Source organism: Microbacterium sp. 22179, assembly GCF_052045715.1.
Classification (GTDB): Bacteria; Actinomycetota; Actinomycetes; order Actinomycetales; family Microbacteriaceae; genus Microbacterium; species Microbacterium galbinum.
Window position 1 is genome coordinate 112176 of record NZ_JBQEPJ010000002.1, and the last position, 57128, is coordinate 169303.

The following is a 57128-nucleotide window of genomic DNA, read 5'->3' on the forward strand; positions in this document are numbered from 1 at the left end:
CTCATCCGTCGCGGCACGGGCAAGAGCCCCTCCGAGATCGCCGACATCTTCGCCGAGTGGAACAAGGGCGAGCTCGAGTCGTACCTGATCGAGATCACCGCCGAGGTGCTCCGCCAGGTCGACGCCGAGACCGGTAAGCCGCTCGTCGACGTCATCCTCGACCAGGCAGGCGCCAAGGGCACCGGAGCATGGACCGTGCAGACGGCCCTCTCGCTCGGCGTTCCCGTCTCGGGCATCGCCGAGGCGACCTTCGCCCGTTCGCTCTCGTCGCACCCCGAGCAGCGCGCGGTCGCCGGCGCCCTCCCGGGCCCCGACGAGGAGTTCACCGTCGCGGCCGAGAACACCGAGCAGTTCATCGAGGACGTGCGCCTCGCGCTGTACGCGTCGAAGATCGTCGCGTACTCGCAGGGCTTCGACGAGATCCGTGCCGGCGCCGCCGAGTACGACTGGAACATCGACCTCGGGGCGATCTCGAAGATCTGGCGCGGCGGCTGCATCATCCGCGCACAGTTCCTGAACCGCATCGCCGACGCCTACGCCGAGACCCCCGAGCTGCCGGTGCTCATGACCGCTCCGTACTTCGCCGAGGCGCTCACGCGCGGCCAGTCCGCCTGGCGCCGCGTCGTCGTGACCGCCGCGCAGGCCGGCATCCCGGCTCCGGCGTTCTCGTCGTCGCTGTCGTACTACGACGGCATCCGCGCCGACCGCCTGCCCGCCGCCCTCGTGCAGGGTCAGCGCGACTTCTTCGGCGCCCACACCTACAAGCGCATCGACAAGGAAGGCACCTTCCACACGCAGTGGTCGGGCGACCGCACCGAGATCGAGGCCGAGGACACCCACTGACCTCGCGCTGACGCACACGAAGGGCCCCGGCATCACGCCGGGGCCCTTCGTGCGTCCGCCTACTTCGTGATGTCCTGCACGCTCCCCTTCGAGAGCCGCAACCGGCGGGTGGCGCGGCGGGCGACGGCCGAGTCGTGCGTCACGACGATCATCGTGATGCCCTCGGCGCAGAGCCCTTCGAGAAGCGCGAGGATCTCATCGCGCATGCTCTCGTCGAGGTTTCCCGTCGGCTCATCGGCCAGCAGCACGCGCGGGCGCTTGACGATCGCCCGCGCGATCGCGACCCTCTGCTGCTGACCCCCCGAGAGCTCGGTGGGCAGGTGATCACCGCGGTCGGCGAGGCCCACGTGTTCGAGCGCCTCGGTCACGCGACGGCGTCGCTCGGCCCGGTCGAGAGAGGTCGGTTCGAGCGCCATATCGACGTTCTCGGCGGCCGTGAGCGTGGGAATCAGGTTGAAGCCCTGGAACACGAACCCGATCTCCTCGGCCCGGATGCGGCTGAGCTCCTTCGGCGAGGCCGAGGCGAGCTCGGTGCCTCCGAGGGTCAGGGAGCCGGAGGACGGGCGGTCGAGCGCGCCGAGCAGCTGGAGCAGCGTGGACTTCCCTCCGCCGGTCGGCCCCTGGATCGTGACGAACTCGCCGGTGCCGATCTCGAGATCGACGCCGGTCAGCGCCTTGACCGTCCGCCCCTTCTGGGCGTAGGTGCGCGTGACGCCGGTGGCGCGGTACAGCGGCGCCGCGGCATCCGTCTCCGAGGCGGTGGCGGTGGTGTCGGTGATGGTCATCTTCTTCTCCTGGTCTGTCGTGATTGTCGTGGGCTGCGCGATCACGCGACCGACCGCAGAGCCTCGGCCGGGCTGAGGCGGGCGGCGCGCCAGCCGCCGAAGGCACCGGCGACGAGGCCGCCGAGCACCGCGAGACCGACCGCGGCGACGAGCACCCACGGGGTGAAGGGGGCCTGCAGCACGATGTCGGCCGCCTGCGTGGTCTGGAACATCCCTCCCCCGCCCGTCGGCCCGCCCATACCGCCGGGGCCGCCCTGCGCACCCTCGGTGGCCGCGGCGCCCGCCGCGACGGTCGGCCGGATGACGTTGATCACGATGATCCCGGCGATGCCGATCACGAGGCCGACCGCTCCCCCGATGAGGCCCTGCACCATGGATTCCCCGGCCACCTGGCGCACGACGCGCCCGTTCGACCATCCGATCGCCTTCAGGGTGCCGAACTCCCGGGTGCGGCGCCCGACGCCCGAGAGGGTCAGCAGGACCGACAGCAGTACGGCGACCGCCAGCACGATGATCGAGAGCCACGTGCCGAGGTTGGTGATGAGCGACGTCGCGCTCGACAACGAGCCCGAGACGCTCGACGCGAGCTCGGCCTGCGAGGTGACGGTCGCATCGGGCAGCTCGTCGGTGAGCGCCGCCTGGACGGCGTCGATCGACGACGCCGAGTCGGCCTGCACGTAGACGGTGGAGATCACGTCGCCGGCGCCCGAGAGCTCCTGCGCGGTGTCGAGGGGCAGGTAGACGTTCGCCGCGGTGTCGGCCGCATCCGAGGTGGAGGTGAGGATGCCGACCACCTCGACGTCGGACCCCGCGACGTCGATCGTGTCGCCGACGGCGATGTCATTCGTGGTCGCGTACGTGCTGTCGACGAGGGCGACGAGCGCGCCGCTGTCGTCGGCGTCGAGCGCGCGTCCGTCGCCGACCTCGACCGAGGCGAGCGGTCCGATCGCCGTCGCCGCCGGGTCGATGCCGAGGACGGTGAAGGAATCGACGCCGAACGCGCCGCCGCCCGCCCCATCGGATCCACCCTGCGGAGGAGCCTGGCCCTCTGCGGGCATCTGCCCCTGCTCACCCTGCGTCGCGCCGTCCTGCTGCCCGAACCCGCCGCTCGGGAGTTCGCCCGAGAAGGTGGAGTTGGTGAGGCTCAGTGCACCCGTCGCGGCCGAGACGCCCTCGGTCGAGGCGACAGTGTCGAGCACCGAGGCCTCCAGCGTGCCGCGCATGAAATCGGTGCTCAGCGTGGACTGGTTGAGGGTGGTCGTATCGCCCTCGGTCTCGCCGGAGTCGGCGTCGAACTCGAAGCGCGGGCCACCGCCCTCCCCGGGTTCCGCCGCAGCTCCGGTGACGGTCAGATCGGTGCCGACGCCGTACACGGACTCGAGGGCCTGCGCCTGCGCGTCGCGCACGCCCGCCGTGAGGGCGTTCACGATGATCACGAGGCCGATCGCGATCGCGAGGCCGATCGCGACGATCGTCGTCTGCTTCTTGCGGCCCGCGAGTTCGCGCCGCAGATATGTTCCGTACATCTCTCTCCTTCTGCCGCGGAGGTCGCGGTGCCAGAGACGACGTTAGGAATGCGCTCTATGCGGATTCGAGGGCGAGGTGATGAAGAGGCTATGGATGACCGGACGGGGGGTGACGGCATCCGATCTTCACAGGCTATGCATAGCGCGCTCCATAGAAACCCCATAGGAGGTTCCGCAGAATGAGTGCATGACCAGTGATCTCCCCGACCTGCGCCGCCCCGACGGCACCCCGCTGCGCATCCTCGCGGTGGATGACGAGCAGATGCTCACCGACCTGCTCGCGATGGCCCTGCGCATGGAGGGCTGGGAGGTGCGCACCGCGTCATCCGGCATGGAGGCGCTCCAGGTCGCTCGCGAGTTCGAGCCGGACGCCCTCGTGCTCGACATCATGATGCCCGACCTCGACGGGATGGCCGTGCTGCGGCGCCTGCGCGAATCCGGGAGCCTGGTACCCGTGCTCTTCCTCACCGCGAAGGATGCGGTCGGCGACCGCGTCGCGGGCCTCACCGCCGGTGGTGACGACTACGTGACGAAGCCCTTCAGCCTCGAAGAGGTGATCGCCCGCCTGCGTGCGATCATCCGCCGCACCGGCCACGCGATGGCCGACGACGGACAGTCGATCCTGCGGGTCGCCGATCTCACCCTCAACGAGGACAGCCACGAGGTCGTGCGCGACGGCACCGAGATCGAGCTCACCGCGACCGAGTTCGAGCTGCTGCGGTACCTCATGCGGAACGAGCGTCGCGTGCTCTCGAAGGCGCAGATCCTCGACCGCGTGTGGAGCTACGACTTCGGCGGCAAGTCGTCGGTGGTCGAGCTCTACATCTCGTACCTGCGTAAGAAGATCGACGCCGGACGCACTCCCCTGCTGCACACCGTGCGCGGCGTCGGCTACATGATCAAGGCCCCGCAGTGACCCAGACGAGGATGACGCGTCGGCCGATGAGCCTGCAGACGCGGCTGATGACCGCCGTCATCGGGTTCGTCTCGCTCATCCTCGTGATCGTGGCCGTGATCACCAGCGCGACGCTGGGGAAGACGCTTGAAGACCAGCTGAGCGAGCGGATCTACGGCTACGCGGATTCGGTGTCGCGGATCATCAAGCAGGTCTCTCCCGACCTCGTCACCGCCCAGAACATCATCGGACGCGGTGGCGGCGAACCCGGGCTCCTGGTGGCGATCCAGAACCCGGCGACCGGAATCGACGGTGTCGTGGTGCCGAGTTCGACGGACGATTTCGAGGGTGGGACGGATGCCCTCACCTCGGCGCAGCTCGTGCAGATCGCCGATGCGCTCAACGGCCAGCACGTCGCGAACGTCACGATCGAGGGCCTCGGTTCGTACCGGGTGACGGCGTCGACGGCACCCTCCGGCGTCGTGGTCGTGACCGGCCTCCCGCGCGAGGCCATCCAGAATCAGCTCACCGCGCTGCTCACGGTGATCGCGCTCGCGACCATCGGCGGGCTCATCCTGCTCGCCCTCACGACCGCGATCACGATCCGGGTGGGACTGCGACCGCTCCGGGCGGTCGCCGCGACCGCCACCCGCGTGGCCAACCAGCCCCTCGATCGCGGGGAGGTGTCGATCACCGAACGGATCCCCGCGTCTCAGGCCGATCCGCGCACCGAGGCGGGGCTCGTCGGCGCATCGCTGAACAAGCTGCTCGATCATGTCGACACCTCGCTCGCCGCTCGCCAGAAGAACGAGGAGCGGATGCGGCGCTTCGTCGCCGACGCCAGCCACGAGTTGCGGACTCCCCTCGCCTCGATCCGCGGATACTCCGAGCTGTCGCTGCGCGCTCTCGGGCAGGCGCACGGACCGGAGGCGATCGAGGGCACGACCACGTCTCTGGAGCGCATCCAGGCCCAGTCGCTGCGTATGACGCGTCTGGTCGAGGACCTGCTGCTGCTGGCACGTCTCGACGAGGGGCGCGAGTTGGTCTACGGCACCGTGGACCTCACGCAGCTCGCACTCGAGAGTCTGGCCGATGCCCGGCCGACGGCCGTCGATCACCACTGGAACATCGAGGTGCCCGACGAGCCCGTCGTCGTAGTGGGCGACAGCGGGCGCATGCACCAGGTCGTCGCGAATCTGCTCGCCAACGCGCGGACGCACACCCCCGCCGGCACGACGATCACCCTGTCGGTCGCGCAGGAGGACGATGAGGCCGTGCTGCGCGTGCACGACGACGGTCCTGGCATCGATCCGGTCGTGCGAGACGAGCTCTTCGCCCGCTTCGCGCGGGGCGACAGCTCGCGGGCCCGCCAGACGGGAGGCACGGGTCTGGGGCTCGCGATCGCCAAGGCCATCGTCGAGGGGCACGGTGGCGTCATCTCCGTCGCCAGCGAGCCCGGAGACACGACGTTCACGGTGCGCCTGCCCCGGAACCCCGCGAGCGCGGGGACCGAGGCGACGTCGGAGGCGAACGAGGCGTAGGGCCGGGTGGCGGCACCGCTCGTCACCGAGGCCGCCCGTCACCGAGGCCGCTCGTCGAGGGGGCCGCTCGTGCCCTGCCACGTGCAGGGACGGATGACACGTGCAGGGAGAAACGGGGGTTTTCGCCCTGCACGTGTGAAAACTCCCTGCACGTGACGTCGAACGACTGGTTCTGCACAACCGGTGGTCTGTGGCAATCGATGCACAACGCGGTGGAAACGCGCAGGCGAGGTGCGCCCGCCAGGTCAAGATCGTCGGATGCTTCCACCCGCGCACCTGATCGAACGTCTCGGCGGGGTCGCCCGCGGCTCGCTCCTGCAACGCTACGGCGTGCCCCGGCACGCACTGGCCGACGCGGTGAGTACCCGGCGAATCCTGCGTGTTCGTCAGGGCGTCTTCGCGACGCCGCAGACGTCGGCCGCCATCGTGACCGCGGCCGCGCACGGCGGCGCCGTGACCTGCACCGCAGCACTACGGATGCACGGTGTGTGGTGCCTCGAGGACGATCCCGAGCTCCACGTCTGGCTCGGCGCGAAAGGCCGAGTCCATCACGTCGCATGCGATTGCGTGAGCCACTGGCACGCTGGAGCGACCGTCTTCGGCGTCGCTCCGCTCGACGAAGTACTGCTGCACCTCTACCGTTGCCGCGGCGATGAGGCTTTCTTCAGTGCACTCGAGTCCGCTCTTCGTCAGCGCAAGGTCACCTCGCTCGCCCGCCTGCGGTCGAAGCTCCCCGCATCCGCGCGATGGCTGGTCGACCTGGCTCGGACCGACGCCGACAGCGGCCTGGAGTCCCTCCTGCGCCTTCGTCTCCACATCCTCGGCATCCGATTGGAGTGCCAGATATCCATCACCGGCGTCGGCAGGGTCGATTTCGTGATCGGGGGCCGGCTGATCCTCGAAGCGGACGGCGCCGAGCATCACGATGGCCGTGCCGCGCGGCACCGCGACCTGCGCCGTGATGCTGCGGCATCTGCGCTCGGCTACGAGTCCCTGCGCTTCGACTACGCCCTGATCGTGCGCGACTGGCCTGTCGTGTCCGCCGCGATCGTGAGCGCACTCGTGCGCATGGGCGGCACGCGATGAGCCGCGAAGAGCCACGGACGCCCGAGACCCCGCCACGGGCAGGGAGAAAACACGCGTGCAGGGAGAAAACCGGTCATTCTCCCTGCACGTGTCATTACTCCCTGCAGATACACGCCGCTCCCCGCAGTCGCCCCAGCCGGGCACGGCGCACCGCGCGCGGGTCAGTACCCGGCGAAGGCGTCGGTCGTCAGGGCGCGGGCGCGCTGGAGGGCGGGCGCGAGGTCGGCGATCAGGCGAGGCGGACCCGAGATGAACGCATGACGATCGGCGATGTCGGGCACGAAGCGGTCGAGACCGTCGGCGTCGAGGCGGATGCCCTGCGCCCAGGTCCAGTGCGGCGGGAGGTCGTGCGGCTGGTCTCGGGTGAACACGACCACGCGCGCTCCGGTCGCGGCGAGCTCGTCGCGGAACGCGATCTCGGCGGCCTCCGCCGCGACGTAGACGAGCACGACGTCGCGCTCGACGCCCTGCGCCTGCAGCTGCCGGAGCTGCGAGACGAACGGCGTGACGCCGATGCCGGCGGCCACCATCAGCACGGGGCTCTCGCCGCGCGGGAGCAGGAAGTCGCCCCAGGTGCCGGTGACCGCGAGCGTCGTGCCCGGTTCTGCGGCGGCGAGGGCGCGCTTGTACGACGACGGATGCTGCTGGTCGCCGTTCTTGTACGCGATGCGCAGTGTCGGAAGGTCGGCCGGAGCGGAGACGATGCTGAACTCGCGGCGGGTTCCCCGTGCGTCCGGGCGGTGATGCGGCACGTCGAGTTCGAGGTACTGCCCGGGGAGGAACGACACCTTCCCCTTCGCGCGGAACGTCAGCTCCTGCGCGGTGGGTGTGACGAACCGGCGCTTCTCGAGCACCAGGCGCACCGAGCCGCGCACCGCGAACGCGAAGGCCACCAGGTTGCCGATGAGGAGCGCCCGTTCCTGGCCGAGCGTGAACAGCCCGGCGATCGAGATCGGCCAGCCGGCCAGCACGCCCACGACCGCGGCGACCGAGAACTGCTGCCAACGCCGCGGCGGCAGGGTCAGCGGCTCGGAGAGCATGAATGCCCCGAGGAAGAGGAATGGCGACTGCAGCAGCGCGAACGAGAACGCGGTGCCGAGATCGGCGTCGAGGCCGGCCTGCTGGGCCTGCACGAACTGGCGCAGCACCGACGTGGCGAGAGCGATCACGAGGAACAGCAGCACGATCCGCACCTTCTCGGTGCGCCACAGCACGGCGAGACCGAGCAGCACGACCGGGATCGTGAGCGACGGGGTGCCGACCCACCACGATGCCGAGGTGCCGAGCCACGAGAACGCCCCGAACGACCCGACGATCGAGACGACGGCGGCGCCGAACGCGGCGGGGTTGAGGATGTGGCGTCCGCGCCAGGCGATCAGGTACTTCGACAGGCTCGCCACGGCGCCCGCGATCGCGAGACCGAGGATCGCCTGCACCTCGACGCCCGGGCGCAGGACGAAGAGCAGGATCAGCGCGGTCACGAGCGACGACTCGATACGCCACGGCAGGCGGAGCAGACGCTGCACCATCGCATCCACGCCCGAGATCACGACGGTGAGCACCAGGAACGAGACCACGATCTCGACCGGTGTGGGCGAGACGATGACGCCGAGCGCCGACAGGCCGAGGGCGATGACGGCGAGGGCGATGAGCGCGAACAGCACCAGCCGGTACATCGACAGGGCCCCCAGGAGGGCGAGCACGCGCTGCCGGGCGGCGGTGAAGGAACGGTTCATGAGCTCGACTCTTCCCTATCGGGGCGAACGGGTGGGGGTGAAGATCTCGACGGGGCACCCGGGTGAGCGCTGCGCTCGGCCGTCGGTGCTCATGCGCACCCACTCGACGCCCCAGCGGGCGGCGAGTTCGGGGCCGCCGTCGAAGAAGAGCGCGGTGGCGACGGCATCCGCGGTCATGGCGTCGGGTGCGATCGCCCAGGTCGCCGCCCAGGTGCGCACCGGCAGTCCGGTGCGGGCGTCGAGCACGTGGTGCAGTCCGTCGCCCCAGGCCCGGCGGTTGATGGCCGAGGCGCACAGGGCCTGGTCGCGGATCGTGGCGACGCCGATCGCCCGCGACGGATCGAACGGATGCTCCAGGCCGATGCGCACACCGGCGCCGTCGGCACCGGCGCCGCGCACGGCGAGGTCGCCGCCGGCGTCGACGATCAGGTCACCCGCGACTCCGCTCAGCGCATCGCGCACGAGGTCGACGAGACGCCCCTTGCCGAGCGCCCCGACGTCGATCAGTGCGGGATGCGCGACCGCAGCCGTGCCCGTCGTCCACCGCAGCCGCTCGGTCCAATCGGCCGGCGCGATCACCGGATCTGCGGCGGTGAGCGAGTAGTCGGCGTCGTAACCGAGGGCTTCGAGGCTCTCCCCCACGAGCGGATTGACCGCCCCGGCGGTCGCCTCCGACAGCTCGCGGTACGCGTCGAGCATCGCCCCTGCGTCGGGAGAGGCGAGCATGCCGCCCTCGCGCGCGAGGCGCGTGACATCGGAGTCGGGGCGGAACCGCGACCACTCCCGGTCGAAGCGCTCGATCACGGCATCGACGGCGCCGCGGGAATCCGCCGACAGCTCGTCGACCGACTCGATCTCCCAGCGCGTGCCGATCGCCTCGAATCGCCAGATCACCATCGCCGGATCACCACGACCACGTCATCATCGCCAGATCACCCGTCGGGGATCAGGCTGCTGCCTGCTCCTTGATGTCGTCGACGGCGGCGTTGAACCCACCGCTGGTCAGCGAGGATCCGGCCACGCGGCTGACGTTCAGGTCGTCGAGTGCCTTGCCCTCGACCTCTTCGGAGATGCCGTCGATGAAAGCGCCCTGGTACTGCTCGGTCTCGCGCGCCTGCGGGTCGCCGGTCACCGCGACGTCGGTGACGACGCCGTCGGCGAGGGTGAGGGTCACCGAGATCGTCTCGACCGATTCAGGGGTCTGGTACGAGCCCTCCGCCGTGTAGGTGCCGTCGGCGTACGACGACGCGTCGGCGCCCGAGGAGGACCCCGAGCCGGTCGTGCTGTCGGTGCCGGAGGTGCTGTCGGTCGTCCCGCCGGCGTCGGTCGGCGTGGTCGCGCATCCGGCCAGGACGAGGAGTCCGGCGATGCCCACGAGGGCGGATCCCTTGCGGACGGAAGTCGGTACGGTCGTGCGGATCATGGTGGTCCTCCCGGCTCGGTGTCGTCGACGCGGTGTCGATGATCCGAGCGTAGGAAGGGTGGCTATGTACCCGCTGTGCCGTGTCGAGGCGAAGGCTATGGGCCTACGCGTCGCCGCCGAACATGCTCGTGACCGAGCCGTCCTCGAAGACCTCGTGGATCGCGCGGGCGAGCAGCGGAGCGATCGGGAGGATCGTGAGCTTGTCCCAGCGACGCGACTCGGTGAGCGGGATCGTGTCGGTGATGACGACCTCGTCGATCGAGGAGTCCTGCAGACGATCGGATGCCGGGTCGCTGAAGATCGCGTGCGTCGCCGCGACGATGACGCGGTGCGCGCCGGCCGCCTTCAGCGCCTGCGCGGCCTTGACGATCGTGCCGCCGGTGTCGATCATGTCGTCGACGAGGAGGCAGGTGCGGCCCTCGACCGTCCCGACGATCTCGTGCACGGAGACCTGGTTCGCGACCTTCGGATCGCGGCGCTTGTGGATGATCGCGAGCGGAGCGCCGAGGCTGTCGGACCACGTGTCGGCGACCCGCACGCGCCCCATGTCGGGCGAGACGACCGTGAGGATCTCGCGGTCCGCGGACGAGAGCGTGCGCTCGAAGTAATCGAGCAGCACGGGCTTGGCGAAGAGGTGGTCGACGGGACCGTCGAAGAAGCCCTGGATCTGGGCGGCGTGCAGGTCGACGCTCATCACGCGGTCGGCGCCGGCGGTCTTGAGCAGGTCGGCGACGAGACGGGCGCTGATCGGCTCGCGACCGCGGCCCTTCTTGTCCTGACGCGAGTACGGATAGTACGGGGCGACGACCGTGATGCGCTTGGCCGAGGCGCGCTTGGCGGCGTCGATCATGATGAGCGTCTCCATGAGCCACTCGTTGACCGGCTCGCCGAAGGTCTGCACGAGGAAGAGATCGACGCCGCGGATCGACACCTCGAAACGCGCGTAGATCTCGCCGGAGGCGAAGGTGCGGTGCTCGACCGGAGCGATCTCCGTGCCGAGGGCCTCGGCGACGGCCGCCGTGAGCTCGGGGTGCGAGCGCCCACCCGCGACGACGAGCCGCTTCTTGGTCTTCGCGATGATGCCGGGGGCTACCCCGTTGTCGCGATCCAGATCGACCGTCTTCTTCTTCCGGGCCATGGCCTGCCTATTCCGCCGCTCGCTCTCGGGCCACGGCATCCGCCGCGCCCGTCCCTGCTCTGTTCTTCTCGACCCAGCCCTCGATGTTGCGCTGGGGTGCGACGGTCATGGCCAGTGCACCGGCCGGAACATCCTTGCGGACGACCGCGCCGGCGCCGGTCTTCGCGCCTGCACCAAGCCTAACGGGCGCGACGAGCACCGTGTGCGACCCGGTGTGCACCTCGTCGCCGATCTCCGTTCGGTGCTTGTTCACGTCGTCGTAGTTCGCCGTGATCGTGCTCGCGCCGAGGTTCACGCCGCGGCCGATCGTGGCGTCTCCCACGTACGACAGATGCGGCACCTTGCTGCCCTCGCCGATCTCGGCGTTCTTGGTCTCGACGTACGCGCCGATCTTTCCCTTCGCGCCCAGGATCGTCCCGGGACGCAGGAACGAGAACGGCCCGACGGTCGCCTCGGCTCCGATCACCGCGAGGGTGGCATCGGTGCGGCGGACGATCGCGGCCTCGCCGACCTCGCAGTCCACGAGAGTCGTGTCCGGGCCGATGATCGCGCCCTCGGCGATCGTCGTGGCGCGCAGGATGTGCGTGTTCGGGAGGATCGTGACGTCGGGGGCGAGCACGGCGTCGTCGTCGATCCACGTGGTGGCCGGGTCGACGATCGTGACGCCCTCGCGCTGCCAGCGGCGAACGATGCGGTCGTTGAGCACGCGTCCCGCCTCGGCGAGCTGGATGCGGTCGTTGATGCCGAACGTCGATGCGGTGTCGACCGCGATCTCCGCCGCGACACGGTGCTGCGCACCTCGCAGCAGTTCGATCACTGTGGTCAGGTACATCTCGCCCTGTGCGTTGTCCTGACCGACCTGTGCGAGGAAGCTGCGCAGTTCGGGGGCGCGGAAGACGTAGACGCCGGCGTTGATCTCGGTGACGGCGGCCTCGGCGTCGGTGGCGTCCTTCTGCTCGACGATGCGCTGCACGGTGCCGTCCGCGTCGCGGATGACACGGCCGTATCCGGTGGGATCGTCGAGGCGCGCACTCAGCAGCGTCGCGGCGGCGGCGGCCGCTCGGTGGCCCTCGATGAGGGCGCTGAGCGTGTCCGCCTCCAGGAGGGGAACATCACCCGACAGCACGAGCACGTCGCCCGTGAAGTCGTCGGGGAGGGCGTCGATCGCGACCTGCACGGCGCGACCGGTGCCCGGCACGTCGTCCTGATCGATGAACACGGCGTCCGGGTAGTCCTCGGCGAGGGCCGCGACGACCTGGTCGCGCTCGTGCCGCACGACGACCTCGACGTGCGCGGCGCCGAGCCGGGCGGCGGTCGTGAGCACGTGGCCGACGAGCGGGCGACCGCCGATCGGGTGCAGCACCTTCGGCAGCCGGGACTTCATGCGCGTGCCCTGCCCTGCGGCGAGGACGACGATCGCGAGGTTGTTCTCCGTCATGCTCCGCCGCCAGGACTCGAACCTAGACCTCACAGCTCCAAAGGCTGTCGTGCTGCCATTACACCACGGCGGACCGCGGCCTTCGCGAGGAAAGCCGCCCGCTCATTCTGCCACGCCGACATCGGCGCGAAACACGGCTCTGGGATGCTTCGACCATGAGCATCCTGATCGACCGCGTCGCGGGCCCGACCCCCGGCCTCGCCGCGTTCCTCCTCGCGCACCACGACGACATGGCCGGCACCGCGCCGCCCGAGAGCCAGCACGCGCTGTCGCTCGATCGGCTCCTCGCCCCGGGCGTGCGGCTGTTCGTGGCGCGCGACGGCGACGATCTCGTCGCCACGGGAGCACTCGCCCCTCTCGCCGAGGGTCACGAGGAGCTCAAGTCGATGCGCACCGAGCCCGCCCGCCGGGGACAGGGTCTGGGGCGGGCGATGCTCGATGCCCTGCTCGCCGACGCCCGCAGCCGCGGCATCCGCCGAATCTCGCTCGAGACCGGCAGCGCGGAGTTCTTCCGCCCGGCGCACGCGCTGTATGCGCGAGCCGGGTTCGTGGAGTGCGCCCCGTTCGGCTCCTACCTGCCCGACCCGCACAGCACGTTCATGACCGTCGAGCTCGGCGACGAAGCGCAGTCGGGGCCCTCGGGCGCGATAATGGAGGGATGAGCGCAACGGACGAGGTCGATCGGATCGTCGGCGCCTGGAACACCCAGCGCCCCGACCTCGACTTCTCGCCCCTCGAGGTGCTCTCCCGCATGGACCGGCTCTCGCGCCACCTCGACCGCGCGCGACGCGACGTGTTCCGCCGCAGCGACCTCGAGCCCTGGGAGTGGGACGTGCTCTCGGCGCTGCGCCGCGCGGGAGCGCCGTTCCAGCTCTCCCCCAAGCAGCTGCTGCAGCAGACGCTCGTCTCGAGCGGCACGATGACCAATCGCATCGACCGCCTCGTCGGGCGTCGTCTGGTGCGACGCGAGGCCGATCCCGGCGACGGCCGGAGCATCCTGGTCACGCTGACCGACGACGGTCGCACGCGAGTGGATGCCGCGATCACCCGCCTCGTCGACGTCGAGGCCGACCTGCTGCAGGCGCTGTCGCGGGGCGATCGCGATCGGCTGGCCGGGTTGTTGCGCAAGCTCAGCCTGAGCTTCGACGCGTGAGCGGGGTGCGCTGATGGGCATGCCCTCGCCGCTCCCCGTGCGCGACGGCGTCGGCGCGACGCGCCTGCACGTGCCGCTCACCGGCCCGTGGCCGACGATTGCCGACTACATGGTGGAGCGCTTCTTCCACCTCGAGCCGGAACTGCTGCGGGTGCGCTTCGACCGCGGTGAGATCGTCGACATCGACGCCCGCGCAGTACCGCGCGATGCGCCCCTGGGGAGCGTGGAGTTCGTCTGGTACTACCGCGAGCCCCCGGTCGAGAGCGTCATCCCCTTCGAGATCGAGCTCCTCCACCGCGACGACGACCTTGTCGTGGTCGACAAGCCGCACTTCCTCCCGACCACGCCGGGAGGCAAGTTCCTGCAGAACTCCGCCCTGGTGCGGCTGCGCAACCTCCTCGACAACCCCGACCTCGCCCCGATCCACCGCCTCGATCGAGCGACGGCCGGCCTGCTGATGTTCTCCGCGCGCCCCGCGACGCGCGGCGCCTACCAGCTTCTCTTCGAGACCCGCCGGGTGCAGAAGACCTACGAGGCGGTGTCGGCCCGCCCCGAGGGCTGGGATCCCGAGCGTCCGGCCCTGGCGGGGCATCCGCTCCCCCTCGTCTACCGCACCCACATCGACAAGCATCGCGGCGAGCTGCGCGTGCGGGTCGACGACGAGCGCGAGCCGAACTCGGAGACGCTGATCGAGCTCATCCGTGCCGATGACCGGGTCGTGCACACGCTGCTGCGCCCGCACAGCGGCAAGATGCACCAGTTGCGCGTGCACCTCTCGGCTCTGGGCGCCGGCATCCTGAACGATCCGTTCTATCCCGAGCTGCGTCCGGAGGCGCCCGACGACTTCGCCCGGCCCATGCAGCTGCTCGCGCGCGAGCTGAGCTTCACCGACCCGCTGTCGGGCGAGGATCGCGTGTTCACGACGCGTCGTCGCCTGCAGGACGCTCCCGCCGACGACGCGGCGGAATCCCCCGCAGGCGGCTGACGGGCGCGCTCAGCGGCGCATGATCTTGCGGGCCAGGCGCGTGCCCAGCATCTGCACGAGATGCACGAACACGACGATGAGGGCGATCGCCGCCCACATCACGACCGGTTCGAACTGACGGAAACCGTAGATCTGCGCGAACGCTCCGAGGCCGCCGCCACCGATCAGACCGGCCATCGCGGTCATGTCGATGAGCGCGACCACGATGAACGTGTAGCCGAGGATGAGCGGGCCCAACGACTCGGGGATCGCGACGGTGAAGAGGATGCGGAGAGGGCCTGCGCCCATCGCGCGCGCCGCCTCGATGACACCGGGCGACACCGAGACGAGATGCTGCTCGACGATGCGTCCGATCGCGAAGGAGGCGGCGAGGGCGATGATGAAGGCTCCGGCCGTGGTGCCGATACCGACGCCCACCACGACGCGGGCGAACGGTTGCGCGACGGCCATGAAGATGACGAACGGGATCGGACGGAAGATGTTCACCGCGAGGTTCGCGAGCATCGACACGGCGCGGTTCGGCAGCAGACCACCGGGGCGGGTCACGTAGAGGATGACGCCGATGAGGAGTCCGAGCACGCCGCCGAGGACGAGCGCGAACGACGTCATGTACAGCGTCTCGAGCGCGGCGGCCCAGAACTCCGGCATCAGTTCCTGCAGACGATCCATCAGCGGGCCTCCTCTCGTGCGATCTCGGTGACTTCGACGCGTTCGGCGATGGCCGCGAGGGTGCGGTCGATGGCGGCGCTCTCGCCGCGGATCGCCAGGGTCAGGTGGCCGAAGGCGCGCCCGCGGATGTCGTTGATGCCGCCGTAGACGAGTTCGAAGTCGAGGCCGGCCGCAGCGAGATCGAGGAAGACCTGCGCCTGTGAGGAATCGCCGTCGCGGAACGAGAAGGTGACCAGGCGTCCGCGGTGGCGCTCACGCAGCACCGACAGCTCGGCCGGCGACGGAACGCCCTTGACGACCGTGCCGACGAAGCGCTGCGATGCCGGATTCTGCGGGGCGGAGAAGACGTCGAACACGTCGCCCTGCTCGATCACGCGGCCGTTCTCCATCACGGCGACCTTCGTGGCGATCGTCTGGATCACGTCCATCTCGTGGGTGATGACGACGATGGTGACGCCCTGCTCCTGGTTGACCCGCTTGAGAAGATCGAGCACCTCATGGGTCGTCTGCGGGTCGAGCGCGCTGGTCGCCTCGTCGGCGAGCAGGATCGCGGGGCCCGTGGCGAGGGCGCGGGCGATGCCCACGCGCTGCTTCTGACCTCCGGAGAGCTGCTCGGGGTAGGCCTTGGCCTTGTCGGACAGACCGACGAACGAGAGCAGCTCGGTCACGCGGGCTTCGATGTCGGCCTTCGACCAGCCCGCGAGCTTGAGCGGATAGGCGACGTTCGCGCGCACCGTGCGCGAGGAGAACAGGTTGAACTGCTGGAAGATCATGCCGATGCCGCCGCGCACCTTGCGCAGCGCACTCTCGGAGAGCGAGGTGATGTCGACGCCGTCCACCAGGATCGTGCCGCCGGTGGCGGGCTCGAGGGCGTTGATCAGGCGCACCAAGGTTGACTTGCCGGCCCCCGAGTATCCGATGATGCCGAACACGTCGCCCTTCTCGATCGACAGGGTGACGTCGTCGACGGCGATGATCTCGGCGTCTCCCGGTACGCGGGAGGGATAGGCCTTCGACACGTTGGTCAGGCTCACGATCGGCATGGAAGCTCCGGTGGGTGGGATGTCGGGAAACGACGAATCGGGTGACGCACGAGGCGCCACCCGATTCTCTCGCATCAGGCGGGGTGTGCCCGCCGTGATCACTTGTTCGCTGCGGTGTCCTTCTGGACCTTCTCGAGCGAGGCGACGAGGTCGGCGACCGGCGTCTGCAGCGGCACCGCGGTGTCACCCGACGACTCGAGGAGTCCGGCCTGGACGGCCTCGTCGGTCTGGAAGATCTCGACGAGCTTGAGGTAGGTCTCGTTGTCGGCGTCTTCGGCGCGAGCGGCGAAGATGTTCACGTACGGCAGCGCGTTGGGGTCTTCCGGGTCGTCCTGGGCGATCGCGTCGCTGAAGGTGAGACCGGCATCCTCGACGAAGTCGTTGTTGATGATCGCGGCTGCGACATCGGGCAGCGAGGTCGGGATGAGGGCGGCCTCGAGCGCGGTGACCTTGACCTTGCTCTTGTCGGTGTCGACGTCGGCGAGGTCGGAGAAGATCGTTCCGCCACTCTTGAGCTCGACGAGGCCGGCCGACTGGAGCACGAGCAGGGCGCGTGCCTGGTTCGAGGCGTCGTCCGGAACGGCGACGGTCTCGCCCTCGGGGATGCTGTCGACGTCGTCGTACTTCTTCGAGTACAGGCCCAGCGGGTAGATCGCGGTGGAACCGATCGGCGTGAGGTCGGAGCCCGAGTCCTCGTTGTAGCCGGCGAGGTACACGATGTGCTGGAACTGGTTGAGGTCGATCTCGCCCTCGGTCAGCGCGGGGTTCGGCTGCTCGTAGGAACCGAAGTCGACGAGCTCGACCGTGATGCCCTCTTCCGCAGCGGCCTCGACGAAGGCGGGCCACTGCGGGTCACCCTTGCCGACGACGCCGACCTTGACGACCTCGTTCTCGGACGAACCCGAGTCGGAGCCGGCATCGGTGGACGTGGCGCACCCGGCGAGCGCGACGAAGAGCGGGACCGCGGCGAGCGCGGCGATGATGGACGTGGTACGACGGGACATGATGTGTGCGAGTTCCTCTCTCAGGGACTCCCATACGTTAGGCAGGTGCGGCCCCGGGCACGGAATCGACTGTCACACAGCGTCACCGGGCCCGACGGCCGCGCGTGTCGGGTCCGTACGGAGCGCGTCCTCTCCTTCGACGTCGGTCAGTCGAACTCCTCGATCCCCTGCAGGCGCACCTGCTCGAGGTCGAGGCGGGCGGCGATGCGCCGCACCACGATGTCATCGACGGTGCCGGAGCGGCGCAGGCCGATCAGCACCTCGCGCTTGCGGTCGAGGAGGGCGAGTTTGAGCCGAGTGTGCTCCTCGTGGCGCACGAGGGGCGAGCGCTGCAGCACGTCGACGTCGGTGGAGGTCGCGATCATCTGCAGGGTGGTGCCGTCGACGGCATCCGTCACTCCTCCGACGCCCAGTGCATCGTCGAGGGCATCGGATGCCGGGGCGTCGGGCACCGTCGTGTCGGGGGCGTCGAGCAGGGCGTCGAGTTCGCGCGCCTCGGCGTCGACGAGCGCCTGCTCGCGGGCGAGCGCCTTCGCGTTGGCGAGCTCGAGCATCTGGTATCCCTCGGAGCGCACGCGATCGCGCACCTCCTGACCGATGCCGTGCTCGGCGGCGAGGTCGTCGAGCGCCGAGAGCGCGGCCCCCGAGATCGCCCGTTCGGCGAGCTCGTACTCCTCCTGCTCGGCGTGGTCGACCGGCATCCGCGCCCAGCGCACGACCGCCGGCAGCAGCGGACCCTGCACGAGCAGGCTGAGGAGGATGACGCCGGCGGTCACGAACACGACCTCGTCACGACCCGACGACCCCTCGGCGAGACTCGTCGGCACCGACAGCGCGATCGCCAGCGAGACCGCGCCGCGCATACCGGCGACGGTCGAGACCACGCGCGACCGGGCGCGCAGACCGCGCGGCGGCCGGGTGGCGGGCCGTTGGAAGAACCCGGTGAAGAACTGGAAGAGGTAGCGCACGACCACGAGCGTCGCCCACACGGCGATCGAGGTGAGCACGAGCCAGCCGATCATCGCGGCCGAGATCTCGTGCACGACGTACTGCACCTCGAGACCGATGAGGATGAACAGCGCGCCGTTGAGCAGGAACACCCCGAACGGCCAGACCGCGTCGGACTGGCGGCGGGAGGATGCCGTCGTGACGCGCGGCGAGACGTACGAGGCGATGAGTCCCGCGACGACCACGGCGAGCACGCCCGAGGCGTGGATCAGCTCGGCGACGAGGAACGCGGAGAACGGGATGAGCAGCATCGTGACGTTGATGACCGCCGTGCGGTTCGAGCGCTGCAGGAGCAGCACGCCCAGCAGGGCGATCACGACTCCGGCGGCGATGCCGCCCACGTAGGAGACGAGCACCGTCCAGGTGACCGACCACGGGGTGACCTGGCCGCCGACGGCGAGCGAGACGGCGATGGCGTAGAGCACCAGCGCGGTGCCGTCGTTGGTGAGGCTCTCGGCCTTCAGCTTCATGAACATGCGCCGCGGCAGCAGGCGTCCGAGGGCCGCGACCGCGGTGGCGTCCGGCGGGGCGACCGCGGCACCGAGGATGAGGGCGATCTCCCACGGCATCCCGAACAGCACGCCGACGCCGGCGACCGCGAAGGCCGAGGCGACGACCAGGAGCGTGCTCATCGGGAGGATGTACCGGAAGTCGCGGCGGATCGACCGCAGCGACGTCGTCAGGCTCTCCCAGAACAGCATCACCGGCAGGAACAGCAGCAGCACGGTCTCGGGCGGCAGCTGCACCTCGCGCAACGCCGGCACGAAGCCGAGCAGAAGCCCGAAGACGACGAGCACCAGTGGGAGCGCCAGCCGCACCCGCGGTGCGATCAGAGTGCCGACGAGAATCGTGAGTCCGAGCAGGACCGTGACCTCGAGTCCTTCCATGTGTACCTCCCGGTGCCGCAGAATCGTGCTGTGCGACACCGGCCGGCGTCAGACCCCGCCCAGAGCACAGCGCGTCGCAAGGCAAAGGTATTCCCGCAACACCGAGATCACCAGGTACTGACGGTCCCTGGTTCGCGCGCCCGGGTCGGATGCGGGTCGGGCGGGCGTCAGCCGATCTGCTCGGTGAGCTCGAACCAGCGAAGCTCGAGCTCTTCGATCTCGGCCTCCTGCGCGCTGATCTTCGACATCTTCTCGCCGAGACCCGCGTAGTCGGCCTGGTCGTGCTCCGCGAGTGCGTGCTTGGCGGCATCCACCTGCTGCGTCAGCTTCTGGATGCGGCGCTCGAGGGCGGAGACCTCCTTCTGCGCGGTGCGCAGGGCGGCACCGTCGAGAGCGGATGCCGTCGACGCGGCCGTGCTCGTCGCGGCTTTCACCGCCTGCCCCTTCTCGGCATTCGAGGTCTGGAGGTGGCGCAGACGCAGGTACTCGTCGACGCCGCCGGGCAAATGACGCAGGTGCCCGTCGAGGATCGCGAACTGCTGGTCGGTGACGCGCTCGAGGAAGTAGCGGTCGTGGCTGACCACGAGGAGGGTGCCCGACCAGGAATCGAGGAGGTCTTCGATCGCGGCGAGCATGTCGGTGTCGAGGTCGTTGGTGGGCTCGTCGAGGATCAGCACGTTGGGCTGGTCGAGGAGCACGAGCAGGAGCTGCAGGCGGCGCTGCTGACCACCCGAGAGGTCCTTGACCGGCGTCGAGAGCTGGGCGGACGAGAAGCCGAGGCGCTCGAGGAGCTGCCCCGGCGTGAGGTCCTGCGCCTTCGAGCCGGCACCCAGCGTGTACGAGGTGCGCAGGCCCGAGATGATCACGCGCACCGGGTCGTTCCAGTACTGGTCGAGTTCGTCGAGGCGCTGCGTCAGCGTCTGCACCTTCACGGTCGTGCCGCGCTTGACGCGGCCGACCGTCGGCTCGACGGTTCCCGAGATGAGGCCCAGCAGCGTGGACTTGCCCGCGCCGTTCACGCCCAGGATGCCGGTGCGCTCGCCCGGAGCGATGCGCCATTCGACATCGCGCAGCACTGTCTTCTCACCGCCGTCGACGGTCGGGTACGTCACGCCCACGTCGAGGAGGTCGACGACGTCCTTGCCGAGCCGTGACACGGCGAGCGACTGCAGCGACACCTTGTCGCGGATCTCCGGCACGTCGGCGATGAGCTCGTTGGCCGCGTCGATGCGGAACTTGGGCTTGCTCGTGCGCGCGGGGGCTCCGCGGCGGAGCCACGCGAGCTCCTTGCGGGCGAGGTTCTGGCGCTTCGCCTCGGTGGCGGCGGCCATGCGGTCGCGCTCGACGCGCTGCAGGATGTACGCCGCGTACCCGCCCTCGAACGGCTCGACGATGCGGTCGTGCACCTCCCAGGTCTCGGTGCAGATCTCATCGAGGAACCACCGGTCGTGGGTGACGACCATCAGGGCGCCCGAGTTGGTGGCCCAGCGCTTCTTGAGGTGCCCGGCGAGCCACGTGATCGCCTCGACGTCGAGGTGGTTGGTCGGCTCGTCGAGGGCGATGACGTCCCAGTCACCGGCGAGGAGGCGGGCGAGCGAGACGCGACGGCGCTGACCACCGCTGAGGGAGCCGATCTCGGCATCCCACGGGAGGTCGGTCAGCAGCCCCTCGATCACGTCGCGGGTGCGAGCGTCGCCCGCCCACTCGTACTCGGGGGTGTCGCCCACGACGGCCTGACTGATCGTGAGGTCGTCGGGGAGCGTGTCCGCCTGATCGAGCACACCGATCGTCGTTCCGCCGCGCACCGTGACGCGACCCGAGTTCGGTTCCTTGATGCCCGCGAGCATGCCGAGCAGGCTCGACTTGCCGTCGCCGTTGCGGCCGACGATGCCGATGCGATCCCCCTCCTCGATGCCGAGCGTCACGGAGTCGAAGACGACCCTCGTCGGATATTCGAGGTGCAGGGCCTCGGCCCCCAGAAGATGTGCCATGTCACTGTCCAGGGTAACCGGGTGCGCGGGGGTCAGCGCACGCTGCTGCGTCGCCGTCGGGCGAGTAGCGCGGCCCCTCCCCCGAGGAGCATTGCGGCGCTCGCGGCGAGGGCGATCGGGGCGATGGCCCCGGCGTCCGCTCCCGTGTCGGCCAGGCGGTCGTCCGGAGCGGTCGCCCCGCCGGACGGGGCCGCGACGACCTCGACCGGCGCCCAACCGATGAGGGCGCCGTCGGTGGCGTAGACGGCGACGCGGTGCGCCCCGAGCGCGGCATCCGTCGGAACGATCGCCTGCACGATGCCGGCAGACGAAGCCGTGAGCGTGCCGAGGTGGGCGGGATCGGAGAAGAGGTAGACGTCGACGGTCGCGTCGGCGAGGTCGGTCCCGAGCGAGAGATCGAAGGGCGCTCCCTGCGCGACGGTGGCCGGTGCGGCGACGGGGCCGCGGTTGTCGTCGGTGAGGTCGTCGGCGGACGGCGAGGCGGGCGCCTCCGGAGCGACCGTCACGGTGAGCGTGGCGGGCTCGGTCGCGGACTCGCCCACGGGGTTGGTGAAGACCGCGCGATAGCGGGTGCCGGAGGCGGATGCCGGGACGGCGTCGATCGTGAGGGTGGGGGCGGCGGCATCCGGGATCGTCACCCAGTCACCGGCATCCGGCAGCTGCGTCTGCCAGATCACCGTGGGTTCGGGGGTTCCCGTCGCCAGGGCGGTGAAGGTCGCGGTCGCGCCCTCGGGAATCTCGGCATCCGACGGCTGCGTGACGATCTGCGGGGCGACGTCCTGCTGCTCCGGCAGGGAGGTTCCCGGAATGTCGGTGCCCGGCGCTGCGTAGATGAATCGCAGGCCGCGGCTGAACGCCGCTCCGATCACCGAGAGGTGGGTCTCGTCGTCGAAGACCGTGGCACCCAGTTCGAGTCCGTCGTAGGCGCGGGCGGCGAGGGTGTGCGCGAAGCTCGTCATGTCGCTGGTCATCGGGAACCCGGAGGTCGTCTCCTCGAGCTCTCCGACCGAGAGGAAGACGCGCGCGTCGAGCGCGTCGTGCGTCTCGGCGTAGTCGGCCTCCATGTCGAGGATCGTGCGGTCGTCCCACCAGATCGAGGGGCTCGCGATGACGAACCGGTGGAAGAGTCCGTCGTTGTGGAGCAGTGCATAGGTGGCGAAGAGACCGCCGAAGGAATGGCCCATGAGTGCGCGGTCGCCGGGGTCGGCGCGGAACTCGCTCTCGATCTGCGGGACGAGTTCGGATCTCAGGAAGTCGAGGAATTCGGGAGCACCGCCGGTGGGCACGTCGGCCGTGATCTCGGTCGGGGTGAGATCGAGCGTGCGGCGCACTCCGGAGGCCGCGAAGCCCTGGCCGGGGTCGTCGTACCCGATGCCGACGACCATCGTGCCGGGAGCGTTCAGCCGTGCGGCTTCGACGGCTGTTCCGAACTCGGCGTTCGCGTCCGTGACGTAGAGGACCCGATACGGATCGCCGTTCTCGTCGTAGTTCGCCGGGAGGGCGACCGAGATCTTGTAGTCGCGGCCGGCGGCGGAGGTGGTCGTCCACGTCTGGACGTCGCGGATGAAGTCGTCGGGGCTTTCGGCCGAGGCGGCGGCGGTGTGGGTGATGGGTGGGGAGGACGACGCGGGCGTGTCGGTCGCAGCGGCGAGCGCCAGGGTCGCGCCCGCCGTGAGTGCGATCGCGGTCGGGATGCCGAGCAGTCGGCGGAGGTCGAATCTCATGTCGTTTTCCCCTTCATCGGATGCCGCTGGATACCGCTGGATACCGCTGGTGGGAAGCCACGGTAGAGGTGGCTGCGCTCGTCGGACATGTGAGGTCGGCCCAGAGCTGCGGTGCGGCGCTGTGGGGAACCTCCGGTCCGATTGGCGACGACTCTTCGTCGATATGTTCGAACGTCGGTGGCCTGTGGTGGGCTGTTCACATGGCGGAACTGCTCGACGCAACGGACTCCCAGACGGCGATGATCGCCGATCTGGTGGGCTCGGTGCGGGCGGTCGAGGAGACGATCGCTCGGCTGTCAGCCGTGCGCGACGGGATGCTCGCCGTCGCCGCTCGCGTCGCGGTCGACATCGCGCGGCAGGCGGCGCATCCCGATCACGGCGACATGGCCCTGCGGGCGGTGGCGGCGGAGATCGGGGCGGCAGTGCGGGCGAGCGACCGCACGATCGAGCGGCGGATGGACGAGGCATCGTGGGCGGTCGAGCGATTCGCCGAGGTGTGGGCGGCGCAGGGCGCGGGGCGGATCAGCGCCGCCCACGCCCGGGTCATCGTCGACGCGGGCGCACATCTGGACGACCCGGCCGATCGAGCGCGGTATGCGGCGCGTGCAGTGGAGGCGGCGGTGGTCGAGTCGCCGAACAGGCTGCGGCGGGTGGCACGGCGGATCGCGGAGCAGTACCAGGCCCGCACGGTCACCGAGCGTCACCGCGACGCGCGGGAGTTGCGGCGGGTGTGGGTGAAGGACCTCGACGACGGGATGGCCGAACTCGGGATGCTCGGGCCCGCCGTCCTCGTCCACGGAATCCACGACCGGTTGACGCGCATGGCGCGGACGATCACCGTGGAGAACGGGCGGGCCGGGAAGGCGGCGAAGCGGACCGCCCCGGACAGCCACTCCCCCGCCGACACGGACCTCGATTCCGACACCCGCACGACCGATCAGTTGCGCGCCGACCTGCTCGCCGACATCGCGCTCACCGGCGCGCCGACCGGGCACGACACGGAGGCGGGACTGCTCGGCGAGATCCGCGCACGGGTCGAGGTCACCGTCCCCGTCTTCACCCTCATGGACGACGACAACGGCGGCCACAACGGCGGCAGCGCCTCCGGCGCACCCCCGGCAGAGCTCGACGGCCGCTCCCCCATCGACACCCGCACCGCACGCCTCCTCGCAGGCGACGCGACGGGATGGGAACGGGTGCTCACACACCCGATCACCGGCGCACTCCTCGCCGTCGACCGCTACCGCCCGTCGGATCAGCTCACCCGACACCTCCGGGCTCGCGATCAACGCTGCCGCTTCCCCGGCTGCAACATCGCCGCGCGACGATGCGACATCGACCACACCCACGCCGCGTCCGACGGCGGTGAGACCTGCGCCACCAACCTCGCGCACCTCTGCCGACGACACCACACCCTCAAACACCACTCGCGATGGCAGGTCGAACACCGACGCCCCGGGGAGGACGACGTCGGGCTTCATCGCGAAGGCGGAGGAGCAGATCAGACCATCAGAACCACCGGCGATCTCGTCTGGACCAGCCCGACCGGAACGACCTACATCGACCGCCCGCCTGAACAGAACACGGTCAGGTTCACCGACAGCCGGTGAATCGCTCTCCGGCGCGATGCCGTCAGATGCGTTATCCTCAGGCGCGCTGCGCGATCTCGACGACGGTGTCGATTCCGCGAGTGGCGAGAGCGGCGGCATCCTGAGCGGTGCGCGAGGTGACCACGGTCACGGGCTCGCCCTGCTCCCGCAGCTCGTGCCAGCGCTCGAACACCCGCCCGCCGGGGGCGAGGTCGGTGCGCGAGAGCGGAAGGTCATCGGCATCCACGTCGATCACGACGCCCACGGTGCGCGGCATGACCGGAGAGTCATCGGCACCCGCAGCATCCGCCCGCGCCTGAGCGACCAGCTCCGCGAACCGCCGACCCAGCGGCTTGACGACGTTCTCGGTGTCGAGCAGTCCGAGCGAGTACTCGAGATCCTTGTAGTCCCCGAGCGAGCGCGACACGTCATGCGAGCACCACCAGGTGATGCCGTAGAGACCCTCGGTGGTCAGCGCCGCCTCGACCGTGCGCGTGGCGAACTCGGGCATCTCGTCGTCGGCGAGATTCATCGACGGCGCACCCACCTCCTGCAGCCACACCTTCCGCTGCGGATCGGTCGCGAACGCCTTCGAGAGCTCGATCATCCACTCGGCGTGGCGAACCGACGGAGACGAGAGGCCGCCGTAGCGCGCCGCGGTGCCGTTGAAGATCCACGAATGCACCGTCGTGACATCACCGAGACGGGACGCGTGCTCGGGCAGGAACGGATGCCCGTCGCGATACCAGAGGTGATCGTTCTCGCTGTGCGCGAGGAGGTGGCGCGGATCACGATCGCGCGGCGCCCCCAGCAGGCTCTCGAGCCAGTGCGTGATCTGCGCGCTCTCGGCGGGCATCGCCGCGGGGTTGGGGAGCTGGAACTGGTTGAGCTCGTTGCCGAGCGTCAGACCGATGAGGTTCGGTTTGTCGCGCACTGCCTCGTAGACCGCGGCGACGAGCGCCGCCTGTGCCTGGATCGCCTTCTCGTCGGTGAACATGTTGCCGTCGTGCCAGTTGACCAGCCACGCCGGCACGAAGTCGAAGCCCGACATGTGGCCCTGGATGACGTCGACAGCGATGTCGAGCTCGAACTCGGCCGCGATGTCGGCCACGAGAGCGATGTCGTCGAGCGCCTTGCGGCGGATGAGCGTCCGGTTCGGCTGCAGCACGGGCCACAGCGGGAACACCCGCACATGATCGAGCCCCAGCCCGGCGAGCGCCTCGAAGTCCGCGCGCACGACATCGGCGTCGATCCCCATCCACTGGAACATCCAGTCCTGGGAGGGGGTGTAGTTCGCCCCGAAACGCGGTGCTTCGAAACGCGGTGCATCGAAACGCGGTGCATCGAAGCGTGGAGTGTTGTCAGTCACTGATCTGTGGTCCTTCTCGATCGTGGGCAGGAAGTCTCGGGGATCGGGGATCATGCATCCGTCGGCGCGGGGCCGCTCGATTCGCGCACGATCAGGCGCCGCGCCGACACGCTCTGCGACCCGACGTCCTCGCCGCTCACGAGCTGTGCGAGCAGCGCCACGGCGGTGCGAGCGCTCTCCTCGACCGGGGCGTCGAGCGCGGTGAGCCGCGGGCGCACCAGGCTCGAGACCCAGGAGTCCTCCCACGCGATCACCGACAGCTGCTCGGGCACGCGCACGCCGATCTCGGGCGCATGCGCGACGATCTCGGCCGCGAGGGCCTCACTGTCGACGAGCAGGGCCGTCGTCGCTTCGGCGCGCGCCAGCAGATCGGCCACCGGATCGGATGCCGCGCGATCCCAGCGCAGCACGAGCGAGGTCATGCCGCGCTTCTCTGCGGCATCCACGAATCGACGATCACGATCGCGGGCGTGCACGAGACCGGGCGAATCGCTCACGCGCGCGACGGCGCGGTGGCCGAGACCGTGAAGGTGCTCGAGCACCTCCTCGTACGCGGCATCATCGTGCACGGTCACGGCCGGCACGGCGTCGTCGACCGGCGCTCCGAGCAGCACGGCGGGTGCGCCGAGCTCGCGAACGAAGCCGATGCGGGGGTCGTCGTCGCGCAGGTCGACGAGCAGGAACGCATCCACGCGCTGCTCGCTCCACCACTCGCGGTACACGCGCTCCTCGTCGTCGGCGCGCACGAGGGTGAGCGAGAGCGACCATCCGATCTCGGCGAGCGGTTCGGTCAGGCCCGCGATCAGCCGCATGAAGAAGGGATCGCGCTCGAACGTGTCACCCGAGCGGGCGATCACGAGGCCGAGGCTGCGTCCGCCCTGACCGCTCACCTTGCGGCTCGCGTAGTTCGGACGCCAGTGCAACTCGTCGGCCGCCTGACGGATGCGCGCGGCCGTCGCCGCAGACACGTTGGGCCGCCCGTTGAACACGTGCGACACGGCGGAGGGCGACACCCCGGCGCGCGCGGCGACCGCTGCGATCGTCGCGCGGGCGGGCTTCTTCTCGTTCGTCACCTTCTCGCTCACACCACCGAGATTAGGGTGTTGACCCTCCGTTGTAAAGCGGTATACATTAATCGCACGTTGACGTGTACCGCTTTACAAAGCGCGCCGCGACACATCCATCCGCAGCACTGCAGCTCTCAGGAGGGCTCATGACCGAAGGCATCAGCAGGCGCACCTTTCTCGGGGCGGTGATCGGAGGGGGCGTGATGATCCCCCTGCTCACCGGATGCGGCCCCCTCATGCCGACGTCCAGCGCGGCGGGCTCGATCTCCGTGCACACCCAGCTCAGCGGCGCCGTCTCGGGCGCCCAGGTGTTCTCGGACGTCGTCGCCGCCTACTCGCGGGCGAACGATCGGCCCGTCGCCCTCCTCAAGAACGGCTCCGACCTGCCGATCGTCTTCGAGACCAGCTCGCTGGCCGGCAAGGAGGCCGACATCGCGATGGTCAACCTGCAGGGCCGCACGCTCTCCTGGACCCGCCTCGGTGCCACCATCCCGGTGCAGCAGCTGCTCGACGAGTGGGGCCTGCGCGACAAGATCATCCCCGAGGCGCTTGAGGAATGGACGGATGCCGAGGGCAACCTGCGCGCCTTCCCGTTCACTCGCACCAACTGGCCGGTCTCCTTCAACACGGGGCTCCTCGACGAGGCCGGCGTCGGCATCCCGACGACCTCGGACGAGCTGATCGCCGTGGCCGACGCACTGCGCTCGAAGGGCATCGGACCGGTGACCGTCGGGGGCTCCGACTGGAGCGGCCAGAAGATGTTCCTGCAGATCCTGCAGGGCTTCCTCACCCGCGACGAGGCGACGAAGGCGTTCTCCTCCGGCAAGCTCTCGGAGTTCCCGGGCGCCGTGGCCGGCGTCGAGCACTTCGTCGAGCTGCGCGACGCGGGCGTGTTCGTCGACAACGTGCAGGGCTACACGTCCGACTCCGAACTCACCCAGTTCAACACCCGCAAGGCGGCGATCGTCCCGGCGATGTCGTCGGCGCTCGCCCTCGTGCCCGCCGAACGCGCTGCCGAGGTCACGGTCGGCGGCTGGCCCGCCCCGTCGCGCGGCGGCGTCGTCGCCCATCCCACGGTCATCCAGAGCTTCAACGGCCACGGCATCTGGATCAGCGCGAACGGCGCCGAGAAGCTCGACCTGCTGAAGCCCTTCATCCAGAACCTCTACACGCCCGAGGTCACGAGCGAGTTCATCCTCGGCTCCGGCCGCGACATGAGCAGGATCACCGATGTGGTCAGCCGCGACTTCCCCCTCGTCGCACAGGCCTCCCAGCTCACGACCGATCAGGTCACCCCGGTCATGCTGCCCGACCTGCTCATCCCCGACGCCGTCTTCGAGCCGATGATCCGCGCGACCGCGATGGCCTACGGCCGCGCCTCCGCCGACCAGATCATCGACACGTTCGAGAAGGCCTACGCCGCGGCCTGAGGGCCCGAGAGGACACCATGACCGCGCTCGCCCCCGCCCCCACCACCGAACAGCTCGTCACCGCCCTGCCCCCGAACCGACGCCCCCGTCGCTCGTCGTTGCGCGAGCGGTTCCCCGGCCTCGCCCTGCCGGCGCTCATCTGGTACGCCGTGTTCATGATCGGCCCCGTGGTCGCGATCTTCGTGATCTCGTTCCTGCGCTGGCCCGGCATGCTCGAGACGCCGACCTTCGCGGGCTGGGACAACTTCCGCGCGGTGTTCGCCGATGCGACCTTCTGGGCCGCGCTCGGCAACTCCGCCATCCAGATCGTCGTCGGCCTGCCGATCATGATCATCCTCGCGTTCCTGCTCGCGTTCTACGTCGTGCAGAAGCCGCGCGGTCACCGCGTGCTCCGCTACCTGCTCTTCATCCCGGCCCTCATCTCCGCCCCGGCGACGGCGATGGTCTTCTACGCCATGCTCAACCCCGACGGCCTGATCAACGGCATCCTCGCTCCCCTGGGCCTGGGAGGGAACGCCTGGCTGGCCGACCCGAGCACGGCGCTCGGCGCGATCATCGCCGTCGAGCTCTGGAGCGGCATCGGCTACTCGGCGGTGCTGATCGCCGCGCGCCTCGACGGCGTCGATACCGAGATCGTGCAGGCCGCCCGCGTCGACGGCGCCGGAGACTGGCGGGTGGCGTGGCGCATGTACTGGCCGATCGCCCAGGACTTCATCGGCGTCGTGACGATGCTGCAGTTCCTGTCGCTGCTGTTCAACTCGGCCCAGACCGTGCTGCTGCTCACCCAGGGCGGCCCCGGCACCTCGACCATGACGCTGTCGTACCTCATCTACAGCAAGGCGTTCGTCGAGACGAACCTCGGCTACAGCCAGGCCGTCGGCGTCATCCTGTTCATCCTCGGACTGCTCGGCATGTGGCTGATCCGCCGCACGCTGCGCGCGACCCACTGACCGGACGAAGGAGCATCCCATGGCATCACGCACCGTCCTCCCCCTCCGCGACCGGGTCGGATCGATCACGAGCGGCACGCTGGCCTGGCTGTACGCGGCCATCCTGATCATCCCCTTCTACTACTTCATCGCGTCGTCGTTCAAGACGAACGAGGAGATCTTCGAGTCGCCCCTCGCGCTCCCCACGAGCTGGGACCTCTCGAACTTCGCCACGGCACTGCGCCAGGCCGATCTGGGCCTCGCCGTCGCCAACTCCGCCCTCACCACCGTGGCCGCGCTGATCCTGACGCTGCTCCTCGCGCTCCCCGCCGCGTTCGCGCTGGCCCGTGCCACGGGCAGGATCGGCCGCATCATCGAGACCGTCTTCAGCCTCGGCTTCCTGATCCCCTCGTTCGCCGCGCTGTTCCCGACCTTCCTGCTGGCGGCATCGCTCGGCCTGTTCCACACGCGCACCTTCGTGGTGCTGCTGCTCCCGGCGACCGCGCTGCCACTGTCGATCGTCATCCTCACCGCCTTCATGCGCACCATCCCGCGCGAGCTCGAAGAGGCGGCGTCGATGGACGGCGCGACGACGCTGCAGGTGCTCCGCCAGGTCTACCTGCCGATCTGCATCCCCGGTATCGCGACCGTGCTGCTGCTGAACTTCCTCTCGTTCTGGAACGCGTACCTGTACCCGCTCATCCTCATCGGACCCGACACCGCCCAGCGCACGATCCAGGTGGCGCTGCCGACCCTCAAGGTCGACGCGGGAACCGACTACGGTGTGCTGATGGCCGGAACCCTCCTGACCCTGCTGCCCGTCTATCTCGTCTACACCGTGCTGCAGAAGCAGATGCAGAAGGCGCTGGTCTCCGGGGCGATCAAGGGATGACGGGCTCTGCACATCTGCCCCTGCGCGAGCGCGTCGGCCAGATCAATCAGCGTCTCAAGGGCTGGGAAGCGGTGCGCTGGGTCGACGGCGCACCCCGCATCACCGACGTCCTGCGCCGCGAGGTCGACCGCTGGGGTGGGATCGGCGCGATCTACGGCGTGCTGCGCGCCGACCCGTGGTCGCAGGTGCGGTGGAGCAACGGCATCCCGCCCGAGCGCAGCGCCGAGGCCTATCGGGCGGTGCAGGAGTACATCGTCACGCACGGCGCGGGCCTGCCGACGCTGTTCGTCGAGGAGGTACCGCACGGGCTCATGGCCCTCGGCGGCACGACCCTCCCCGTCAACCTGGCCCTCGGCGCGGGTATGGATCCCGCCCTCACCGAAGAGCTCGCGGCGCACGTCGCCGCCGAGACGCGCCTGCGCGGCGCGCACGTCGCGCTGGTGTCGGGACTCGACGTGCTGCGCGACCCGCGCTGGGGCCGCGCCGAAGAGTGCTTCGGCGAGGATCCGGCGCTCGCCGCCCTGCTCGTCGAGGCGACGGTGCGCGGGATGCAGGGCACGGGTGCCGCGGCTGCAGCATCCGCGATCGCCCCCGACCGCGTCGCCGTCGTCGCCAAGCACCTGGCGGCTCAGGGCGCGGGCATCGGAGGCCGCAACGGCTCCGGCGCACCGATCGGGCGCCGGGAGCTGGGCGAGATCCATCTGCGTCCGGCTTACGCCGCCGCCCGGGCCGGGGTCGCCGGCTTCATGGCCGCGTACAACGACATCGACGGCATCCCCTGCAGTGCGAATCGTGAGCTCTTGACCGGCACGCTGCGCGAGGGGTGGGGCTGGGACGGCCTCGTGATGGCCGACGGCACCGCGATCGATCGTCTGCGCGACAGCGCCCCCGATCCGGCGACGGCCGCGGCGATCGCTCTCGACGCGGGTGTCGACCTCAGCCTGTGGGACGAGGCCTTCACGCACGTCGAGGAAGCCGTCGATCGCGGCATCCTCGACGAAGGGGTCGTCACGCGGGCCGTGGACCGCGTGCTCGCGCTCAAGCGCCGCCTCGGTCTGCTCGGGGAAGCCGACGTGGCGGCCGCGATTCCTGCCGACCCCGAGCGCGAGCGCGCGTTCCTCTCCCTCGCCGCGCGTGCCGCCGCCCAGTCCGTCGTCGTCGTGCACGATGCGGGGGCGCTCCCGCTTCCGGCTGCCGGAGATCGCGCGGATGCCGGCCCCGTGATCGCCCTCCTCGGACCGAACGCCTCGGACCTCGACGCCCAGCTCGGCGACTACACGCCCCCGCGTCCGGTCCCCGACCCGACCTCCTCCACCGTGCACTCCGCACTCGTCACCCGATACGGCGCGGAGCGGGTGCGCGTCGCGCAGGGCTCCACGCATCGCGGCGAACTCTCCGATCCCGCCGGCGCCCGAGATGCCGTGAGCACAGCCCTCGACGGCGCCGACGTCGCCCTCGTGGTGCTCGGCGGTACGAGCCGCCGCAGCTACGACGACGAGTTCGCCGACAACGGCGCGATCGATGCGCCGGCACCCGACACCACCAACGGCGAGGGCGTGGATCTCGCGCACCTCGGATTGCCGGACGCACAACTCGCCCTGCTCCGCGCCGCACGCGCCTCGGGGGCACCTCGGGTGATCGCGGTCGTGATCGACGGGCGCCCGCGCCCGCTCGACGACGTCATCGCACTCGCGGATGCCGTGATCCTCGTGCCCTTCCCCGGCCCCGGCGGTGGAGAGGCGATCGTCGCCGCCCTGGCCACCGGCGTCGGCGGAGGCCTGCTGCCGGCGACGCTCCCCTCCGCCGACGGAGTGCTGCCGGTCGCGCACGACGAGCGCCGCGAGACCGCGCGCGGCTACCTCGATGCACGCCACCCCGCCGGAGTGCTCTTCGGCACCGGCACACCGTCGACGGTCGAGGTCCGTCTGCGCCCCGCTGCTCCCGGCGAGTCCCCCACCATCCCGGCCGCCGACGTGCGCAGGGGCGAGCGTGTCACGGTCCTGATCGACGTCGCGAACGCCTCGGCATCCGAGATCTCCCTCGCCGTCCCGCTCTACGGGCGACGGCTCGAGCGCGGCATCCGTCCCCGACGTCGGACGCTGCTGGCGGTGACCCGGGTGACCGTCGCAGCGGGCGGCCGCACCACGGCCCCGGTCGACCTCGGACTCGACGCACTCGGCTCCTGGGCGAGCGGGCGGCCCGAGGCCCTGCCCGCCGAGATCCTCGCGTGGACGGCATCCGCGCACGATTCCACCCACGACGCGATCACGATCCGCATCACCGACGAAGAGGGCCGCACCGGATGGACGAGCTGACGGCGTTCACGCCCGATGTCCGCACGCGAAATCTGATCGCGGACGCCGCCGACGGCGTGCGGCGCACCAGTGGTGAGCGCATCGGCGACCTCGTGGAGGCCGCCCTGCTGCGCACCCTCACCGAGACGGTGGGTATCGACCAGGAGGGGCGGGTGTTCATCATCACCGGCGACATCCCGGCGATGTGGCTGCGCGATTCCACGACGCAGCTCACCCCGTACCTGCGCTTCCTCGACCGGAGTCCGCAGCTCGCCGACCTGGTCGAGGGTGTGGTGCGTCGGCAGTTCGGATTCCTCGCGCACGACTCCTACGCCAACGCGTTCAACGACGGCCCCACCGGCGCCCACTACGACCCGGACGACGTCTGCGACGACCCGGAGGTCTGGGAGCAGAAGTACGAGGTCGACAGCCTCTGCTACCCGCTCTCGCTGGCCCACACGCTCTGGCGCAGCACGGGACGCACCGCCGTCTTCGACGAGCGCGTGCATGCGGTCCTCCGCACGATCGTCGATCAGCTCCGTGCCGAACAGCACCACGAGGAGTCCGCGTACCGGTTCGAGCGCGACACCGCGATCCCCACCGAGACGCTCCCCCGCGGCGGCCGCGGCTCCGCCGTCGCGCACACGGGGATGACCTGGAGCGGATTCCGCCCCTCCGACGACGCCTGCACCTACGGATACAACGTCCCCGCGAACCTCTTCGCCGCCCAGGCGCTGCGCGACCTCGCCGAGATCGCTCGCGAGGTGCTCGACGACGAGGTGCTCGCCGCCGACGCGCTCGCCCTCTCCGACGAGTTGCGAGCCGGTGTGAGTGCGCACGGAATCATCGACGGGCCCCGGGGCGAACCGATCTACGCGTACGAGGTCGACGGCCTGGACGGCGCGCTCGTCATGGACGACGCGAACACCCCGTCGCTGCTGTCGCTCCCGCTGATCGCCCCCGAGGTGATCGACCGCGAGATCTGGGAGGCGACGCGTCGCGTCGTACTGAGCCCCGCGAACCCGTACTGGTTCGCGGGCACCGCCCTCCGCGGCATCGGCAGCCCGCACACCCGCAAGGGGCGCGTCTGGCCGATCGCCCTCGCCGTCGAGGGGCTCGTCGGCACTCCGGACGACCGCATCCGCCTGCTGCGCATGATCGCCGAGACGGATGCCGGCACCGGGCACGTGCACGAGAGCATCGACGTCGACGACCCCGCCGTGTTCAGCCGCCCGTGGTTCTCGTGGGCGGAATCGATGTTCTGCGAGCTCGCGCTGCAGGTCGCCGCGGACTGAGCGCTCCTGCGCACCCGCACACCCGCGAACGCACGAACCGCCCGGGTCGGATGACCCGGGCGGTTCGTTCAGAACAGAAGGTGCTTACTCGTACGACTTCACGATCTCGAGCAGGCTCGGGACGTTCGCGTACGCGTCGGCAGCGTTCTCCTTGGTGACGATCAGCGGCTCGAGGAGGTATGCCGGAACGACCTTCGCGCCGTTGTCGTACTGCTCGGTGTCGTTGACGTCGACCTCTTCGCCCTTCTGGAGCTGCTCGACCATCTTGATGGTCTGCGCAACGAGGAGCGAGGTGTCCTTGTTGATCGTGGAGTACTGGATGCCCTCCATGATCGACTTGACGGACTCGACCTCGGAGTCCTGACCCGTGACGACCGGAACCGGCTTGCCGGCCTGCTGCACCGAGGTGATGATGGCGCGGGCGAGGGTGTCGTTCGGGGACAGCACGCCGTCGAGGACGGTGTCACCGCTGTACGAGCCGGTCAGGAGCGTGTCCATGCGGTTCTGCGCGTTTTCCGCGAGCCAGCCCTCGGTCGCGGTCTGGGCGATCGCGGTCTGACCCGAGACCACGTTCAGCGTGCCGTCGTCGATCTTCGGCTGGAGGACGTCCATCGCACCGTTGAAGAACACGGCCGAGTTGGCGTCATCCGGCGAACCCGAGAACAGCTCGATGTTGTACGGGGCCTCGTGACCGGCGCGCTCGGCGAGGCCGTCGAGCAGAGCCTGGCCCTGGAGCTGGCCGACCTTGAAGTTGTCGAACGCGACGTAGTAGTCGACGGCCTCGGTGTTCTCGATGAGACGGTCGTACGCGATCACCTTGGCGCCGGCATCCTGAGCCGCCTGCACCTGCGTGGCCAGCTGCTTGCCGTCCTTCGCACCGATGATGATGACCTTGGCGCCGTTGGTGACCATGGCCTGGATCTGGTTCTGCTGCTCGGCGACCGTGTTGCTGGCCGGGGCGTACTGCACGTCGGCCTTGAAGCCGGCCGACTCGAGTCCGTCCGTGAACAGCTTTCCGGCGAGCACCCAGTTCTCCGACGTCTTGTCGGGGAGTGCGACACCGATCGTCGAACCCGCCTCGAAGCCGCTGGTGGCCTCTTCGCCGCCGGATCCGGTGTCACCGCCGCGCTCCGATGAGCAGCCGGTGAGGGCGAAGGCGCCCGCGACGACAAGCGCTGTCGCCGTAACAAGGATCTTCTTCATGTGATCTCTTTCTCTGGTGTGTGAAGGCCTGAACGCGCGTGGGCCACGCGATCCGACCCCTACTTTCCGCTCGTCTTGTCGACGGGTGGGGCTTGGTAGGTCTTGTTGGGCTCGAAGGTCTCGGTGGCGGGATCCACCTGACGCCCGAAGCGGCGCGTCATGAAGCCGATGAGCGAGGGGCGGCCCTGCTGCTTGTTCCACACGTCGATACCGACGGCGAAGAGGAGCACGATGCCCTTGATCATGGAGACGACGTCGGCGCCCTGGCCGAGCAGTGCGAGGCCGTTGTTGAGGAACGCCATCACGAGACCACCGATGATCGATCCGATCACGGTGCCGATACCACCGGCGACGGCCGCGCCACCGATGAAGACCGAGGCGATCGCGTCGAGCTCCCACCCGGTGCCGTCGTTCGGGCCGGAGGCCTGCGAACGGGCCACGAAGATCATTCCGGCGAGGGCGGCGAGCACCGACATGTTCATCATGACGAAGAAGTCGACCCAGCGGTCCTTCACACCCGACAGCCGTGCGGCCTGGCGGTTGCCACCGACGGCGTAGATGTGACGGCCGAAAACGGTCTTGCTCGTGACGAAGGTGTAGAGGATGACGAGGGCGAGGAGGATCAGACCCGGGACCGGGAAGCTCGTGCCCGGACGGCCGGTCGCGAACATCCACGCGGCGACGAGCACGACGACCGACAGGAGCACGACCTTGGTGATGCTCACCCAGCGGGGCACGCTCTCGGAGCCCATCTTGTGCTGGACGCGGCGGGTGCGGATCTCGAAGAACACGAGCCAGGCGACCGCGACGAGCGCGAGGAGCATGGTCGGCACGTTGAATGGCAACGGCAGGCCGATCTCGGGCAGGTAGCCGGTGCCGATGATCTGGAAGCCCTTGGGGACCGGGATGGTCTGCGCATCGCCGATCCACTGCTGAGCACCGCGGAAGAGCAGCATGCCCGCGAGCGTCACGATGAACGCCGGCACTCCGACGTACGCGACCCAGAAGCCCTGCCAGGCGCCGACGGCGGCCCCCACGGCCAGGCCGAGCAGGATCGCGAGCGGCCAGGGGAGACTCCAGTCCTGCATGGACTTCGCCACGATGATGCCGGTGAACGCCGCCACCGAGCCGACCGACAGGTCGATGTGCCCCATGATGATGACCATCACCATGCCGATCGCCAGGATCAGGATGAACGAGTACTGGTTGATGACGTTGATCAGGTTGCCCGAGGTCAGCGTCGCGCCGTTGGGCCCGTTGCGGATGAGCGTCAGGATCTCGAACAGCACGATGATGACGATCAGGCTGCCGAGGATTCCGAACTGGCGCAGGGTCGAGGTGCCACCGCCGCCGAACATCTTGGTGATGTCCTTGAAGTGGAACCCGCGCTTCGCGGTCGTGGTGTCGGTGGTCATGCGGATGCTTTCTGGGTAGCGGAGGTCATGCTGCGCATGAGGGCCTCGGGTGTCGCCTGGTCGGCCGGGATGCAGTCGGTGACCCGACCTTCGAAGACGGTGTAGATGCGGTCGCAGATGCCGAGCAGCTCGGGCAGCTCACTGGAGATCACGATGACGCCCTTGCCCTGCGCCGCGAGCTCGTTGATGATCGCGTAGATCTCGTACTTCGCTCCGACGTCGATGCCGCGGGTGGGCTCGTCGAGGATCAGCAGGTCGGGGTCGGTGAACATCCACTTCGCGAGGACGACCTTCTGCTGGTTGCCGCCCGACAGCTTGCCGACGCCCTCTTCGACCGAGGGGGTCTTGATGCGCAGCGCCTTGCGGTACTGGTCGGCGACCGCGAACTCCGCACGGTCGTCGACGACGCCGCGCTTGGTGATCTTCGAGAGCTTGGCGGCGACGACCGATCGCTTGATCGTGTCGAGCAGGTTGAGGCCCAGCACCTTGCGGTCCTCGCTCACGTAGGCGAGGCCGTGCTTGATCGCCGAGGCGACGTCGGGCAGCGAGATCTCCTGGCCGTCCTTGACCATCGTGCCGCCGAGGAACGTGCCGTAGGAGCGTCCGAACATGCTCATCGCGAACTCGGTGCGCCCGGCGCCCATCAGTCCGGCGATCCCGACGACCTCGCCGCGGCGCACGTTGAGGCTGGAGCCCTTGACGACCATGCGCTCGGAGACGGTCGGATGCTGCACCCACCAGTCCTTGACCTCGAAGAACACCTCGCCGATCTCGGGGGTGCGGTCGGGGTAGCGGCTCTCGAGCGAGCGACCGACCATGCCGCGGATGATGCGATCCTCGTTGATCTCGCCGCGCGAGATGTCGAGGGTCTCGACCGTGCGGCCGTCGCGGATGATCGTGATCTCGTCGGCGATCTGCTCGATCTCGTTGAGCTTGTGGCTGATCATGATCGACGCGATGCCCTTGGCCTTGAGGCCGAGGATCAGGTCGAGCAGGTGCTGCGAGTCGTTCTCGTTGAGCGCGGCGGTCGGCTCGTCGAGGATGAGCAGCTTGACGTCCTTGTTGAGCGCTTTGGCGATCTCGATGAGCTGCTGCTTGCCGACGCCGAGGGTCTTGATCTGCACGTCGGGGTCTTCGTTGAGACCCACGCGGGCGAGCAGCTCGGTGGCGCGCTTCGTCTGCGCCTGCCAGTCGATCGTGCCGAAGCGGCGGATCTCGTTGCCGAGGAAGATGTTCTCGGTGACCGAGAGCTCCGGGATGAGCGCGAGCTCCTGGTGGATGATCGCGATGCCGGCGGCTTCGCTCGCCGCGATGTCCTTGTAGCGCTGCTCTTCGCCGTAGAGCAGGATCTCTCCGTCGTAGGTGCCGTACGGGTACACCCCCGACAGCACCTTCATGAGCGTCGACTTCCCGGCACCGTTCTCGCCGCAGATCGCATGGATCTCGCCGGCGCGGACAGTGATCGAGACGTCGGCGAGAGCCTTGACCCCCGGGAACTCCTTGGTGATGTTCTTCATCTCCAGGATCGGGCCAGACACGGTAGGCAACGTTGCTGTGGTGCTCACGGATCTTCCTCGCGACGTGCGGTCACCTTCGATGTGACCGTTCACATTGGTACATACAACTCCGGCATACCGGGCCTGTCAAGTCCGGCGCGGATTTTCGTGTCGCTACCGTGACCTGCGCGGCGCGTGGGGCCCCGCGGACTCGCGATCGCGCACCGTGGTCTGGATCGGACCGAACTCCGGAGCTTGCTCTCCGCGGATCTGCGCGAGCAGGATCTTCACCGCGCGACGGCCCAGCTCGGGGAAGTCCTGGTGCACCGTGGTGAGGGTCGGTGCGACGTGCGCGGCCACCGGAACGTCGTCGAACCCGACGACGCTGATGTCGTCGGGTACGCGCACCCCGGCATCACGGAACCCGTGCATGAGTCCGATCGCCATGAGGTCGTTCGCCGCGAACACCGCCGTGAAGTCGCGCCGGCGCGACAGCTCCTGCCCCGCGAAGTAGCCGAAGTCCGCGGTCCAGTCGCCGCGGATCGGCGGGAAGGTCGGCAGATCGGCCTCGCGCAGGCCGTCGAGGTATCCGCGCATGCGCGACTCCGCCTCGATCCAGTCCTGCGGGCCGGCCAGATGCAGGATGTCGCTGTGCCCGAGGCGGATGAGGTGCTCGGTCGCGGCTCTCGCCCCGGCGACCTGATCCGCCGACAGACTCACGCCGTCCGACCCCGACGCGGTCTGCAGCGTGACGAACGGGAAGTCGACCGCCATCCCCCGCAGCACGTGGAACACGCGCACCTGCGGGGCGAGCACGACGATCCCGTCGACCTGTTCGCGCGCGAGCTGGCGCACGGCGCTGCCGATCGCCTCCGGCGTGGTCGCCGCGAGGTTGAGCGTCGAGACCGAGTACCCCTCCTCGCGGGCGGCATCCTCGATGCTCGCGATCGACGAGGTCGGCCCGAACTCCCCGATCGTGGCCGACAGCACGCCGAGCATGTTCGATCTGCTCGTGACGAGCGCGCGGGCGGCGAGATTCGGGCGGTAGTCGAGCACCGAGATCGCGTCGAGCACCTTCGCCTTCGTCTCGGGCCGGATGCTCGGATGATCGTTGAGCACACGGGAGACGGTCTGATGCGAGACGCCGGCGAGACGGGCGACATCGCGGATGCTGGGCATCCGGGCGCGCTCGGAGGCAGTGGACATCACGGCCTCCTTGCATGTGCACCCTTATGTGCACGGTCACATCGTACGTACATTATGACCCTGAGCGCACGAAAGCGCCTAGCGCGGGAACGGAGCGCGGGTCGGGAATCGGGTCAGAGCAGGATGCGCGCGCCCGGCACGGGGCCGTGCACGTGGAGCGCTTCGCGACCCGCCTGCTGCAGCGCGGTCTGCACCGCCTGCGCGGACTCCGGATCACCGCACAGGAGGGCGACGGTGGGTCCGGAGCCCGACACGATGCCGTGGAGCGCACCCGCGCGGATGCCGCGCCGGATCGTCTCCTCGAGGTCGGGACGCCGGTGCACCGCGGCCGCCTGCAGATCGTTGTGCAGGCTCGCCGCGAGCTGCACCGCATCGCCTGACCGGAGCGCCTGCAGCACGGGGATCGGCACGTCGAGGCTCAACGGCGGATCGTCGGCGAGCGCCCCCTGCTCCTCGCGGAGCAGGTCGAGCTGCTCGTACACGACGGGGGTCGAGAGGCCTTCGTCGCTGGTGACCAGCACCCAGTCGAACCGGCCGCGGGCGAGCGCGGGGTTGAGCTGATCGCCACGCCCCGTGCCGACGGCTGTGCCCCCGTGCAGGGCGAAGGGCACGTCGGCCCCGAGACGTGCAGCCAACTCGTGCAGCCGCGCGGGCGAGAACCCGGTGCCCCACAGTGCATCGCACGCCACGAGGGCGGCTGCGGCATCCGCCGATCCTCCACCCATGCCGCCGGCGACGGGCACGCTCTTGCGGATCTCGAGCGCCACTCCCCCGTGGTAGTCGGCGGCGGCGGCGAGCAGCTTCGCCGCACGCATGGCGAGGTTGCGGTCGTCGAGCGGAACGGCATCCGCGTCCACCGCTCCCCTGACCGTCACCGAGAAGTCGTCCGCCGCCCGTGCGATTACGTCCTCGTAGAGCGACACCGCCTGGAAGACGGTCGCGAGGGCGTGATACCCGTCGTCGTGGCGCCCGCCGACCCCGAGGAAGACGTTGATCTTCCCCGGGGCGCGGACGTGCACCCGATCGACGGACGCGGCAGAGCTCATCGGCTCACAGCTCCGAGGACTTCGCCCACAGGTTGACGTCGACCTTGCCCGAGAGGGAGTCGATGCGGGCGAGCTGCTCGGAGGTGAACTCCGGACCGTTCACCGCGGCGATGTTCTCGTCGAGCTGCGAGACGCGCGAGGCGCCGATCAGCGCCGAGGCGACGACCGGGTTGCGCAGCGTCCACTGCAGGGCGAGCTGGGCGAGCGACTGTCCGCGCTCCTTCGCCACCTCGTTCAGATCGCGCAGGGTCTGCACCGCTTCGTCGCTCAGACGCCCCTCGGGCAGCGAGCCGCGCTTCTGCGCGCGATCGGCCGTGCCGTCGCCGAGGTACTTGTCGGTGAGCAGGCCCTGGGCGAGCGGAGTGAACGCGATCGCGCCGAGACCGTGCTGCGTGAGGGTGTCGTCGAGGCCGTCCTCGACCCAGCGGTTGAGGATCGAGTACGCGGGCTGGTGGATGACGAGCGGGGTGCCCAGCTCCTTCGCGACGGCGACGGCCTCGGCCGTGCGCTCGGCGCTGTACGAGGAGATGCCCACGTAGAGCGCCTTGCCCTGGCGGACCAGGGTGTCGAGCGCTGCGACGGTCTCGGTGATCGGGGTGACCGGGTCGACGCGGTGCGAGTAGAAGATGTCGACGTAGTCGAGACCCATGCGCGTGAGCGACTGCTCGGCGCTCGCGAGGATGTACTTGCGGCTCGCGAAGTCTCCGTAGGGCCCGGGCCACATGTCCCACCCGGCCTTCGACGAGATGATGAGCTCGTCGCGGTACGGGCGGAAGTCCTCGGCGAAGATGCGACCGAAGTTCTTCTCGGCCGAGCCGTAGGGCGGGCCGTAGTTGTTGGCGAGGTCGAAGTGCGTGATGCCGCGGTCGAACGCATGGCGCAGCAGTGCGCGCTGGTTGTCGAGCGGGATGTTGTCGCCGAAGTTCCACCACAGGCCGAGCGAGATCGGCGGGAGGTACAGGCCGGACGAGCCGACCTGGCGATAGGCGAACTCGCTGTAGCGGCCTTCGGCGGCGGCGTACGGGCGGTGCAGTTCGGGGACGTTCGGGCTGAAGCGGGGGGAGTCGGTCACGGTGCCAGATTAGTCGTTGCGGCCTGCGCGGCGATCCTCTGGTAGTCATCGACCGTAAGATCCTCGCCCCGGGCGGTCGGCGCGACACCGGCGGCGGTCAGGACCTCGGATGCCGCGGCCGAGCTGCCGAAGATCCCCGACAGCGCCTGGCGCAGCATCTTGCGGCGCTGGTTGAACGCGGCATCCACGATCTGGAACGTGCGGCGGCGCTCGTCCTCGCTCCCCCGCTCGCCCTCGGACCGGTCGAAGCCGACCAGCAGGCTGTCGACGTTGGGCACCGGCCAGAAGACCTGGCGCGAGACGTTTCCGCTGAGCTTCCACTCGCCGTACCAGGCGGCCTTCACGCTCGGGGAACCGTAGATCTTCGACCCCGGCTTCGCGGCGAGACGTTCGGCGACCTCGGCCTGCACCATCACGACCCCGCGCTGCAGGTACGAGAAGTTCTCGAGGAAGTGCAGCAGCACCGGCACCGAGACGTTGTACGGGAGGTTGGCGACGAGCACCGTCGGCTCTCCCGGCAGCTCGGTGATGCGCAGCGCATCGGCATCCACGACGGTCAGCATGCCCTCGGGAACGCCGCGCTCCGCGGCGGTCTGCGGCAGGCGGGCGGCGAGCCGGTGATCGATCTCGACGGCGGTGACCTTCGCCCCCGCTTCGAGGATCGCGAGCGTCAACGACCCGAGGCCGGGTCCGACCTCGACGACCCGCTCCCCCGGCTGCACGCGCGCCGCGTGCACGATCTTGCGCACCGTGTTGGCGTCGACCACGAAGTTCTGGCCGAGCTTCTTGGTGGGGGTGACGTCGAGCTCGGCGGCGAGGCGGCGGATCTCGGTGGCGCCGAGCAGGGTGACGGTCATTGCTCCATTCTCCCCTACGGCGGACGATGTCCCCGGCTCCCAGTACTCTCGGGTGGTGCCCACCCTCGGAGAACTCGTCGCCCCGCGCCGCATGGGGCGCGATTTCCGGTGGCTGCTGGCATCGTCGTGGACCAGCAACGTCGGCGACGGCGTCGCTCTCGCGGCCGCGCCCCTGCTGATCGCCTCGATGACCTCGTCGCCGATCCTCGTCGCGGCCGGCGCCATCCTGCAGTTCCTCCCGTGGCTGCTCTTCGGACTGCACGCGGGAGCGATCGCCGACCGCTTCGACCGGCGGCGACTGGTGATGCTCGCCAACGCCGCCCGCGCCGTCGTCCTCACCGCGCTGTGCGTCTTCCTCGTGACCGGTACCGCCAACATCTGGATCGTGCTGGCGGTGGCCTTCCTCTACGGCACGGCCGAGGTCTTCGTCGACACCGCGGGCAGCACGCTGCTGCCGATGCTGCTGCAGCCCGCCGATCTCGGCATCGGCAACGCACGGCTCCAGGCGGGCTATCTCGTGGCCAACCAGTTCGCCGGCCCGCCGCTCGGCGCCTTCCTCTTCGCGGCGGGCAGCGCCTGGCCGTTCCTCGTCGAGATCGTCTGCGTGCTCGCGGCCGTCGTGCTGATCTCGCGCCTGGCCCGCACCCCGGTGCCCCCGCGCGCGAGTGCCGACGGCGGCGGCTCCGCGCACCCTCCCGTGCACACCGACATCGCCGAGGGTCTGCGGTGGCTCTGGCGCAACCCTCCGGTGCGGATGCTGGTGCTCATCATCCTGCTCTTCAACGTCACCTGGGCAGCGCCCTGGGGTGTGCTCGTGCTCTACGCGACCGAGCACCTGCACATGGGAGCGGTGGGCTACGGAGCGCTCACCACGGCCTCGGCCGTCGGCGGTATTCTCGCGACGCTGAGCTTCGGGTGGCTGGAGCGGCACATCTCGTTCGCGAGCCTCATGCGCATCGTGCTGACGCTCGAGGTGCTCATGCACCTGGCCTTCGCGCTCACCACCGTGGGGTGGGTGGCGCTCGTGATCATGTTCTTCTTCGGCGCCTACGCCTTCGTCTGGGGCACGATCTCGACCACCGTGCGCCAACGGCTCGTGCCCGCCGAACTGCAGGGCCGCGTCGCCTCGGTGAACATGGTCGGCGTCTTCGGGGGCATGGTGGTCGGCCAGGCCCTCGGCGGTGTGATCGCCGAGATCTGGGGCCTCACGGCCCCGTGGTGGTTCGCCTTCGCCGGAGCGGCGCTGACCCTGCTGTTCGTCTGGAAGCCGATCAGCGCGATCGTCAGCGCAAGGCCGGTCACACAGGACGACCCGGCTCAGCCCTCGAACGAGCCGTAGACCCGCTGCGTGTTCGCGGCGATCCGCGCGCAGAGCTCGTCGACCTCGAGATCGAGTTCGGCGGCCATGAAGCGCACCGTGATCGGTACGAGGTACGGCGCGTTCGGCCGTCCGCGCAGCGGCACGGGAGTGAGGAAGGGGGCATCCGTCTCGACCAGGATGCGGTCGAGGGGCGTGACCCTCAACGCATCGCGCAGGTTCTGCGCGTTCTTGAACGTCACGTTGCCGGCGAACGACAGGTAGTACCCGGCGTCCGCGCAGACGCGGGCCATCGCGTCATCGCCCGAGAAGCAGTGGAACACCGTCGTCTCGGGCGCGCCGACCCGCGTCAGCGTCTCGAGCACCGCATCGTGCGCATCGCGATCGTGGATCTGCATCGCGATGCCGTGCTTCTTCGCGATCGCGATGTGCGCCTCGAACGAGGCGTGCTGCGGGCCCCGGCGTTCGGGATCGGTGCGGAAGAAGTCGAGGCCGGTCTCGCCGACGGCCCGCGTGCGCGGGTGCGCGGCGAGCTCGTCGATCACCGCGATGGCCTCGTCGAGGCGCCCCTCGTCGGCGTAGGTGGGCGCGTCGTTCGGGTGGATCGCGACCGCGGCGAGCACACGGGGATCGGATGCCGCGGCATCGACCGCCCAGCGCGACGACTCGATATCTCCCGAGGACTGCACGACGCCGGCGATCCCGACCGCCTGCGCGCGATCGAGCTGCTCGCCGAGCGTCAGCGGCTCATCGCCGTCGACGATGTCGAGGTGCGCGTGGTTGTCGTACACCGGCACCGCGAGCGGCTCGGGAGCCGCCGGATACCGCAGATCCTTGCGCCCGTCGTTGCTTCGCTGCTGCACGTACGTCATACTCGCGCGCCCCTCCGGTTCAGGCGGTCGTCGATTCTCAGGCGGTCGTCTCCACGCGCGGGAACAGCGGCGCGAGACCGTTGACGCTCGTGCCCGGCTTCAGCGCACCCCAGGCGCCCGCCTCGCGGATCGGCTGATCCTGCAGGCGGCCCAGGTCGTCTCCGGCGCCGAGCGCCTCCCAGAGCTTCTCGGTGGACTGCGGCATCACCGGCGACAGCAGCACGGCGAGCGCGCGCAATCCCTCGGCGCACGTGTACAGCACGGTGCCGAGCCGCTCGCGCTGCGCCTCGTCACGGGCCAGCGCCCACGGCTCGTTCTCGGTGATGTAGCCGTTGAGCGCGTCGACGATCTTCCAGATCGACGAGATCGCCTCGTCGATGCGGAACTGCTCGATCGCGGCATCCGCCTTCGTCGCGGCATCCGCCACGATCTGCTGGATCGCGAGGTCCTTCTCGGTGTACTCGCCCGCGGGCGGCACGATCCCCTCGAAGTACTTCTCGATCATCGCGGTCGTGCGCGAGGCGAGGTTGCCGAAGCCGTTCGCGAGCTCGGCCTGGTAGCGCGCCGCGAGGTCCTCCCACGAGAACGAGCCGTCCTGACCGAAGGCGATCGCCGACAGGAAGTAGAAGCGGTACGCGTCGGAGCCGAAGACATCGGTGATCTCGGTCGGCGCGATGCCGGTGAGCTTCGACTTCGACATCTTCTCGCCGCCGACCAGCAGCCAGCCGTGCGCGAAGACGCCCTTGGGCACATCGACGCCCGCGGCCATCAGCATCGCCGGCCAGATGACCGCGTGGAAGCGCAGGATGTCCTTACCGACCACGTGGTAGGCCGGCCAGCGCCGATCGAAGTTCGCATCGTCGTCGCCGTAGCCGACCGCGGTCGCGTAGTTGAGCAGTGCGTCGACCCACACGTAGATGACGTGCGCGTCGTCCCACGGCACCTCGATGCCCCAGTCGAACGCCGACCGCGAGATCGAGAGGTCCTTGAGACCCTGGCGCACGAACGAGACGACCTCGTTGCGCGCCGACTCCGGGCGGATGAAGTCGGGCTGCTCCTTGTAGAGCTCGAGCAGACGGTCCTGGAACTCGCTGAGCTTGAAGAAGTAGTTCTTCTCCTGCAGCAGCTCGAGGGGCTTGGAGTGGATCGCACAGACCTTCAGTCCCTCGAAGGGACCGGTGCCGTCGAGGATCTCGGACTCGGGCTTGAACTCCTCGCAGCCCACGCAGTAGAGCGCCTCGTACTCGCCGGCGTAGATGTAGCCGCGGTCGTAGATCGCCTGCACGAACTTCTTCACGCGCTCCTCATGACGCTCCTGCGTCGTGCGGATGAAGTCGTCGTTGGCGACATCGAGGGTCTTCAGCAACGGGAACCACGCCTCGGTGACGAGCTTGTCGACCCACTCCTGCGGGGTGACGTTGTTCGCCGCCGCCGCGCGCAGCATCTTCTGGCCGTGCTCATCGGTGCCCGTCAGCATCCAGGTGTCGTCGCCCGCCTGGCGGTGCCAGCGCGCGAGCGTGTCGACCGCCACCGAGGTGTACCCGTGGCCGATGTGGGGCACGTCGGAGGGGTAGTAGATGGGCGTGGTGATGTAGAACGATTCGCCTGCGGGCATGGAGCAATTCTAGGTGCCCGCAGGGCGACGTTACGCCGGTCCCACCGTCACGTCGATGCGGTGCCAGCCCTGGGCGCCGTCGGGTGCGGGGGCCGCACGCTGCTCGGTCTGCGTGTCGCCGTCGGCACCGATCGCCCGGCACTCGATGGTGTGCTCGCCGACCTGCGCCGACCAGGGCATGCTCCACTGCACCCAGGTGTCGTCGGAGATCGCGGTCGCGAGGTCGGCAGCCTGCCACGACCCGCCGTCGACGCGCACCTCGATGCCTGCGACGCCCGTGTGCGGAAACCAGGCCATGCCCGCGATCATCGTCTCCCCCGCAACGACCGTCCGTCCGCCGCGCGGCACGTCGATGCGCGACTGCAGCTTGATCGGGCCGTGGTCGGACCATCCGCGCGGGGTCCAATACCCCATCGCCCGGTCGAAGCGCGTGACCTCGAGCTCGGTGACCCACTTCGTCGCCGAGACGTATCCGTAGAGCCCCGGCACCACCATCCGGGCGGGGAAGCCGTGCTCCAGGGTCAAAGGGGCACCGTTCATCCCGATCGCCAGGAGCGCATCGCGATCGTCGGTGAGCGCCTCGATCGGCGACGAGGCGGTGAACCCGTCCGCCGAGGTCGAGAGCACCATGTCGGCGTCGGACTGCACCCCGGCGCGGGCGAGCAGTTCGCGCAACGGATAGCCGAGCCAGCGGGCGTTGCCGATCAACGAGCCGCCCACCTCGTTCGACACGCACGAGAGCGTGACGTAGGACTCGGTCATCGGCAGCGACAGCAACTCGTCCCAGGTGACCACCACCTCACGATCGACCATGCCGTGGATGCGGAGCGACCAGTCGGCGGGGTCCACGCGCGGGACCACGAGGGCCGTGTCGATCCGGTAGAACTGCTCGGTCGGAGTGACGACGGGGGCGAGGCCCGGCAGATCGAGCTCGGCGCCGCTCGGCACCGCCGCCGCCGCGGTCGTCGGCTTGGGCAGCGTCAGCGCCTTCCGCACCGCCTCGAGAGATCGTGAGGCGCCGCGGGCCGCATTCCCGATGAGCAGGGAGACCACGCCCGCGGCCGCGACGCCGCCCGTCCACAGCAGGAAGCGGCGTCGATCGTCGGGGTCGGGCGCGACGCCCACGATCGGGCGGAGGCGGCGGATCAGCAGCCGCAGGACGAACGCCGAGATCCCGCCCGCGACGATCCCGGGCACCCACGCGTAGGGGCCCGGGTTCGCCCGCGTCAACGCCACCAGCACCGCCACCGCGCCCAGGACACCGAACATCGTCGCCCCGAGGCCGGAGATGCGCCGTTCGACCACGCCGGCCAGAGCTGCGACCGCAGCGAGGACCACCCCGATGCCGACCAGCAGCGCGACCTTGTCGGCAGTTCCGAAGAGCGCGATCGCCGTGTCCTTCGCCCACGCCGGTGCGAGATCGATGAGCCCGCCGCCGATGACCGCGAACGGACTCGCCTCCGGGGCGATGAGGGCGGCGACGAGTTCTGCGACGCCCACGCCGAGAGTGGCGGCGGCGAGCCCGGCGGCCGCCGCCCGGACGCGCTCCGCCGAGCCCCGATCGCTCGGAGCCCCGAGCGCGTTCGGCGGCATCTGCGGCGGCGTCTGCATCATCCCCTGATCGTACGCCGCCGCGCACGCCCGGCGACCGGACGTGCGCTCGTGCGCCGGCTCTCAGAGAGCGTTCCGGCGTGCGACCTCTCCGAGCCACGCGAGCGAGGGCTTCGGTGTGCGCGCGAACGTCTCGCGATCGAACGCGATCAGCCCGAACGTCGGGGCGAAACCGCTCGCCCACTCGTAGTTGTCGAGCGCGCTCCAGTGCTGGTAGCCGCGCACCTCGATGCCGTCGGAGATCGCCCGGTGCAACCCTTCCAGGGCCCCCTGCGTGTAGGCGATGCGGCGGGTGTCGTCGGCGGTCGCGATGCCGTTCTCGGTCACGATCACCGGCACCCCTCCGCTGCGCTCCCAGGCGCTGCGCACGCCGAGCTCCAGCGCCTCGGGGAAGAACTCCCATCCGGTGAGCGTCGTCTCGACATCGGCCGAGACCGGCAGCGGCCCCTCCGGACCGATGAAGGTGCGCGTGTACGCCTGCACGCCCACGAAGTCGTCGCCCGCGGACTGCTCGAGGTACCAGTGGTCGCGCGGATCGCCGTACTGCGCGAGCATCTCGTCGGCGCCCGGCTCGCCGGTCGAGTGGAACGCCTGGGTGGCGATGGTCCACCCCGCCTGCGCGCCCGACACCGAGTGCACGATCTCGGAGGCGCGGTGGTGGGCGTCGAGCAGGGTGTCGGCGACCGCGAGATCGGGGTTCGGCAGACCGTAGGCCACGAGGTTCGATGCGTCCTCGCCGCCCGCGAGCATGGCAGCGATGTTCGGCTCGTTGATCGTGCAGACGTACCGCACCCCGTCGAGGATCGGCAGGACGGTCTCGACGTAGCGCGAGAAGAGGTCGACCGCGTCATCCGCGCGCCAGAAGCCGTCGCGCTGGAACCACTCGGGCACCGTGAAGTGCATCAGCGTGACCGTCGGATCGAGACCGTTCTCGCGAGCGGTGTCGATCATGCGCCGGTAGTGGTCGAGCATCGCCCGCGAGACGAACCCGCGCTCCGGCTCGATCCGCGCCCACTCCAGCGAGAAGCGGTACGAGTTGAGCCCCGCGTCGGCGAGCAGCCGCATGTCCTCGGGATAGCGGTGCAGGTGGTCGGCGGCGTCTCCGGATGGCTCCACCATCGGCGAGTCCGGCGCATGCTCCATGCGCCACCAGTTGCTGGTCGTGTTGTTGCCTTCGACCTGGTGGGCGGCGGTCGCGGCGCCCCAGAGGAAGCCGTCGGGGAATGCGAGCACGGATGCTCCTTTCATGAGGGGTCTTGTGGGGTCTCAGCGCGAACGCGCGGGGTTGGGGACGGCATCGAGCAACTCGACCGTGTAGGGGTCCTCGGGATGCTGCAGCACCTGAGAGGTCTCGCCGCGCTCCACGACGCGGCCGCGGTTGAGCACGAGGATGTTCTCGGTCACCAGGCGGGCGCTGAGCAGATCGTGCGTGATGTAGAGCATGCTGATGCCCCAGCGCTCGCGCAGATCCTCGAGCAGGGCGAGCACACCGGCCCGCAGCGAGACGTCGAGCATCGACACCGGCTCGTCGGCGATCAGCACCTGCGGATCGCTCGCGAGAGCCCGCGCGATCACGACGCGCTGACGCTGACCGCCCGACAGCTGGTGCGGCAGCTTCGCCGCGAACTGCTCGACAGGGGTGAGTCCGACGGTGTCGAGCAGTTCGAGCACCCGGGCGCGCGCCTCCGCCCCGCGCAGCGGCGTGTAGTTGCGGATCGGCCGGCTGAGCGCGTACTCGACGGTGTGCAGCGGGTTGAGCGCGGCGTAGGGATCCTGGAAGACCATCTGCACGTCCTTGCGCAGATCGCGCAGACCCCGACGCTTCAGCGACGCGACGTCGGTCTCGCCGAAACGCACCGTGCCCGCGGTCGGCTTCTCGATGCCGGTGAGCAGCTTCGCGATCGTGGATTTGCCCGACCCCGAGGCGCCGACGAGCGCCAGGGCCTCCCCCGGCTCCAGCCGGAACGACACGTCGTCGACCGCGGTGACGGCATCCTGTCCGCGACGCGGAGCGGGATAGCGCTTGCTCACGCCGTCGACGACGATCGCGGCATCCGCCCGCCGCGTGTCGCGCTGCGACACCGTCGGCAGCGTCTCGGTCACGTCGGTGCGCGAGCGCCCCTCGCGCCGGCGGGTGCCGGCATCCACGAACCCGGGGATCGAGAGGGTCTCGGCGCGCGGATCGGCGTAGTGGCTGAGCAGCATGCGCGTGTATTCGTCCTGCGGGGAGTGCAGGATGTCGGCGCTCGCCGCATCCTCAACGATGCGGCCCTCGTGCATCACCATCACGCGATCGGTGGCCTCGAGCACGATGCCGAGGTCGTGGCTGATGAGGATCGCGGTGAACCCCTCGGCGCGCTGCAGGTCTCGGATCGTGTCCATCACGGCGTGCTGCACGAGCACGTCGAGCGCGGTCGTCGGCTCGTCGAACACCATGAGCTGCGGCTCGAGCGACAGGGCGAGGGCGATCGAGGCGCGCTGGCGCATGCCGCCGGACAGCTCGCCCGGGTAGCGCGCGAGCACGGCCGGGTCGAGCCCCACCTTCGCGACGAGTTCGCGGGCGCGAGCGTCGCGGTCGTCGCGCAGCACGTGGCCGTGCGCGGCGAAGATGTCGGCGAAGTGGTGGCCGACCGTGCGCACCGGGTTCAGCGCGTTCATGCCCGACTGCAGCACCATCGCGAACCCGCCCTGACGCTGCCGGCGCAGCCCCTCGGCGTCGAGGTCGCGGATGTCCTTGCCGTCGAACAGGATCCGTCCGCCGCTGATGCGCGCCGGGGGCTTCTGCAGCCGGGTCAGCGCGAAGCCGAGCGTCGACTTGCCCGACCCCGACTCGCCGACCAGTCCCACGAACTCGCCCTGCCGCAGCGTGAACGACACGTCGTGCACGGCCTGCACCGGTTCGGCGCCGGGAGAGGCGTACTCCACCGACAGTTGCTCGACCTCGAGAAGGATCGGGTTCTCGGTCGTCTCTGACACGGTCATGGCGGTCATCGCCCCTTCCCTTCCCGCAGGCGTGGATTGGAGATGCCGTCCACGCCGAAGTTGATGAGTGTGAGGCTCAGCGCCAGCAGCGCGATGCACAGACCGGGGGCGAACAGCAGCAGCCACTGGCCCGTGAGCAGGGAGTTGGAGTTCTGCGCCCAGTAGAGCATCGTGCCCCAGCTGACGATGCTCGAGTCGCCGAGTCCGAGGAACTCCAGGCCCGCCTCCGCGAGGATCGCCGCCGTGGCCGCCCCGAAGAGCGTGCCGGCGATGATCGACGTCATGTTCGGCAGGATCTCGCGGAACACGATGCGTGCCGGGCTGTCGCCCGAGAACTGTGCCGAGGCCACGAAGTCGTTGCCGCGCAGCGACTGCGTCTGGCTGCGCAGCACGCGCGCTCCCCACGCCCAGCCGGTGATGACGATCACCGCGATGATCATCAGGATGCCGCCGTTCTGCAGGTAGGCGGCGATCACGATCATGAGGGGCAGGCCGGGGATCACCAGGAACAGGTTGACGACGAAGCCGACGACCTCGCCCGAGAACCCGCGCATGTACCCCCAGCTGAGACCGATCAGGACGGCGACGATGGTCGAGAGGATGCCGGCGGCGAAGCCGACCAGCAGGCTGACCTGCGCGCCGTAGATGAGCTGACTCAGCACGTCCTCTCCCGCCGCGGTGGTGCCCAGCCAGTGCGCGGCCGAGGCATCCGCGTTGCGTTCGAAGCCGTTCTCCTTCGCGCCGTAGGGAGCCAGGAGCGGGGCGAACACGGCCACCAGCACGAAGAAGGCGAGCAGGCACAGCCCGATGCGGGCCTTGCCGTTCGACCACAGCGTGCCGACCATGCGGCCGACCGAGCGCCAACGGCTCGGCTGGGCGATGCGATCGGAGGGGATCTTGACGTTCATGGTGGAAGTCATCGGCGGGTCCTTGGATCCAGCACGCCGTACAGGATGTCGACGAGGAAGTTGGCGATGAGCACGCTCACGGTGATCATCAGGAAGAGCGCCTGCATGAGCGGGTAGTCCTGCCCGATCACGGCGTTGAAGAGCAGGTACCCGATGCCGGGATAGCCGAACACCTGCTCGACGAGGATCGACCCGCCCACCACGCCGCCGAGCGTGAGCCCGAAGCCGGTGAGGTTGGGGAGGATCGCGTTCCGCGCCGCGTAGCGCACGGCGATGGTGCGCCCGTGGAGACCGTTCGCCTCGGCGAAGGTGATGTAGTCCTCGCCGAGCGTGTTGATCATGGCGTTGCGCATGCCGATGATCCATCCGCCCAGCGATGTGAGCAGGATCGTCAGCGCGGGCAGCACCGCGTGCCGGGCGAGATCGCCGATGAACTCGAGGGTGAACCCCGGGGTCGTCGTCGCCGAGTAGGCGCCGGTCGTCGGGAACCAGTGCAGCACGTAGCCGAGGAAGAACAGCAGCAGCAGCGCCGTCCAGAAGTACGGGAACGTGCTGAGGAAGGATCCCGTCAGCGTCGGCAGGGAGTCGAGCCAGGTGCCGCGGCGCCAGGCGGCCGCGACGCCGATGAGCGTGCCGATCACGAACGCGAGGATCGTGACGATGCCGACGAGCCCGATCGTGTACGGCAGTGCGGTCGAGACCATGCTCGCCACCGACTGCGGATAGAAGGTGTACGAGACGCCGAAGTCGAGCGTCGCGACCTGACCGAGATAGGCCACGTACTGGTCCCACAGCGACCCGCCCGGCACACCGAGCTGGGCTTCGATGGCGGCCCGGGTCGCGTCGGACACCGGTCCGTTCTGCGAGAGCTTCGCGATCGCCGCGTCGGCGGGAGAACCGGGCATGAGCCGCGGCAGGAAGAAGTTCAGGGTGATCGCGGCCCATAGCGTGAGCACGAACAGGCCGAGCTTCTGCAGGAGGTACTTCATCGGTCGCCCTCCTTCACGGGCTTGAGCTTCGTGAAGATCATGAGGGGGGCCGAGTCGTAGTTCTGCGGGATCATGTACGGGTCGTCCGCGCTCGGCCAGCCGGTGAACTTCGCATCGCTGAACAGACCCCAGATGCCGCCGTAGTAGAGCCCGATCACGGGCATCTCGTCGTAGACGATGTTCTGCAGCTCGCGCACGATCTCGGCCTGCCGGTCGGGATCGACCGTCTCGCGGTACTCGAGCAGCAGGGCATCCGCCTCGTCCGAGCGGTAGCGCTCGAAGTTGTTCGCGGTCGGCTCTCCGGAGGGCACGTAGAACTCGCTCGAGAGCAGGTTGTTGTAGGCCTGGTAGGCGTCACCGTTGCCCATGCCGCCGATCGCCATCTCGAAGTCGCCGTTGCTGATCGCGCTCTGGTACCCGGCCGGCTGCGGCAGCTTCAGCGTGACCTTCACGCCCACCGCGGCGAGCTGGCTCTGCACGCTCTGGGCCGCGCGGGTCCAGTCGGTGAAGCCGTTCGCGGTCGTGAGGGCGAACTCGAGCTGCGCGCCGTCGGGGCCGACGAGACGATCGCCGTCGAGGGTGTATCCGGCCTGCTCGAACGCCGCGAGCGCGGCATCCGTGTCCTGCGTGATCATTCCGGAGTCGGGGATCGACGGGTCGAGGTACTTCTCCTGGTTGGGCAGGATGAGGCCGGTCTGGCCGGCGGGCTCCATGTACCCCTCGGATGCCGTCTCGGCGATCTCCTCGCGGTCGAGCGAGAGGGCGATGCCGCGCCGGACGTTCACGTCGTCGAACGGCGCGACCTCGAGGTTCGGCATGAGCGCGATCACCCCGCCCGGCGGGAACCACCAGGAGTTGTGCTCGCTCGCCGCGCCCCACGTGCCCTCCACGTCGGAGATGAAGGCGTACGCCCAGTCGTATCCGCGGCTGACGGTGTCGAGCTGGTTGTTCGTGGCGGGCAGGACGATGTGCTCGATCTCGATCGAGTCGGCCTGCCAGTAGTCGGGGTTGCGATCCATCGAGTACTGCTGGTCGTTGTAGTTGCCGAGCACGAAGGGCCCGGTGCCGACCGGCTCCTCGTTGCGATAGGTGCCCGGGTCCTCGACGTCGGCCCAGAGGTGCTCGGGCACGATCATCGTGAGGCCGATGATCGACAGCGACGGGGCGTCCTCGCTCAGCAGGTGGAAGACGACGTCGTTCCCCTGCGTCTCGACGCTCTCGATGTGCTGCCAGGCGCCCTTGATGTCGAGCGTGGGCTCGTCCTTCAGCAGCTGGAACGTGAACGCGACGTCATCCGGGGTGAGCGGCTCGCCGTCGCTCCACTCGACGCCGTCGCGGATCGTCATGACGATCGTCTTCGCGTCGGGCTGCGACCACTCGGTCGCCAGCCACGGGTTCAGTTCGCCGTCGAGCGGGTTCACCAGGATGAGCGGTTCGTAGATCCAGCGCGACGCCGTGCGCGTGTTCGTCAGGTACGGGTTGAAGTTCCGGGTGAAGAACGGGTTTCCGTGGTCGGCGTTGATGAGCATCGTGTCGTCGCCGATCGTGGGATCGGGTTGGGATGTGATCTGGATGCTGCATCCGCTCAGCGCCACGGCCGCCGCCGCGAGCGCGACCACCGCCGTCCTGCGCCAGCGTCGGAGCATGTGCGTCTTCGCCACGCGTCCACCTCATGTCGTCGTCGTCATGGAGGGACCCGGTGGCCCCTCGAGAAGCCACTGTAAGCGCATACATTTCGATCGCGCAAGGGGGTGACGAATTCAGGACGGGCGCTGAGAGCTCTCCCGGAGCAGGATCTGCAGGGGCAGGCGCACGACGGCGGGCGGGGCATCCGGATGCTCCAACCGACGCGCGAGCACCTGCACCGCCGCGCGTCCGAGGTCGATCATCGGCTGCCGGATCGTGGTCAGCGCGGGGCGCGAGAGCGCCGCCGCCTCGATGCCGTCGAACCCGGTCACGAGCACGTCCTCCGGCACGCGCAGCCCGGCGCCGCGGAGCACGTCGATCGCACCGAGCGCCATCTGGTCGTTGGCCGCGATGAGGGCTTCGGGGGCTCCCCCGACCAACAGGCCCTCCGTAGCTCGGCGTCCGGACTCGCGGGTGAAGTCGCCCCGCACCACGGTCACGGCATCCGTTCCGACTCCCGCGGCGCGCACGGCCTGCGAGAAGCCCTCCCACCGCTGCCCGCCGTCCGGCGAGTCCTCGGGTCCGGCGAGGAAGGCCACGCGGGCACCCTCCGGCACCTGCGCGAGCACGTGCCGGGTGAGCTCGGCCATCGCCTCGCTGTTGCTCACCGTCACGTGGTCGTAGTCGTCTCCGCGGGGTGGCCCGGAGAGCACGACCACGGGGATGCGACGCGACAGTCGGGCGAGCACGTCGTCGGGCACGCTCCGAGCGAGCACGACCAGACCGTCGACGCGCCCCGCCATGTCGCGCACCGTCGAGCGGTCGGGGTCGTCGCGGCCGACGCCGATCATGAGCACGAAACCGCGCTTCCACGCCTCGAGTTCGGCCCCGCGCAGCACCTCGTCGAGGAAGAGCGACGTCGGATGCACCTCGCCGTCGTCGTGCGCCAGGGTGAACGGCGGGACGGATGCCGGGTCGTCCACGAACACGTCGAGATCCGGGGCCTCCTCGGCCGCGTCGAACCCCGGGAAGTACAGCCCCAGCACTCCCGTGCGCCGCTCGGCGAGCCCGCGCGCGCTGCCGCTGGGCACGTAGCCGAGTTCGGCGACCGCCTCGCGCACCCGTTCGCGGGTGGTCGCGCGGACGGCATCCGGCGAGCGCAGCACCCGCGAGACCGTGGCGATCGAGACTCCGGCGCGCGCGGCGACGTCGTAGACGGTCACGGACCTGCTCACGATGATTGCTCCGTCCTGGTGGTCGCGCCCCGGCGCCGGGACGTCAGGCCAGGGTACCCGGCGGATCACGCCGCACCGCGGTCAGCGCACCGTGCGGGCGCGAGCTCGCCTCGCCCGACCGGCGATCGCGGCGCTCGGCCGACACCCCCGTGAAGCCCGCGTCGACGAGCAGCGCCCCGAGAGCCTCGGCCGACCAGAAGTACGCGGTCGTCACCCGGTGCGCGAACGCCTGGCGTGCGGTGCCGTCGAAGTAGCCGAGCAGCAGGCTGCCGCCGGGCCGGAGCACCCGCGCGAACTCCGCCAGCACGGCGGGCACCTCGGCGGGCGGGGTGTGGATCAGCGAGTACCAGGCGAGGATGCCGCCGAGCGAGGCATCCGCTGCGGGGATCTCCCGGAACGATCCGACCGCGAAGGTCGTCTCCGGGAAGCGCGCCCTGGCCGAGGCGACGAACGCCTCGGTGACGTCGAGGCCCCAGACGTCGCGCCCGCCTTCGTCGCGCGTGCCGCCGCCACCGCCGCCACCACCGCCGCCGCCGAGGAACCGTGTCCACATCCCCGGCCCGCTGCCGGCATCCAGCAGCGTCCCCGTCGTGGAGTCGCGCCAGGCCGCGATGGTCGCGCGGTCCGCGGCATCCAGCTGCTCGATGTCGCCGAGCGCGCGCACGTACTCCTCGGCGCGCGCGGAGTACGCCGCGGCGATCCCGCTGTCCGATGTGACCGCCTCCGACGCGACCGCGTCCGACATGCGCGTGGCTAGCCCTTCTTCGCGGCGAGCGCAGCCTGGTAAAGATCCCGCGATGACAGCCCCGTGAGTGCGGCGACCTCCGAGGCGGCATCCTTCAGGCGGATGCCGTCGGCGACGAGCCGCTGCACCTGCGCGAGCGCGTCCTCGGGCGAGGCATCGCGACGCGGCGCCCCCTCGACGACCACGACGATCTCACCCTTCACGCCGCCCTCGGCCCAGGCGACGAGTTCGGCGGCCGTTCCCCGGCGCACCTCCTCGTAGAACTTGGTGAGCTCGCGGCAGACGGCGATGCGCCGGTCGTCGCCGAAAGCCGCCCCCATGTCGGCGAGCGCCGAGGCGAGGCGGGCCGGCGACTCGAAGAACACCATCGTGCGCGGCTCGGAGGCGAGCGCCCGCAGCGTCGTGCGGCGCTCGGCGGGCTTGCGGGGCAGGAATCCCTCGAAAGTGAAGCGGTCGGTGGGAAGGCCCGAGATCGCCAGGGCCATCAGCGGCGCGCTCGGCCCGGGGATGGCGGTGACCGTCACTCCCTGGGCTACCGCCTCGGCGACGAGCCCGTAGCCGGGGTCGCTCACCGTCGGCATGCCCGCATCGCTCATCACGACGACGTCGGTCTCGATAGCGAGGGTCGCGAGCTCGGCGGCCTTCTGCTTCTCGTTGTGATCGTGCAGCGCGATCAGGCGCGGACGGTTGGCGATCTCGAGCGCCTTCAACAGCTTCTGCGTGGTGCGGGTGTCCTCCGCCACGACGACCTCCGCGTTCTCGAGCACCTCGATGAGGCGGCGCGAGGCATCGCCGAGATTTCCGATCGGGGTCGCAGCGAGGATGATCACCCGCCCAGCCTAGGCTGTACCCGTGACGTCGCCCGATCCCGCTCCTGCGCTGCCTGTGCACCTGCCCGCACACGCGGAGCGCACGACCTGGTGGGGGCGCACCCGCGACCGTCTGCTGCTCGATCCGGAGTGGAACAGCATCCTGAACTGGCTCGCGCCGTTCGCGGTGACCCTGCTCGCGGCCTTCCTGCGACTGGTGAACGTCGGGCACCCGCACGAGCTCGCCTTCGACGAGACGTACTACGTCAAGGACGCCTGGTCGCTGTGGACGCTCGGCTACGAGGGCACCTGGGGCGACGGCGCGAACGAGGCGTTCGTCGCGAACCAGGATCTCCCGCTGTCGGAGAAGGGGTCGTTCATCG

48 protein-coding genes and 1 tRNA gene (2 of these 49 cut by a window edge) are annotated in these 57128 nt (G+C 69.7%); 15 read left to right on the plus strand and 34 right to left on the minus strand.

The features are described from left to right. Positions 1-843, plus strand: the 3' portion of a protein-coding gene (gene gndA / locus ACTJKK_RS05615; RefSeq protein WP_440747270.1) for an NADP-dependent phosphogluconate dehydrogenase. The gene continues 612 nt to the left of window position 1, outside the view; only the last 843 of its 1455 coding nucleotides appear in the window; its start codon lies beyond the left edge, outside the window; it ends in the stop codon at positions 841-843. 59 nt (positions 844-902) lie between these two features. On the opposite strand, the gene ACTJKK_RS05620 is transcribed toward gndA, so the two are convergent. Both ACTJKK_RS05620 and ACTJKK_RS05625 read right to left on the minus strand, forming a co-directional pair. Beyond that, positions 903-1628, minus strand: a complete 726-nt coding sequence (locus ACTJKK_RS05620) for an ABC transporter ATP-binding protein (RefSeq protein WP_440747271.1) — start codon at positions 1626-1628, stop codon at positions 903-905. A 41-nt stretch (positions 1629-1669) separates the two neighbouring features. Continuing rightward, positions 1670-3154, minus strand: coding sequence for an ABC transporter permease (locus ACTJKK_RS05625; RefSeq protein ID WP_440747272.1), 1485 nt, complete (start codon positions 3152-3154; stop codon positions 1670-1672). Between the two features lie 187 nt (positions 3155-3341). On the opposite strand from ACTJKK_RS05625, the gene ACTJKK_RS05630 reads away from it, so the two are divergent. From ACTJKK_RS05630 to ACTJKK_RS05640, 3 genes are all read left to right on the plus strand, one after another. Beyond that, on the plus strand, positions 3342-4070 hold the full coding sequence (locus ACTJKK_RS05630; RefSeq protein ID WP_247624850.1) for a response regulator transcription factor: 729 nt from the start codon (positions 3342-3344) through the stop codon (positions 4068-4070). Positions 4071-4096: 26 nt separating this feature from the next. Next, entirely contained in the window at positions 4097-5590 is a 1494-nt protein-coding gene (locus ACTJKK_RS05635; protein WP_440747273.1) for a sensor histidine kinase, read from the plus strand. A 258-nt stretch (positions 5591-5848) separates the two neighbouring features. Then, positions 5849-6676: an endonuclease domain-containing protein gene (locus ACTJKK_RS05640; RefSeq protein WP_440747274.1), complete on the plus strand. Its 828-nt coding sequence runs from the start codon at positions 5849-5851 to the stop codon at positions 6674-6676. Between the two features lie 161 nt (positions 6677-6837). On the opposite strand, the gene ACTJKK_RS05645 is transcribed toward ACTJKK_RS05640, so the two are convergent. From ACTJKK_RS05645 to ACTJKK_RS05670, 6 genes are all read right to left on the minus strand, one after another. Beyond that, positions 6838-8412: a flavodoxin reductase gene (locus tag ACTJKK_RS05645; RefSeq protein WP_440747275.1), complete on the minus strand. Its 1575-nt coding sequence runs from the start codon at positions 8410-8412 to the stop codon at positions 6838-6840. Positions 8413-8427: 15 nt separating this feature from the next. Further along, entirely contained in the window at positions 8428-9309 is an 882-nt protein-coding gene (locus ACTJKK_RS05650) for an FAD:protein FMN transferase (protein ID WP_440747276.1), read from the minus strand. Between the two features lie 49 nt (positions 9310-9358). Then, the gene (locus tag ACTJKK_RS05655) at positions 9359-9835 is read right to left on the minus strand and encodes an FMN-binding protein (RefSeq protein ID WP_440747277.1); all 477 of its coding nucleotides are present in this window, start codon (positions 9833-9835) and stop codon (positions 9359-9361) included. Positions 9836-9938: 103 nt separating this feature from the next. After that, positions 9939-10973 (minus strand): ribose-phosphate diphosphokinase, encoded by a 1035-nt coding sequence (locus ACTJKK_RS05660; protein WP_440747278.1) that lies wholly within the window; start codon positions 10971-10973, stop codon positions 9939-9941. Between the two features lie 7 nt (positions 10974-10980). Next, positions 10981-12411 carry a bifunctional UDP-N-acetylglucosamine diphosphorylase/glucosamine-1-phosphate N-acetyltransferase GlmU gene (gene glmU / locus ACTJKK_RS05665; RefSeq protein WP_440747279.1) on the minus strand — a complete coding sequence of 477 codons (1431 nt, stop codon included), beginning with the start codon at positions 12409-12411 and terminating at the stop codon, positions 10981-10983. 1 nt (position 12412) lies between these two features. Beyond that, positions 12413-12484: transfer RNA gene (locus ACTJKK_RS05670), tRNA-Gln, on the minus strand. Between the two features lie 82 nt (positions 12485-12566). On the opposite strand from ACTJKK_RS05670, the gene ACTJKK_RS05675 reads away from it, so the two are divergent. The 3 genes from ACTJKK_RS05675 to ACTJKK_RS05685 are packed head-to-tail and all read left to right on the plus strand — an operon-like array spanning position 12567 to position 14549. Beyond that, positions 12567-13073 carry a GNAT family N-acetyltransferase gene (locus ACTJKK_RS05675; RefSeq protein ID WP_247624859.1) on the plus strand — a complete coding sequence of 169 codons (507 nt, stop codon included), beginning with the start codon at positions 12567-12569 and terminating at the stop codon, positions 13071-13073. Then, complete coding sequence (locus tag ACTJKK_RS05680; RefSeq protein WP_247624860.1) at positions 13070-13564, plus strand: MarR family winged helix-turn-helix transcriptional regulator; 495 nt, start codon at positions 13070-13072, stop codon at positions 13562-13564. Before ACTJKK_RS05675 ends, ACTJKK_RS05680 begins: the two co-directional genes overlap by 4 nt. A gap of 13 nt (positions 13565-13577) precedes the next feature. Further along, positions 13578-14549: a pseudouridine synthase gene (locus ACTJKK_RS05685; protein ID WP_440747280.1), complete on the plus strand. Its 972-nt coding sequence runs from the start codon at positions 13578-13580 to the stop codon at positions 14547-14549. A 9-nt stretch (positions 14550-14558) separates the two neighbouring features. Here the strand turns inward: ACTJKK_RS05685 and ACTJKK_RS05690 are convergent, their stop codons facing one another. From ACTJKK_RS05690 to ACTJKK_RS05715, 6 genes are all read right to left on the minus strand, one after another. Beyond that, complete coding sequence (locus ACTJKK_RS05690; protein WP_247624862.1) at positions 14559-15218, minus strand: methionine ABC transporter permease; 660 nt, start codon at positions 15216-15218, stop codon at positions 14559-14561. Continuing rightward, the gene (locus ACTJKK_RS05695) at positions 15218-16261 is read right to left on the minus strand and encodes a methionine ABC transporter ATP-binding protein (RefSeq protein WP_247634301.1); all 1044 of its coding nucleotides are present in this window, start codon (positions 16259-16261) and stop codon (positions 15218-15220) included. Before ACTJKK_RS05695 ends, ACTJKK_RS05690 begins: the two co-directional genes overlap by 1 nt. Before the next feature lie 98 nt (positions 16262-16359). Then, positions 16360-17265, minus strand: coding sequence for a MetQ/NlpA family ABC transporter substrate-binding protein (locus tag ACTJKK_RS05700; protein WP_247634300.1), 906 nt, complete (start codon positions 17263-17265; stop codon positions 16360-16362). Between the two features lie 146 nt (positions 17266-17411). After that, positions 17412-19160, minus strand: coding sequence for a Na+/H+ antiporter (locus ACTJKK_RS05705; protein WP_440747281.1), 1749 nt, complete (start codon positions 19158-19160; stop codon positions 17412-17414). A 167-nt stretch (positions 19161-19327) separates the two neighbouring features. After that, complete coding sequence (locus tag ACTJKK_RS05710; protein ID WP_247956588.1) at positions 19328-21151, minus strand: ABC-F family ATP-binding cassette domain-containing protein; 1824 nt, start codon at positions 21149-21151, stop codon at positions 19328-19330. Positions 21152-21183: 32 nt separating this feature from the next. Continuing rightward, positions 21184-22875: an alpha/beta hydrolase-fold protein gene (locus ACTJKK_RS05715; RefSeq protein WP_440747282.1), complete on the minus strand. Its 1692-nt coding sequence runs from the start codon at positions 22873-22875 to the stop codon at positions 21184-21186. A gap of 200 nt (positions 22876-23075) precedes the next feature. Between ACTJKK_RS05715 and ACTJKK_RS05720 the strand changes: the two genes are divergently transcribed. After that, positions 23076-24485, plus strand: coding sequence for a DUF222 domain-containing protein (locus ACTJKK_RS05720; protein WP_440747283.1), 1410 nt, complete (start codon positions 23076-23078; stop codon positions 24483-24485). 37 nt (positions 24486-24522) lie between these two features. Here the strand turns inward: ACTJKK_RS05720 and ACTJKK_RS05725 are convergent, their stop codons facing one another. Then, entirely contained in the window at positions 24523-25833 is a 1311-nt protein-coding gene (locus ACTJKK_RS05725) for a glycoside hydrolase 5 family protein (protein ID WP_440747284.1), read from the minus strand. Between the two features lie 50 nt (positions 25834-25883). After that, positions 25884-26918, minus strand: coding sequence for a LacI family DNA-binding transcriptional regulator (locus ACTJKK_RS05730; RefSeq protein WP_440747285.1), 1035 nt, complete (start codon positions 26916-26918; stop codon positions 25884-25886). Positions 26919-27046: 128 nt separating this feature from the next. Between ACTJKK_RS05730 and ACTJKK_RS05735 the strand changes: the two genes are divergently transcribed. From ACTJKK_RS05735 to ACTJKK_RS05755, 5 genes are read left to right on the plus strand one after another with little or no spacing between them, the layout of a single operon-like run. Next, complete coding sequence (locus tag ACTJKK_RS05735; protein ID WP_440747286.1) at positions 27047-28330, plus strand: ABC transporter substrate-binding protein; 1284 nt, start codon at positions 27047-27049, stop codon at positions 28328-28330. Positions 28331-28347: 17 nt separating this feature from the next. Beyond that, entirely contained in the window at positions 28348-29280 is a 933-nt protein-coding gene (locus ACTJKK_RS05740) for a carbohydrate ABC transporter permease (protein ID WP_247624873.1), read from the plus strand. Between the two features lie 19 nt (positions 29281-29299). After that, complete coding sequence (locus tag ACTJKK_RS05745; protein ID WP_440747287.1) at positions 29300-30151, plus strand: carbohydrate ABC transporter permease; 852 nt, start codon at positions 29300-29302, stop codon at positions 30149-30151. Then, the gene (locus ACTJKK_RS05750; RefSeq protein ID WP_440747288.1) at positions 30148-32466 is read left to right on the plus strand and encodes a glycoside hydrolase family 3 protein; all 2319 of its coding nucleotides are present in this window, start codon (positions 30148-30150) and stop codon (positions 32464-32466) included. The genes ACTJKK_RS05745 and ACTJKK_RS05750 overlap by 4 nt, the downstream gene beginning before the upstream one ends. Beyond that, positions 32454-33740: a glycoside hydrolase family 125 protein gene (locus tag ACTJKK_RS05755; RefSeq protein ID WP_440747289.1), complete on the plus strand. Its 1287-nt coding sequence runs from the start codon at positions 32454-32456 to the stop codon at positions 33738-33740. Before ACTJKK_RS05750 ends, ACTJKK_RS05755 begins: the two co-directional genes overlap by 13 nt. A gap of 84 nt (positions 33741-33824) precedes the next feature. On the opposite strand, the gene ACTJKK_RS05760 is transcribed toward ACTJKK_RS05755, so the two are convergent. The 7 genes from ACTJKK_RS05760 to rsmA form a co-directional block, all read right to left on the minus strand. Beyond that, on the minus strand, positions 33825-34943 hold the full coding sequence (locus ACTJKK_RS05760) for a substrate-binding domain-containing protein (protein ID WP_247634287.1): 1119 nt from the start codon (positions 34941-34943) through the stop codon (positions 33825-33827). A gap of 59 nt (positions 34944-35002) precedes the next feature. Next, positions 35003-36358: a multiple monosaccharide ABC transporter permease gene (mmsB, locus tag ACTJKK_RS05765; RefSeq protein ID WP_440747290.1), complete on the minus strand. Its 1356-nt coding sequence runs from the start codon at positions 36356-36358 to the stop codon at positions 35003-35005. Then, positions 36355-37968 (minus strand): multiple monosaccharide ABC transporter ATP-binding protein, encoded by a 1614-nt coding sequence (gene mmsA / locus ACTJKK_RS05770; protein WP_440747291.1) that lies wholly within the window; start codon positions 37966-37968, stop codon positions 36355-36357. The genes mmsB and mmsA overlap by 4 nt, the downstream gene beginning before the upstream one ends. A 60-nt stretch (positions 37969-38028) precedes the next feature. Then, the gene (locus tag ACTJKK_RS05775; RefSeq protein ID WP_247624880.1) at positions 38029-39060 is read right to left on the minus strand and encodes a LacI family DNA-binding transcriptional regulator; all 1032 of its coding nucleotides are present in this window, start codon (positions 39058-39060) and stop codon (positions 38029-38031) included. Positions 39061-39173: 113 nt separating this feature from the next. Further along, entirely contained in the window at positions 39174-40106 is a 933-nt protein-coding gene (locus ACTJKK_RS05780) for a 4-(cytidine 5'-diphospho)-2-C-methyl-D-erythritol kinase (protein ID WP_440747292.1), read from the minus strand. Positions 40107-40110: 4 nt separating this feature from the next. After that, positions 40111-41178 carry an L-glyceraldehyde 3-phosphate reductase gene (mgrA, locus tag ACTJKK_RS05785; RefSeq protein WP_440747293.1) on the minus strand — a complete coding sequence of 356 codons (1068 nt, stop codon included), beginning with the start codon at positions 41176-41178 and terminating at the stop codon, positions 40111-40113. Continuing rightward, complete coding sequence (gene rsmA / locus ACTJKK_RS05790; RefSeq protein WP_247634284.1) at positions 41175-42035, minus strand: 16S rRNA (adenine(1518)-N(6)/adenine(1519)-N(6))-dimethyltransferase RsmA; 861 nt, start codon at positions 42033-42035, stop codon at positions 41175-41177. Before rsmA ends, mgrA begins: the two co-directional genes overlap by 4 nt. A gap of 55 nt (positions 42036-42090) precedes the next feature. Between rsmA and ACTJKK_RS05795 the strand changes: the two genes are divergently transcribed. Then, complete coding sequence (locus tag ACTJKK_RS05795; protein WP_440747294.1) at positions 42091-43374, plus strand: MFS transporter; 1284 nt, start codon at positions 42091-42093, stop codon at positions 43372-43374. Here ACTJKK_RS05795 and ACTJKK_RS05800 read toward each other — a convergent pair. The 11 genes from ACTJKK_RS05800 to rsmI form a co-directional block, all read right to left on the minus strand. Beyond that, positions 43353-44225 carry a TatD family hydrolase gene (locus tag ACTJKK_RS05800; protein WP_440747295.1) on the minus strand — a complete coding sequence of 291 codons (873 nt, stop codon included), beginning with the start codon at positions 44223-44225 and terminating at the stop codon, positions 43353-43355. The two genes, ACTJKK_RS05795 and ACTJKK_RS05800, sit on opposite strands and share 22 nt — an antisense overlap. Positions 44226-44262: 37 nt before the next feature. After that, entirely contained in the window at positions 44263-45840 is a 1578-nt protein-coding gene (gene metG / locus ACTJKK_RS05805; RefSeq protein WP_336641965.1) for a methionine--tRNA ligase, read from the minus strand. Between the two features lie 30 nt (positions 45841-45870). Next, positions 45871-47454, minus strand: coding sequence for a molybdopterin-dependent oxidoreductase (locus ACTJKK_RS05810; protein WP_440747296.1), 1584 nt, complete (start codon positions 47452-47454; stop codon positions 45871-45873). Between the two features lie 60 nt (positions 47455-47514). Beyond that, positions 47515-48684 (minus strand): glycoside hydrolase family 1 protein, encoded by a 1170-nt coding sequence (locus ACTJKK_RS05815; protein WP_440747297.1) that lies wholly within the window; start codon positions 48682-48684, stop codon positions 47515-47517. 33 nt (positions 48685-48717) lie between these two features. Beyond that, entirely contained in the window at positions 48718-50442 is a 1725-nt protein-coding gene (locus ACTJKK_RS05820) for an ABC transporter ATP-binding protein (RefSeq protein ID WP_440747298.1), read from the minus strand. Further along, the gene (locus ACTJKK_RS05825; RefSeq protein ID WP_247624889.1) at positions 50439-51353 is read right to left on the minus strand and encodes an ABC transporter permease; all 915 of its coding nucleotides are present in this window, start codon (positions 51351-51353) and stop codon (positions 50439-50441) included. Before ACTJKK_RS05825 ends, ACTJKK_RS05820 begins: the two co-directional genes overlap by 4 nt. Next, on the minus strand, positions 51350-52330 hold the full coding sequence (locus tag ACTJKK_RS05830; protein WP_247634278.1) for an ABC transporter permease: 981 nt from the start codon (positions 52328-52330) through the stop codon (positions 51350-51352). Before ACTJKK_RS05830 ends, ACTJKK_RS05825 begins: the two co-directional genes overlap by 4 nt. Then, positions 52327-53991: an ABC transporter substrate-binding protein gene (locus ACTJKK_RS05835; protein WP_440747299.1), complete on the minus strand. Its 1665-nt coding sequence runs from the start codon at positions 53989-53991 to the stop codon at positions 52327-52329. The genes ACTJKK_RS05830 and ACTJKK_RS05835 overlap by 4 nt, the downstream gene beginning before the upstream one ends. Before the next feature lie 99 nt (positions 53992-54090). Further along, positions 54091-55191, minus strand: coding sequence for a LacI family DNA-binding transcriptional regulator (locus ACTJKK_RS05840; protein WP_440747300.1), 1101 nt, complete (start codon positions 55189-55191; stop codon positions 54091-54093). 43 nt (positions 55192-55234) lie between these two features. Continuing rightward, positions 55235-55936 (minus strand): class I SAM-dependent methyltransferase, encoded by a 702-nt coding sequence (locus ACTJKK_RS05845; protein ID WP_440747301.1) that lies wholly within the window; start codon positions 55934-55936, stop codon positions 55235-55237. An 8-nt stretch (positions 55937-55944) separates the two neighbouring features. After that, positions 55945-56766 carry a 16S rRNA (cytidine(1402)-2'-O)-methyltransferase gene (rsmI, locus tag ACTJKK_RS05850; RefSeq protein WP_440747302.1) on the minus strand — a complete coding sequence of 274 codons (822 nt, stop codon included), beginning with the start codon at positions 56764-56766 and terminating at the stop codon, positions 55945-55947. A gap of 22 nt (positions 56767-56788) precedes the next feature. Between rsmI and ACTJKK_RS05855 the strand changes: the two genes are divergently transcribed. Next, positions 56789-57128 carry the start of a dolichyl-phosphate-mannose--protein mannosyltransferase gene (locus ACTJKK_RS05855; protein ID WP_440747303.1) on the plus strand. It continues 1232 nt past the right edge of the window, so the window shows 340 of its 1572 coding nt (coding positions 1-340); its start codon is at positions 56789-56791; its stop codon lies beyond the right edge, outside the window.

What these genes read in the sequence shown, in the direction of transcription:
- ACTJKK_RS05630 (WP_247624850.1), top strand. Translation starts at nt 3,342, where the DNA reads ATGACCAGTGATCTCCCCGACCTGCGCCGCCCCGACGGCACCCCGCTG.
- ACTJKK_RS05760 (WP_247634287.1), bottom strand. Translation starts at nt 34,943, where the DNA reads ATGAAGAAGATCCTTGTTACGGCGACAGCGCTTGTCGTCGCGGGCGCC.
- ACTJKK_RS05655 (WP_440747277.1), bottom strand. Translation starts at nt 9,835, where the DNA reads ATGATCCGCACGACCGTACCGACTTCCGTCCGCAAGGGATCCGCCCTC.
- ACTJKK_RS05740 (WP_247624873.1), top strand. Translation starts at nt 28,348, where the DNA reads ATGACCGCGCTCGCCCCCGCCCCCACCACCGAACAGCTCGTCACCGCC.
- ACTJKK_RS05845 (WP_440747301.1), bottom strand. Translation starts at nt 55,936, where the DNA reads ATGTCGGACGCGGTCGCGTCGGAGGCGGTCACATCGGACAGCGGGATC.
- ACTJKK_RS05705 (WP_440747281.1), bottom strand. Translation starts at nt 19,160, where the DNA reads ATGGAAGGACTCGAGGTCACGGTCCTGCTCGGACTCACGATTCTCGTC.
- glmU (WP_440747279.1), bottom strand. Translation starts at nt 12,411, where the DNA reads ATGACGGAGAACAACCTCGCGATCGTCGTCCTCGCCGCAGGGCAGGGC.
- ACTJKK_RS05710 (WP_247956588.1), bottom strand. Translation starts at nt 21,151, where the DNA reads ATGGCACATCTTCTGGGGGCCGAGGCCCTGCACCTCGAATATCCGACG.
- ACTJKK_RS05690 (WP_247624862.1), bottom strand. Translation starts at nt 15,218, where the DNA reads ATGGATCGTCTGCAGGAACTGATGCCGGAGTTCTGGGCCGCCGCGCTC.
- ACTJKK_RS05745 (WP_440747287.1), top strand. Translation starts at nt 29,300, where the DNA reads ATGGCATCACGCACCGTCCTCCCCCTCCGCGACCGGGTCGGATCGATC.
- ACTJKK_RS05675 (WP_247624859.1), top strand. Translation starts at nt 12,567, where the DNA reads ATGAGCATCCTGATCGACCGCGTCGCGGGCCCGACCCCCGGCCTCGCC.
- ACTJKK_RS05700 (WP_247634300.1), bottom strand. Translation starts at nt 17,265, where the DNA reads ATGTCCCGTCGTACCACGTCCATCATCGCCGCGCTCGCCGCGGTCCCG.
- ACTJKK_RS05820 (WP_440747298.1), bottom strand. Translation starts at nt 50,442, where the DNA reads ATGACCGCCATGACCGTGTCAGAGACGACCGAGAACCCGATCCTTCTC.
- ACTJKK_RS05830 (WP_247634278.1), bottom strand. Translation starts at nt 52,330, where the DNA reads ATGAAGTACCTCCTGCAGAAGCTCGGCCTGTTCGTGCTCACGCTATGG.
- ACTJKK_RS05620 (WP_440747271.1), bottom strand. Translation starts at nt 1,628, where the DNA reads ATGACCATCACCGACACCACCGCCACCGCCTCGGAGACGGATGCCGCG.
- ACTJKK_RS05750 (WP_440747288.1), top strand. Translation starts at nt 30,148, where the DNA reads ATGACGGGCTCTGCACATCTGCCCCTGCGCGAGCGCGTCGGCCAGATC.
- ACTJKK_RS05635 (WP_440747273.1), top strand. Translation starts at nt 4,097, where the DNA reads ATGAGCCTGCAGACGCGGCTGATGACCGCCGTCATCGGGTTCGTCTCG.
- ACTJKK_RS05660 (WP_440747278.1), bottom strand. Translation starts at nt 10,973, where the DNA reads ATGGCCCGGAAGAAGAAGACGGTCGATCTGGATCGCGACAACGGGGTA.
- ACTJKK_RS05640 (WP_440747274.1), top strand. Translation starts at nt 5,849, where the DNA reads ATGCTTCCACCCGCGCACCTGATCGAACGTCTCGGCGGGGTCGCCCGC.
- ACTJKK_RS05715 (WP_440747282.1), bottom strand. Translation starts at nt 22,875, where the DNA reads ATGAGATTCGACCTCCGCCGACTGCTCGGCATCCCGACCGCGATCGCA.
- ACTJKK_RS05650 (WP_440747276.1), bottom strand. Translation starts at nt 9,309, where the DNA reads ATGGTGATCTGGCGATTCGAGGCGATCGGCACGCGCTGGGAGATCGAG.
- ACTJKK_RS05755 (WP_440747289.1), top strand. Translation starts at nt 32,454, where the DNA reads ATGGACGAGCTGACGGCGTTCACGCCCGATGTCCGCACGCGAAATCTG.
- ACTJKK_RS05645 (WP_440747275.1), bottom strand. Translation starts at nt 8,412, where the DNA reads ATGAACCGTTCCTTCACCGCCGCCCGGCAGCGCGTGCTCGCCCTCCTG.
- ACTJKK_RS05720 (WP_440747283.1), top strand. Translation starts at nt 23,076, where the DNA reads ATGGCGGAACTGCTCGACGCAACGGACTCCCAGACGGCGATGATCGCC.
- ACTJKK_RS05735 (WP_440747286.1), top strand. Translation starts at nt 27,047, where the DNA reads ATGACCGAAGGCATCAGCAGGCGCACCTTTCTCGGGGCGGTGATCGGA.
- ACTJKK_RS05680 (WP_247624860.1), top strand. Translation starts at nt 13,070, where the DNA reads ATGAGCGCAACGGACGAGGTCGATCGGATCGTCGGCGCCTGGAACACC.
- ACTJKK_RS05780 (WP_440747292.1), bottom strand. Translation starts at nt 40,106, where the DNA reads ATGAGCTCTGCCGCGTCCGTCGATCGGGTGCACGTCCGCGCCCCGGGG.
- ACTJKK_RS05800 (WP_440747295.1), bottom strand. Translation starts at nt 44,225, where the DNA reads ATGACGTACGTGCAGCAGCGAAGCAACGACGGGCGCAAGGATCTGCGG.
- ACTJKK_RS05825 (WP_247624889.1), bottom strand. Translation starts at nt 51,353, where the DNA reads ATGACTTCCACCATGAACGTCAAGATCCCCTCCGATCGCATCGCCCAG.
- ACTJKK_RS05810 (WP_440747296.1), bottom strand. Translation starts at nt 47,454, where the DNA reads ATGATGCAGACGCCGCCGCAGATGCCGCCGAACGCGCTCGGGGCTCCG.
- mmsB (WP_440747290.1), bottom strand. Translation starts at nt 36,358, where the DNA reads ATGACCACCGACACCACGACCGCGAAGCGCGGGTTCCACTTCAAGGAC.
- rsmA (WP_247634284.1), bottom strand. Translation starts at nt 42,035, where the DNA reads ATGACCGTCACCCTGCTCGGCGCCACCGAGATCCGCCGCCTCGCCGCC.
- ACTJKK_RS05775 (WP_247624880.1), bottom strand. Translation starts at nt 39,060, where the DNA reads ATGTCCACTGCCTCCGAGCGCGCCCGGATGCCCAGCATCCGCGATGTC.
- metG (WP_336641965.1), bottom strand. Translation starts at nt 45,840, where the DNA reads ATGCCCGCAGGCGAATCGTTCTACATCACCACGCCCATCTACTACCCC.
- ACTJKK_RS05695 (WP_247634301.1), bottom strand. Translation starts at nt 16,261, where the DNA reads ATGCCGATCGTGAGCCTGACCAACGTGTCGAAGGCCTATCCCTCCCGC.
- ACTJKK_RS05685 (WP_440747280.1), top strand. Translation starts at nt 13,578, where the DNA reads ATGGGCATGCCCTCGCCGCTCCCCGTGCGCGACGGCGTCGGCGCGACG.
- ACTJKK_RS05625 (WP_440747272.1), bottom strand. Translation starts at nt 3,154, where the DNA reads ATGTACGGAACATATCTGCGGCGCGAACTCGCGGGCCGCAAGAAGCAG.